The following is a 57,447-nucleotide window of genomic DNA, read 5'->3' as shown; positions in this document are numbered from 1 at the left end:
GCCGGTGGTCTGTTCGACCTGGCGCGAAATCTCCGCGATCGAGGACGACAGCTCTTCTGCGGCGGAAGCAACCATTTGCACGTTTGAGGACGCCGTTTCGGACGCATCCGATACGGAGCCTGCACGCGACGAGGTGTTTTCGGCAACGGTTCCCAGCTCGGTTGCGGCATCCCGCATTTCGCGCACCTTCAGGCCGACACCGTCCAGCTTGGCAGCGATATCACTTTCAAACGCCATGATGCGTTCGTTGATGACCTTCTGCTTGGCGCGCTCCATCTCGTCATTTTCAGCGGTCCGGTGCTGCAGCACCATTGCCTGGGCGCGAGCGGCCTCGGCCTCCTCGCGTGCCTTGTCGGAAGCGGCAAACGCTCGTGCAAGACTGTCGGTCATCCACCAGAGTGCGCCGACTTCCGCAACCACGACAAGCGCATGAAAGACCACGCGGCTGAAATCCGCCCCACCGGGGAAAACGGCCCAGGGCATGGCGAAATTCAGGACAAGGTGGTGCACGGCGACGACGGCCGCATAGGCAACCAGCGCCCGCCAGTCGACCCAGCTGGCCAGGATCGCCAGAACGGCGAAGAAATACATATGTGCGTCGAGCTGATAGGTGATCTGACCATCCGGTGTAGCCAGAGCGGCCACGAACAGGGCAACCAGCCCGGCAAGGGACATGGAGGTGGCAAGGCGCGTTTCGACGCCGGCTCCGAACTTGATCCATGTACCGGTGGCCGCAACACCCAGGAGCAAGGCTGCCCCGCAAACCGCCACGAGAGAAACATAGCCAACCCACCAGGCTGTTCCCATGACCAGGAAGACATTCACCCAGATAAAATGGATCAGCATCCGCGCAAACTTCTGCCGAAACTGGTCCAGACCGGAAAGCTGACCCGACATCTGATCCGCTTGAGACATTTCCACACCGTTCATTTCAACTGCTCCAGGGAGACACCGCTCAATCGCGCACAGGCTTGCGCGATGAAGGAAGACGCCACAAAACCGGCGCCTGACCGGTAAAGATTTGCGATGGACTGTTGTTCACCGGCTTCGGTGAGCGCCACCCAGCTTCTGTCCCCGACGAACAGTACCGGGCCACCCGATCTGGCGATGACACTGACCGCGCTTTCACCCCAGGGCCATGCGAATACCGCGACCGGCCCTTCGCGGGCAGGCATCAACGAGCCGACCAGCATCAACAGGCAGCTGGCCAGGAAGTATCCTGTCGCGAAAATTTTTGCCGAACGGCTCACGAAGTCGATCCTTAAACGCCCATGCGTCAGGTCTATCCTCGCAGCGCAAATTTAAGAAAGCCTGAAACTTCCCTAGAGTATTGAAAGATATAAGCTATGTACGAAATTGTACTTATGTAGATCCTGACTTTTTTGACCCGCGCCAGCTGACTTTCAATATGGCCAACTTCGGCAAGGAAACGGTTGAAACACTGCCGGCTTCAGGCGCCGGAGAATGCAAAAAGACGGGGCAGCGCCGTCACTGGCACTGCCCCGTCTGGAACTCAACCGGAACCAAGCTAGCGATCGGACAGCCGTCAGGCAGTCTGGCCCAGCCCGACCGGGCACGAAATGCCCGTGCCGCCGATCCCGCAATAGCCGGCCGGGTTCTTGGCCAGATACTGCTGATGGTAATCCTCGGCGAAATAGAAGGTATCCAGCTCCCGGATTTCCGTCGTGATGGAGCTTGCCACGCCACCGGCCTTCAGGGCAGCCTGATAGGCTTGCCTCGACTGTTCGGCACCGGCAAGGTCGTCGCCTTCGCTCACGTAGACGGCCGAGCGATACTGGGTACCGGTATCATTGCCCTGGCGCATGCCCTGGGTCGGATCGTGATTTTCCCAGAAGACCTTCAGAAGATCTCCGAGGGAAATCTCCGCCGGGTCATAAACGACCAGGACCACTTCCGTGTGGCCCGTGCGCCCGGTGCAGGTTTCATGGTAGGTCGGGTTGGGCGTATATCCACCCGCGTAGCCGACCGCGGTGACATAGACACCGGGCAGCTGCCAGAACAGGCGTTCAGCGCCCCAGAAGCAGCCCATTCCGACCACAAGGGTTTTCATGTTGTCCGGATAGGGGCCCGCGAGCGGCCGTCCGTTGACGAAATGCGGCTCAGCCGGCCGGATCGCCTCGGAACGCCCCGGCAGGGCCTCGTCCTTGGCCGGCAGCGAAAATTTCTTGGTCAGCATCGTCATGAACGACATGGCTTTCTCCCACACATGCCAACAAAGCCTCTCGAGGATCCCGGGAAGCAGTCGGCTTATTTCAGGAGCTAATGTGGCGCAGCTGCGCCCGCTTTCCAAGAGGCCCGTCACGCAACGGTGTTCGCGTGTGAGCGGAAACTGCCGTTTTGCGACACCTCGTCTGGTGCTGCAAGAAGCCGCGTCAGGCGTAAAGCGCACGCTGGCTGCGGCGCTTGGCTCCCAGCCAAAGCAGCGCCAGGCCGATCGGAGCGAAGACCGCCCAGACCGGCCAGGTCAGGACAGTCTCTTTCAGGGTCTGCCAGACCGTCGGGTCGAAAGACGCCACGATGTGGGCTTCCGCCATTTCGAGAGAGGCGGGCGACAGGTTCTGCCAGACCTGGCCAAGCTGGGCCAGACGGATTTCGGACAGGGCAATGGAAGAACTTGCATCGGAAATGCCGGCAATAATCGCGACGGCGACAAAGCCGTAGCCGAGGATGCGGAATAAAAACTTCAAAACACTGATCATCGCTTTGCTTTCAGCTTTGCCAAAATATTAAACGGAGCGCTCGCTCCAGTCAGGCCTTCAAATATTAGCCGCCGGATGTTGAGCATTCCTTTAGGGTAATATCACCCCGCGCAGGAACAAGATTTGATATTCAACACATTCTTGTGACTTTGGTTCCCGGCTTTCGCAAGTGCTTTCGTTTCAAATGCTTCGAAATAAATTCAGGCAGCGCGGTAGTTGCAGTGCAGCATTTCCCCAATACGCAAGCACAAAGCCGCCTGCTCAGACTTGTGTCACACCGTGGCCGCCTCGTCTCCCCGGCCTATCGCAACGCCGAACCCCAAGCGAGGCTATCTTCCCGCACAGAGACTAAGCCGTGCCATGATCTTGCCGGCGAGACGTCTCTCGACCCTCGAAAACACCAGACGCTGATTCTGCGCGGCCATACATGCGCCCGGCCAGCCTCCAGCCCCAGACAAACCGCCTTGGTACTGCCACGACAGGAAAGATTTTTTCGGTCCAGGCATTGCCGGCTGCATGGCACGTTACAGCCGTTTTTTGCAGCTCGTCCGAGCCCCGCAACCCCTCGACAATCCACAGCGGCGAGGCACCGAAAAAAAAACTTGTTCAAGTGCTTGCACTTGATCGCGCCATGGGTATATTGCGCCCCACTCAAGCGGGTGACGCTTGCGACGGACAGGTGGCCGAGTGGTTGAAGGCGCACGCCTGGAACGCGTGTATACGGGCAACCGTATCGAGGGTTCGAATCCCTCTCTGTCCGCCATTTCTCTTTCCAAGACATTGAAATTTTTTGTTTTTAAGGTTGGCCTATCGCTCAACCCATCATTCTGGCCATGGCAGGCCCGGTCATTCCACAATCTGTCCAAATTATGCTCATGCCTCGCTATTTCCGCTGCAACCTGAAGCATCGCTGCTTATCGCTTGAGGCGTAGGTGGCAACCAAGACGCACGCAGCGTGCCGGAGGCCAGGCCCGCGTTGTATGTCAGCGTCTGGCGAGCGAAGAGAACGTCGACTGGAATAAACGTGCTGGCAGCAATCGAGCTCGCCAAAGAACTCGGACCGACCGCGACCGTCGTTACAGTCGCTTGTGACAGCGGCCTCAAATACACGAACGGCGTATTGTTCAATGGTTCGAGGTACAACACTTCCTAAGTGGCTTACCTCTTAAAAGACATCGAATGTTAGCTGCTGGAATTCAAATCAATTCCCGACAGGAGTTGCGCTGCCTATGTCTGCTTCAGGGAAACTTGCATACGGAACTAAACGACCTATGTGGGGCCGCGAAGCCGCCATTGAACCAATCGAAGGTGAATGTCCGGATTCGGCCGTTTGTGTCGACCAGCACCACGAGGTAGGGATAGGCGCGTCACGACGGCGAAAGGCTGCCTGGAGCCCGCTTTGACCAATGCTGCATTTTGCAGCAAAGTCAGCTTTGTAAGAGACTTTTCTTAAACGCACCCATCCAAAATTCGCGTTGGAGAACCCGTGCCCACCATCACCGCATTCAAATCATCTCCCGACAAAGGTGTCGGCCTTGCGCGTGATATGCGTGTCCGTTGGGCGCTTGAGGAAGCCGGCCAGTCCTATGATGTGCGACTGGTGACTTTCAAAGAATTGAAGCAGCCAGCGCACCTCGCCCTCCAGCCCTTCGGTCAGATACCAACCTATGAAGACGGTGACGTGGCTTTGTTCGAATCTGGGGCCATCGTGTTCCACATCGCGGAGCGTCACGCTGGCCTGCTGCCCGGCGATGGAGCAGGACGCGCACGGGCGATAAGCTGGATGTTCGCTGCCCTGAACACGGTTGAGCCTCCGATCGTCGAGCGCGACTACGTCAAGTATTTCGAGGCCGATAAGAGTTGGCAAGCGGAACGGTTCGCCATGGTCGATGACCGCATCCGAACACGGCTGGATCAACTCGCCGCCGCCTTGGGAGAGCCGACCTGGTTGGCCGGACCTTTCAGCGCAGCCGATATCCTTATGGTTCACGCGATCCGCAGGTTAGAGGGATCGGGCATACTGGAAGAGTATCCAATCTTTATGGATTACATCGCGCGTGCGGCAGAGCGACCCGCCTACAAGCGAGCATTCGACGCGCAGTACGAGGTGTTCCAGCAAGCCTCGTCGAAGTGAGAAAGCAGACGTTGCCCGCGACAATGTAGATGGCAGCCAAGTCCCCTAAGTGGGCCTTGGAAGTGAGGTAGATAACGCAGCAGTGGATGGGTGGTGTGGCGGGCCGGCGCGCAGCATGCAGTTCCACCGATGAACGGCAGCGGACCGTCGGGTAATGGCCGCAGCGATAAGCGAAGCGGACATTGGTGCGCCACGCAGCCAAGGTCCGGATCGTGTCAGAGAATAGGTTGTCGGGAATTGCGCGCCTTCTCACTGCAACAGAGATGACCCCAGCCAACGGAAAGTCAATTCAGTCCGCTCAAATAACCTGACGCAGAACCGCTTCCGGACATGGAGAAAAAGACGCCATTATCACGCTCAGCGCTGTTTGGCTTCTGCCGAACCCTGTTCCTCAGGGCTTCCGCTGTAATGGATACCCCAACCTCAAGATTTGAATGGTGTTCACCAAGGCTCGGATCAATGAGGCCGTGCTGGTACCGGTCGACAAGCGTTTCTGGGAGGTCAACCAGCCAGAAGTTTTCGTCAGAATGGAAGGACAGAAGGATCGTATAAGGGGCAATCCCATGTTCTTTGATCATCGCCTCAATCAGAAGCATGCCGCCATCAAGCGATAGGCCCACCTCCTCGCGAATGGCCTGGGGTGCTTCTGTGTATCTGTAGGCGGGTGCTGCCCTGCGCGGCATTCGAAAAAACAATGGTGGCTTTTCAAGCAGGCTGGGGCAGAAAGTGCCAATTTTTTCGATGAAGACCTTTCCTATGCCGAACTCATCGCCATGAAAGGCAATCATGTGTTCAACCGACTTGTAGGCAATGTGTTCGTGCCCAACGAATTCGGCTGAATTCGCATCACCAACCAAAACGTCGTTCTGGTAATCGACGTCCAAAAGCGTGAATTCACATCCGGTGATCCCAATACTGAAATTCCATTGGTGCTCAAAAAGACGATTTACGTCTCCGGGATTGCGCACCAGGATCTTGATCCCAATGACACCAAATGGCGCTTCGCGTGAGATCATCTTTTGAACGGCGCCGTCTTGAATATCAAAGACTGTGGAGGTGTTCCGCAAGTCGATGAGATGAGACTGAAATTCAGCGCCTATCCTGTCAATCAGTCTTTCAACGCGGCCCTTACTTGGTGACACATCAGTCTCCGGTCTCTTTCTGGTCGCTCATGCTTCAGACTAATATATGTGATCCGCGCATTGTCGGTAACTCCCTGCCTTTGAAAATAGCGCACCTGGTAAGGTTTAGAAGGTCCTACCCATAGCACCTTCACCCGACGCGAAATGAACGGTCAATCCGTATGCGATGAATGATGGCTTTTGGGAGCAAACGGAAAGCCGACGAACGACCAAAATGGGGACGCATTCCGGACCACCAGCTTCCATAAATACCGACACCGCGTTTCTGGGCGATTCTGGGTGGTGCTGTGGTCCGGAGAGCGCTCAAGGGAGTTTCAGAGACGGTCCCGTCAATAAGAAGCTTGCAGCATCCTGAGATAGTCGTCGGCGGTTGCGTCAATGGGGTTGGTCTTGTGGCTGTGGTCGGCCAATGCACCCTGAATGATGCGGTCGAAGAGATCTTCCGAAACACCCAGCTCCGACAGGCTGACGGGCAACCCGATGGCCGCCGTCATCTCCTTGATGGCCGCTCCGATATCCGTTCCGGTAGCCAGACCCATGGCATCGGCCATCCGGGCATACTTGTTTTCGCTGACGGATGTCGGGGCCGCCTTGTTGAATTCCAGAACTGCAGGCATGAACACCGCGTTCAAGGTGCCGTGGTGCAGTTTCGGATTGAGCCCGCCGAGCGCATGACTGAGGCTGTGCACACAGCCCAGCCCTTTTTGGAAGGCCATCGCGCCCATGGTTGCGGCGATTGCCATGTTGGCGCGGGCGTCCTTGTCATCCGGTGTTTCCGTCGCCTTGCGGATATTCGCCCAGGCGCGGCGCAGTCCTTCAAGTGCGATGCCGTCTGCCGGCGGATTGAAGGACGGGGCAAGATAGGTCTCGATGCAGTGCGAGATAGCGTCCATTCCGGTGGCTGCAGTCAAAACGGGCGGCAGCGTCATGGTCAATTCCGGATCGACAATCGCGGCTTTCGGAACAAGGAATGGAGACAGCAAGCCGACTTTTCGGCCATCATCCAGTATCACAATCGCCCCGCGTCCAACTTCGCTACCGGTGCCTGACGTTGTCGGAATAGCTATGGTCGGCCAGGTTTTGGCCGTGATTTTTTGCAGGCCACCCTCGATGACCGCATAGGTCTTCAGGGCGCCGCCATGTGCGGCGAGGATGGCAACCGCCTTTGCAAGATCGATCGCCGATCCGCCACCAATGGCGATAATTCCGTCGGCTTCAACCTCTTTGAACAAGTCAGTCGCGACACGAACGGCCGCCTCATTCGGATTTCCGGGGGTCTCGTCGTAGACGCCTGCCAGCTCCTTGCCGAGGACGGCTTCAATCTTGTCGAGAAATCCGAGCCCGCGCACGCCTTTGTCCGTCACTACGAGCGGGCGCGAAATTCCGGCGAGCGCCAGTTCCTCCTTCAACGTGGCAAGCTCGCCAAAACCGAACTGGACCCGGGTTACGTAATTGATCAGAGGCATGCCGCTCCCTTTGCTGATATGCCCATTGAAACCGACCCGGATTGAACGCAGGCCATTTGGGCGAATATTTTTGGTTCGCCGCAAGATAAACTCTAAATGTGACCTGTAAATCCACTCTCTTTCAATTTGGGTATAACGAGAAGAGAATTGACGCTTCCCGCAATGCCGTCTCTCTCGAGAGAGAGACTTGGTTTGCTCTCCGTCATTTCGGTGATCGATGACAACGGATAACTGGCAACGGTTCGTCCGCCCAGGGTCAGCAGCAAACTGGCAGCTTGCGTGCTTCGATCGGGTTTAGTAGCGCAAGCGCTCTCCATTCCGCCGACCTTCATCTACCTTCTTCTGACGAGTGCTCTGAAAGGTACTTCAAGACGGCAAGTCTGCGGCCCGTGGGTTCGCTTGGCGGGCGCTGAAATGGTCTGTGTCCCGGCATCGCCTGTGACCCGTTTAAATTCTGAACTAAAAATTCAACTTTTTTAATCCGGACCGGTTCCCTCACTCGCTGCTTTCGGTGTAAAGATCGATTAGCCAGGGCAGCGACGGTCTTGATGATGATCGCGCAGACCGCCTCAGCCTTCAAAAATCTCCAGCAGTTCTGAAAGCCAATCGTGCGTTTCGTGCGTCCCGACGGGACAGCCCTTTTCGCGGATTGATACCTCCATCCGGCTTCGCCGATGCCACCCACGTGCTGCCCTGGAGACAAGTCTTTAACTCGAATGGCGCGCGGCCGGGGTTCTTATCCGGAACCAGGCCGCGAGCCGCTACGGGAGAGCGAAGGGATGAAGAGATCTTTGGTTTCGGCGCCGGTTCGGGCGGTTGCGCTCGCCTTGATGCTGAGCAGTCAGTTCGCTGCCGCAGCCAACGCGCAATCGGCGTCTCAGGCAGCGTCCCAAACCGCCTCCAAGACAAGCGAAGCGATCGCCGTCCAGTTGAACGATGCGGAGACGGTCGACGGGTCCTGCCGGTTGACCTTCGTCATCCGCAACACCTTGCCAATACCCGTCAACGCCCTTGGTCTCGACCTGGTGATGTTCGACACGTCCGACGGCGTTTCCGGCTATGCGGCTATCGACTTCGGCGATCTCCCCACCGGCAAGACGCGTGTCCGGCAATATGACGTTGCCAAGGGAGACTGTACCGGCATCTCTCGCGTCCTTGTGAACGAGGTGCGCGCCTGTGACCTTCAGGACACCGCCCAACAGGACTGTCTGCCGCTGCTGCGGATCGACTCGCGGTCGGAAATCGACCTGATCCTCTGATGAAAACCCAAGCGTGATCAAAATGCCTGATGTCCCTACCGCGGCCCTGCCGCACTTCCTGTCTCCATTGACCGGCCTCGTCGATCAGGGCGGCCCGGTGGTGTTGTTCCTGCTTGCCCTTTCCCTGGTGGCGGCAGCGCTGATTGCCGCCAAGCTTTTGCAGTTCCTGTATCTGGGTGTCGGGCGTTTCGGTACTGCCCGCAGGGCGCTGGACCTTTGGCTGGACGGCCGGCCTCAGGAAGCGAAAACGATGGCGGCCGGTGGAAAATCCGTGGTTGCCGACATCATGCTGAAGCTCGTGCAGGGCAGCGCTTGCGGCAACACCAGGACCGAGCTTCTGAAAGAGGACGTCGAGCGGATCTGTATCCAGCGGATCAACACGCTGAGGGCATACCTTCGCCCGCTCGACATGATCGCGCAGACAGCACCGCTGATCGGCCTTCTGGGGACCGTACTCGGCATGATCGAGGCCTTTCAGGCCATGCAGGGCGCCGGCGCGGCGGTGGACCCTTCCGTTCTCGCCGGCGGTATTTGGGTAGCCTTGCTGACGACCGCCGTCGGTCTTTCGGTCGCAATACCCGTGTCGGCCATTGTCGGCTGGTTTGACAGCCGTATCGAGGCGGAGCAATCCGAGATGGAAGCGCTGGTCACGGCGTTCTTCACCGGGGCGATCGCCGAACGCGGTGCGGCCCGGATCGTGGCCCTGGAGGCTTCGGAGACGAGGCATGCAGTTTAAAGCAAGAGTGCGGCGCAAGCCCGTCGGCCTGACCTCGCTGATCGACGTCATCTTCCTGCTGCTGCTGTTCTTCATGCTGGCGTCCAGCTTCACACGGTACCAGTCGCTGGACATTTCCAGCGGTGCTGAAGGTGGCGGCGCGGCGCAAAGGCCCGCCTACCTGCGTATTCACACCTCGGAAAAGCTGGACCTGAATGGCCGCCCCCTGATGAAGGCGGACATGGCGGAACTGTTTTCCGCGCTCAAGGAAAACAGTGTCGTCGCGATCTGGTCCGGCCCGGATGCAAACGTCCAGGACGTGGTTGATGTCATGGCCGAGGTTCGCAGAAGCGGGCTGAAGAGCGTTCTGGTGACGGGACAATAGGTGACCTCATGCGCATGAAATCCCCACAGCGCCGCGAACCGCCGGAAAACACCATTCCGCTGATCAACGTCGTTTTCCTGATGCTGATCTTCTTCCTGTTTGCAGGGTCGGTTGCCCGGGACGATGCCAGGAAAATCGAACCGCCGCTGAACATACTGGAAGACGAGACCATCCGGTCCACCGGCGCACTCATTGTTGACCCGCAAGGCCGCACCTTTGCCGGAGAGGCCGAAGTCGGCGTTGCCGACTGGCTTGCGCAGCAAGAAGAGCCAGGCGGCAAAGACGGCCCGATCAAGGTGGCTGCGGACGGCACGCTGAAGGCGGATGCCCTGGAAAAGGTGTTGCGCGAGCTGAAGGATGCCGGACGCACCGACATCGTGCTCATAACAAGAAGAGGCTCGAAGTGAGTTTCGCGCGTTTCCTGGCTGCCGGGGCCATCCTTTCTCTGGTGCTGCACGGCACCGGCGCCGCCTTTTTCGCGAAAGATCCGAATGAGATCTCCATTGCAGCTTCTGAAGGCGGCGGCGTTTCGGTGATCGGGTCCATCGAGGATCTTGTAGCCGGAGCACAAGTGGATGCCGTAGCCGATCCTCAGCCTGTCGAGGACGTGAAGCCGGACGTAGAGCCAATCGAAGAAGTACAGGTGAACACCGCAAAGCCCGAGGTGCGGTCCAGCACGCCGGTAAAACCGGTAGAAGTGCAGCCAAGCCCGGCCGTCGCCGAGGCAGTGCCTGACACGCCAGCTTCAGAACCTGTTCCGTCCGTTCCGATGGTCGCAGGCGTTACTTCATTGGATCCGGTGAAAGCGCCGGCGACAACGCCGCAGGTGGCGACGGTGTCAGAAACGTTGCAGGGCAGTGTCACACCGGAACCGATCAAGCCGGTCGACCCAGTCGAGCCGGCACCGGAGCAAAAACCTGTCGAAGTTGCACGGGTGGAGCCAGCCGCACCGGTTGAAACAGTTCAGCCGGTGGACACGCAAACCGAAGTGCAACAGCCAGTTGCCGATCCGCTGGCCGAGGTCACGCAGACACCGAACCGCAAGCCCAAGCCACCGGTGCGAAATGCGGAAGCTCCCAAGGTCGAAGAGCAGGAAAAACCCAGGAAGGTTGTGAAAGCGCAGAGGAAGGGTGCGGAAACCAGCGCCCGAAAGGGTGGTGAACGCGTCACCAGCCAGAGCGCGAAATCCAACACCAATGGCCGGGCGGATGCCCGTACCAAGGATGGCGGCACCAAAGCAACGTCCAATTATCAGGGCAAGGTGGTGGCCAAACTGCGCCGCGCAAAACGTTATCCCCGTGAAGCGAAACGTCAGAGGCTGGAGGGAACGGTGAGTGTCGGCTTCACGATTTCATCCAACGGCGCTGTTTCCGGCATTCGCGTGACCCGGTCTTCCGGGCACCCGGTGCTGGACCAGGCCGCGCTCGACATGGTGCGCAGGGCTTCGCCCATGCCAAAGTTTCCGGGTGATATTCGCGTTGCGCGCATGAACATGCAGGTGCCAGTCCGCTTCGACCGCTAACACGCCGAGCCAAAACGAGGGCAAGGCGAGCACCGTCAAGCAGCAGGGGTCTGCCGGTAGCTCTGCTCCAGTTCGATCAGGCGTTGCTTGCGCCAGAGCCCCCCACCATAGCCGGTGAGGGAGCCATCCGCGCCGATGACCCGGTGGCACGGCACGACGAGAGCAAGTTGGTTGGCGCCATTGGCCCGGGCAACCGCCCGCACAGCTTCCGGCCTCCCCAGCGCCCTTGCCAGTTCGGAATAGCTGCGTGTCTCGCCAGGCGGAATGGTCAGCAACTCGCGCCAGACATCCCGGGTGAAGGCAGAACCGTGTAGAGCAAGCCTTGTCTGGAATTGACCGCCGGTTCCGGCAAAGAAACGATCGAGTTCTCCCTGGATCTGGTCGGTGACCTCCGTTCGCCCAAAGCCGATCTCACCCTTGGCGTAGGTCTGCAGCTTCCTGAACTCTGTCGGAAAGGCCTTTCGGTCGAGAAATTCCAACAGATGCAGCTGGGTCCTGTCGGTGACGGCAATCAGCGGACCGAGCGGCGACGCCACCCAGTCGGCGAAAAGCAGGGGCTTGGCGGAAAAGACCCCGGGAGACTGGCCGAGAATCTTGGCGAAGGCTTCGCGAAACGCGCTCGGCGAGTCGAACCCGGCCGTGATCTGCGCATCGATCACCTTGCCGCCGTCGGCAAGCGTCGAGAACCCTTCCTGCAGGCGCCGCTGGCGCGCCATTTCCAGAAAGGTCATGCCGAAATGCCGCTTGAAGGCCCGGCGCACCGTTGAGGGGTCGAACCCCATGCGCACGAGATCCGGTTCGCCCCAGCGGTAGGATGGACGCATTTCCAGTGCCTCGATCAACGGCTTCACCACCGGGTCGGCAGTGGCCTCCGGCGTGGTTGGACGGCAGCGTTTGCAAGGGCGGAAGCCGGCGTCAAAACATTCGGACACGGTGTCATGGAAGCTGCAGTTCTCCCGCTTCGGCTTGCGCGCCGGGCAGGTCAGCCGGCAGAAAATTCCGGTAGAAGCTACACAGACAAAAACGCGTCCGTCGTAGGACGGATCACGGTTCAGAAGCGCTTCATAGAGCGTGTCGAAACTGGGTCGGGTCATAAGCATGACCCGACTTTACGCCTGGCGAGAATTCATTGCAGCCGGAAATCGGGCGTTAATTTCATTCCATCGGATAGCGCCGGAAAACAAACCTTTCCATCGTCATCCCGGCCAAGCGTCAGCCCGAGCCAGGATCGGAGAGCCACCGGCGCACGGCGTGGGCATGCGCTCAAAGGGCAAGGCACGGACGCCCCGATCCCGGATCTCCGTTTCACTGCGTCCGGGATGACCAACCGAGAGGTGAGAAGTCACGCGGCCAGATATTTCGTGAAACACCATGGCAAACCCACTCCATCGTCATCCCGGCCAAGCGCAGCGCGAGCCGGGATCGGAGAGCCTCCGGCGGTCGGCGTGGGCACGCGCTCAAAGGGCAAGGCACTGGTGCCCCGATCCCGGATCTCCGTTTCACTGCGTCCGGGATGACAAGCCGAGAGGTGAGAAACTGGCCTCTACCGGTACACTTCGCTCTCACCAGGGAAGCTGCGGTCCTTGACCTCTTCCGAATAGGCTTTCACCGCTGCCTCGATCTGGCCGCCAAGATTGCCATAGACCTTGACGAATTTCGGGGGCGTCGGGTTAAGGCCGAGCATGTCCTCCAGCACCAGGATCTGACCGTCGCACTCCGCGGACGCTCCGATGCCGATGGTCGGTATCGCGATCTGTTTGGTGATCCTCGCCGCCAGCGGCTCGACCATGCCTTCCAGAACCAGCGCGAAAGCACCGGCCTCGGCAACGGCTCTTGCGTCTTCCTCGTGGCTGGCCCAGCTGTCCTCGTCGCGCCCTTGCGTCTTGAAACCGCCCATGACGTTGACCGATTGCGGCGTCAGACCGATGTGGGCCATCACCGGAATGCCTCGCTCGCTCAGGAAGCGGATGGTCTCGGCCATGCGGGCGCCACCTTCAAGCTTTACGGCCCCGCACTGGGTTTCCTTCATCACACGGGCAGCGTTGCGGAAGGCCACCGACGGGCTTTCCTCATAGGTGCCAAACGGCATGTCGACCACCACCAGCGCCCGGCTTGTGCCGCGCACCACGGCCTTGCCATGCATGATCATCAGTTCCAGCGACACGCCGACGGTGGATTCCATGCCGTGCATGACCATGCCGAGACTGTCACCCACCAGGATGAAATCGGCGTATTTGTCGACGATGGCCGCCGTATGCGCGTGATAGGAGGTCAGCGAGACGATGGGATCACCGCCCTTGCGGCGGGTGATCTGCGGAGCCGTGATGCGGCGAACGGGTTTCTGGGTGCTCATGCGGCGTCCTTTCGATAAGGGGCTTGAGACTGATTATCAGGCGGCGGGTGCAATCACCCGCTGGTCGATCAGGAGAACGGTGCCGAAGCGCACGGCCAGCAGCACCACGGCCGGGCGGTCAAGCATGCCGGAAAGCTCTTCAAGGGTTTCCGCATCGCGAATGTCGACGCTTTCCACCTTTCCCGAGGGCGCTTCCCCAAGGCTTTTTCGGACAGCAGCTTCCAGCACCGAAACTGCCGGGGCCGATTTCGCGAGTTCCTCCGCAGCGCTGAGCGACCGGCTGAGCTGGACAGCGTCGACCCGGTGCTCCGCAGTCAGGCGAACGTTGCGCGACGACATCGCGAGCCCGTCTTCCTCACGCACCGTCTTGTGCGGCACGATTTCCAGCGGCATGTCGAGATCGCGAACCATCTGCCGGATCAAGGTGAGCTGCTGATAGTCCTTCTCGCCAAACACAGCGAAATCCGGCGTGACAATGTTGAAGAGCTTGGTGACGACCGTAGAGACACCCCGGAAATGACCGGGCCTGAGAGCGCCCTGCAAAATGGCGGAGAGGCCCGGAACCTCAACGAAGGCATCTCCGCCGGCGCCGTACATTTCCTCAACGCTCGGCAGAAACACTGCGTCGGTGCCTTCCGCCTCCAGAAGCGCCAGATCACGCGCTTCATCACGCGGATAGGTCGACAGATCCTCATTGGCGCCAAACTGGGTGGGGTTGACGAAAATGGTGGCAACCACGCGGTCTGCCTTTTGCCGCGCCATGCGCACGAGGCCGAGATGGCCCTCATGCAGATAGCCCATTGTCGGCACCACCCCGACGGTTTCACCCGCGCGTTTCCAGCCTCGCACGGCTTCGCGCATCTCCGCCTTCGTCCGGCAGATGATCATCTGTTTCATCCTCCCGCGACCCCGTTTCCCGCCCGGGGTTTCTTTTCGCAGGTGCAGCATAATGACGGCGAAACGAAAGTCCAGTGGGCAAAGAGGGGAACAGACCTTGCCAGGTGCCGCCTCCATGTCGTTTGGTGCATGCTGGATCCGCAGGCTGGGGAAGTCGATGGAGCCTGTCCGAACAAGAATAATAGCCGGCTCGCAAAGACCGGCTAAACGAGCAGTATTGTCAGGAGAGAAAAATAAAGAACCGCCTGAACCGACTGGTGATCTATTTTCCTGGCTATGATTTGCGTCCGGCCCGTTACTGCTTCCCGTTGCTCCGCAAGGAGTTCGACACCTTCCTGAAGATCCGGAAGGTGAACGGTGCCCTTTCCCAGCTCAGCGAAGGTCTTGATCCCGGCGGCACCACGGCCAGTTGGAGCGGGCATGTCGACTGGCCGGACAGCCGTGTCGAGACAACGTTTGTGCAGCTTGGCTGGCGGGACGTCATCAAGGCCGATTTTCGGCGCTCCTGGCCACGCACGATTGCAGATGCCATCCGGTCCTTCATGATGATCGCCCAGGCGGGTGGATATCGGGCTGCATTGAAAAGCAACTGGGCGCATGGGGTCTTCTGTCTTTATCCCCCCGTTGGACTGCTCCTCTATTTCCTGGCCAGCCTGCTGCCACCCATTCTTCTGGCACCGGTCATTCTGCGCGATGTGGGCGCGGCGGTTCGGCAAGGCCATGCCGAAGAAATCGCCTGGTCCGTGTTGCTGGGAGGCAGCGCGGCGTGGATGCTCGCGGTTTACCTGCTCATGACCTGGCTGGAACCCAAGTCCTACTTCCGGTACCTGGTCAACAGCTGGCACTTCATGGCCCGGCTTGCCCGGAACAACCACCCCGAAATGGTCGCCCGTATTGAAGAAAGCGCCGACCTCATCGTTGCCGCAGCCGCAGAAGCGGACGAAGATACCGACCTGGTGTTCGTGTCGCACAGCTGCGGGACGTTCGTGGCGATCTACATTCTTGCAGCTGTCCTGCGCCGGCAGCCGGACATCGTTCGGCGCCCAGGCGGCTTCTCTTTTGTCACAATGGGACCGGCGTTCGATTGCCTCGGCGGGTTCGGGGCGCAAGACGGCTTTGGCGATGCCATGACGGCGGTGGCACGGTCCGGTGTCGACTGGACGGATCTTTACGGTCCGCATGACCCGCTCTGCGGTGGCCGCACCACGCCCGTGGCGCGGTATGCGCAGCAGAACACATCGGGCGAGACGTTGCCGGAACCCAGACGGTACAGCGTGTGCATTCCGGACCGAATGACCGCAAAGAGGTTCCGTTACCTGCGCTTTCGCTTCTTTGCGCTTCACTTCAATTACTTTTTCGCCTCGGTGCGTCCGGGTCTCTTCGACTTCTACCGCCTGACCCTTGGCCCCAAACGGGCCGTAGACCAGCTCAAGGCCTGGGACAAGGGGCGGGATTAACGGGCCTCGACGCGCGCGCCTAGCCCGGGACCCAGGTTCCGTGCAGGCCCTGCGGCACCCGTTGCGGCAGACGCAGTCGGACGATCGGTTCGTCGCCGACCCCTTCAGCGTCCAGGAGCACGAATTCACTCGTCTGCGTTTCGGGATCATAGAGATAGGTTGCCAGCCAGCCGGCGGTTTCGGCCTCACCACGCGGAATGAACACAGCTTCACCGGCGATGCGGTTGCCGAAGTCATGAGCGCTGACGTCCCCGGTTTCCGTATCGATCCGCAACAGGCAGTTGAATGTCGCCGATGCGCCGTTTCCACCGGTCAACGTGTCGGTCAGGGTCGGGGAATAGACATAGCGTGCTGCAAGCGCATTCCTGCGGTCATCGATCCTCGGGAACTCCGCCACCTTGTCGAACCAGGCCTGCTCACGCACTCGGCCCGTTCCCGTGTCCAGCACCAGGCGCTGAAGTGTCGGCGGCTGGGTGTTGGGTTCGCCATACCCAAGATAGAGTTTCTGGTGACGCACATAGTCGATGACGATGTCGCTGCCGCGCTCGAAACCGTTGGCAAAGTGGAAGACGAAAAACGGCTCGGCCTCGTACCAGGTCACAGCACCGCCATCCAGCGGCTGCACGGCAATGCGCGTTCCCATCTCCGGCTTCCATTGCAGCATGGATCCGCCGGACATCATCGCTTCCATGTCGAAAACCAGCGGGCCGATCAGCAGCACCAGATGGCGCTCGGTCAGCACGAAGTCGTGGATCATGCTCGGTGCTGCCAGGGTGATGTCGAAGCTTCGGCGCAGCTTGCCGTCGCGGCCAACGTGATGAAGCGTGACCGTGGGCGAGGCGAAGTCGTAACTGAGGGCATAGAGATCGCCGGTAACCGGATGAACCCTGTTGTGTGCCCCCATCAGGATCGGCGCATCGGTGCCTGCCGTCCAAGGGCCGCGCGTTTCCAGATCCGGGCCGATCTCCCAGGCCGGTTCGCACTCGCCAAGGGCGAGCAACTGGCCGCCGTGCTGCATCACGCCAATGAAGGCGGACGCCTTGAAAGGATTGTCCGGATCGTCCTCCGGCCCCAGCAAGGCAGGATCAACAGGGCGCGGCGTCATCACGCCGCCGAAGACCGCGTGACCTGCCTGATGCTCGATCTCGAAACCGCGGGTGCGCACATAGCGATTGCGGTAGCTCGCCTTTCCGCCTTCAAAGCGGATCGCATGCAACATGCCGTCGCCTTCCAGCGGATAATTGTAGGAGACGGGCTCATAGCGAGGGTTGGGGCCGTTGCGGATATATGTTCCCAGCAGATCTTCCGGAATGCGCCCGGAGATCACTTCCAGCCCCTCCGCATCGATCTCGCTGCCGATTGGCGCAAAATTGCCGGTCAGATGCGGATCGGCCGACTGCCAGGCGATTGTTTCCGTGATGCGTTCCCGGCTCATGCACATCTCCCCCTCACCGCAGCGAAAATCCCCGCGTCAGGATGAAGGATTGCCGGAACCATCATGGGGGTCAACTGCGGCGGACCCGCTGTCCACCGCGTGGGGTAAAATGCTGTCGTGGAAGTTTCTGATTTTCCCTAGGCCGGCTGGTCGCCAGGGAAGCGGACCGGCTGCAAGAGTTCGATGATCTCGCCGGCCGGCCCTTCAAAGATTGCGTTGCGGACCCGCACTTCGGGTTGGCCAAGTGTCAGTGCTTCCGGGCCGTGCAGATGCCTCGCACCGGCTTCGACAATCCGCACGCAAGCCTGATCAAGATCCGTCACGCTCAAGCAGAGATGTGCGAGCGCACCTGTCGAAACCTTTTGCCCTTGCTGCGCACCAACACCTTGCATCGGGATCTCGGCCCTCAGGTCGAACAATTCGATCCAGCTTTTCCTGTCGGGTGCCTGCATCATTATCGCGCGATCGATGCCATAGCTCGGCAGTCTCCAGTCGTGCACCTGGTGGAAACCGATTTCCTCATAAAAGGAAACGGAGCGCTGAAGGTCCGGGGAGCGGATCGCAGAGTGATGAAATCCGGTGAAAACTTGTACTGACATCGCGTGGTCTCCATGTTTCGGGAGACACCTATCGGAGTTTCCCGCGCATGGACCAGTCTGACAATTTTGACACAGCCCGCCGGACCTGGTCGACGATCCAGGAGCGAAACCGAGGGAACCTCCACGGATGGTGTGATCTTGCAGCCGGCCTCCAGACCGTGAGCGGACAGTGGAAAGCGTCGATCCTGATTGTACTGTCCGAGAAGGATAGCGGCCTACCGGACATTCAGCGCCGCCTAGAATTTGCAAGCCGTCGAGTGCTCGTTCGAGCAATGCGCGAACTTGAAAAAGATGGGTTGGTGTCCCGATCGGCACAGGTTGCAACCGGCTATTCATTGACACGCGATGGCCTCGCCCTGGTGCCAATCCTGCGGCACCTTGCGGATTGGAACGCCGCACGGGTGGGCTGATTACAAGAAGTCGATACTCAATGAATTGACGCTTGAATTGCCTTGCGTCTTAAACCGCTGCAATTGCCAGAAAACCTGTGAAGTCAGGTCGGTTGGAAGGGTCTGCAAAACTGTCCTTCGGGATCAGGACGTGCCTCGCTCCTGCGCCACGGGATGCAGGAATGCTTCGATTTCCCTCCCTCCACAACCTTTGATCGAATTCACCTAAGTCTCCTTGTCGATTGAATAGATTGGCATTCTTTCCACAGGCCCGGGATATTAACTAATGCAAAGAAGCTCCCTTTACACGCTTCACGCGATACGGGAGTTTGCGCTGGGGGCATTCATTCTCGACAGACTCATTTGAGAGGTCAGATGCGGATTCTGAGATTGTTGCTTGCAGGCCTGGTCATCGTCGCCGCCGGGTTTGTGATTGCAGGGGAGCAGTTGTCAGGCACCAGCGCAGATGCGGTTATCAATGCAAGGCTCACAACGGTACGGGCGCCGACAGCCGGACAACTGACGCTGGAGCACCGGCTGCTCGGATCGTCTGTTGCAGAGGGCGAACAACTGGGGTCGATCGATGATCCCCTTGTCGACAACATCTACCTCAACGACATGATCCGCGAAAAGGCGTTTGCGACAGCCGAGGTTGACCGGCTGTCGACCGTGATAGCCGCGATCGAACAGTCCGTCAGTGATTTGCAGGCGAGATCGGAGCGCTATCAGCAGCAGCGGATCCTGCAGCTTCAAGCGGAGCTGCGTGCCTTGACCTTCGAAATCGGTGCCGCCGAAGCCAGGGGGGATGAGGCGGAGGCGGCTTTCCAGCGCTCCAAACAGCTGACAGATCGCGGCCTGGAGGCTTCAGCCTCCTTCGAGCGGATCAGAGCGACGCAAAGGGTTGCAGCGCAGGATCTGGAAAGTGCACGCCAGCGGGCGGCCGTTGTCGAGATCGAACTGCAGGCGGCTCAAGACGGAACGTTTCTGGGCGATGGTTACAATGATGCTCCTTACTCCGAACAACGCATTTCGGAACTGACACTGGAACAATCCGAAAACCAGGCCTTGCTCAATGCGGAAAAGGAAAAGGCAAAGGCCTTGGACAATCGCATCAATGTCGAGCGGCTGAGAGTGAACCGGCTGGCCTCCTCGAAACTCATTTCGAACGTCGACGGAACCGTTTGGGAAGTGCTGACGGCAAACGGCGAGACGGTTGAACGAGGCGAGCCATTGATGCGCCTTGTGAATTGCACCTCCACGATCATCACCTTGAGTGTTGCTGAATCCGTCTATAACCGCCTCAAGATCGGAGACCTTGCCAAGTTTCGCGTGAGCAACGACCAGAAGGTTCTGGAGGGTACGATCACGCGTCTGGCCGGTTCCGGGGCAGAGACGATTTACCGAAACCTTGCCGTTGCGCCCAGCGAAAGACACCTGCAACGCTTCGACGTGACGCTTGTCGTGCCCGCAATCCGCGAAGATCCGGCACTCGCCTGTGCGATCGGGAGAACGGGCCGGGTTTTCTTCGAAGCAAGACCTCTCGATTTCCTGCGCACCCTCTGGCTCTGAGATGTTCCCGGTCCTTTACCTAAGCGACACCGTTTCCAGCATCGTGCAGCTCAACCTTGTGCTGGCGCTTGGAATGCTTGTTCCTTTGCTTCTGTCCCGGGAAAAAACCTGGCACAGGGCTCTGCTCTTTGCAGTCTGCGCCGTGCTGACAGCGCGGTATCTGTATTGGCGCGCCGCCTACACGCTCGCACCGCTGGATCTGACCTTCGACTGCCTCGCAAGCTGGTCCTTCTTCGCGATCGAATGCGCAGCGTGCCTGTCCTCGCTCAGTGCGTTTCTTATCCTGTCGAGGCACCGCGACCGCAAACAGGAGGCGGACCAGCAGCAAGACTGGTGGGAACCGGAGCCCGCTCCAAAGGTGGCCGTTCTCATTCCCACCTACAACGAAGAGCGGGACGTTCTGGAACGGACGATCGTTGGAGCACTTGCCCTCGATTATCCGGATTTCAGCGTCCATGTGCTTGATGACAGCAGGCGCGACTGGCTGAAGGACTACTGTGTCGCGCAAGGGGTTACGTATGTCAGCCGGCCCGAAAACACGGGGGCCAAGGCAGGCAACATGAACCATGCGCTTCGCCAAATGGCCGAAGAAGATACAGCGCCCAGTTTCATTGCCGTCCTTGATGCAGACTTCGTTCCACACAGCAATTTTCTGAAAAGAACGGTCGCTCTTCTCAAGGATGAAAAGGTTGGACTGGTTCAAACGCCGCAACATTTCTTCAACTCGGATCCGATCCAGCACAATCTCGGCCTCAGCCGGTCCTATCCGGACGAACAACGCTTTTTCTTCGACTACCTGCAGCCGTCGCGTGATGCCTGGGGCATTGCCTTTTGTTGCGGAACTTCTTCCGTCATCCGCTGGAACGCGCTGCAGAAGATCGGATGGTTTTCGACGGAAAGCATTACAGAGGATTTCCTTCTGACGCTTTGCCTGAAGGATGCCGGTTACAACACGGTCTACCTGAATGAAGCCCTTTCCGAGGGCCTCGCACCGGAAGGTCTCAAGGAATACATCAGCCAGCGCGCCAGATGGTGTCTCGGCATGATGCAGATCGCCCGCAGCCGGTTCGGCCCCTTTTCCGACAATCGCTTGGGGCTTGCCGACCGATGGAGCGTGATCGACAGCGTGCTTTACTGGACGACGAACTTTCCGTTCCGGATCGCAATCCTCGTCTACCCGCTGCTCTACTGGTACTTCAACATCATGGTCGTCGATGCGACCTTGCAGGAAGTGCTGCGCTATTTCGGCACCTATTACCTCTGGATCCTGATCACCTTGAACTTTGTGTCCGGAGGCCTGGTCGTTCCGATCGTCAACGACATCAGCCAGCTGCTCGGCGCAGTGCCGATTACCAGGGCCGCCTTCACGGGACTGTTCTTTCCGAAGGGACATCCCTTCTCGGTGACCGCAAAAGGCGGCGACAGAAGCCGGGTGGTCGTTCAGTGGCGCTTGATTGGCCTCTTCGGTACATTCTTCCTGCTGACCATTATCGGCTTGCTGCTCGGCATCATCTCCGACCACTTTGCGTATAATGACGCGGGCGATGGCAAGCTCGTGATCATGTTCTGGACGTTCTACAACCTGATTGTCCTTGGCGTGACGATGATTGTCTGCGTGGAACTTCCCAGGCGCGAGATCCATTTCCAGGACAAACCCGAACGGGCCATTCTTCATTCAGACACTGGCAGAACCCGGGTCTGGATCGTGGGATTGACGCAGAACTCCGTCAGGATCCGTGGTGCGTCGATACCCGACGATACCCCGGTCCGGATCGAAATCGACGGTGTTGGCATCGTCAATGCCATCGTGACGATGCCGGACGACGACGGCGCCCGCCTCCTGCTGGAGCCGCAACCGGAACAGCATGAAGCCCTGCTACGCCGCTTCTACACAACGGGAGAAGCCCCGGGCGTAACCAAAACGCGTTACCGCGCGTTGCTTGGTGACCTTGCACAAAGACTGTCAGCTCCACAACGCTGACAGCACAAGATCTTACGGCTGCATCTTGTTTTGTAACCGCGCGACAGCAGCGCTCAGCACGCTCGCTTCCGCCGTGGTCCTTGCTTCATAGGGGTAGATGTCCTCACCGCGCATGACAGCCCTGGCGGTTTTTGCCAGTTTGCGAAAAGGCCGAACGAAAATCAGGATGAACAAGGCCGTAAGAGCGGCAAGGACGATGCCGAGGGTCACGAAGTAGACGATGAAAAGGCTCGTGAATTCGCCGATGGGGTGCGCAGTGTTGTTGATGCGCGCAATCATGCTCCAGCCGAATGCGGGCAGGTCCGCATAGCCGAGCACCGGGATCACTGTCGTGAAGTAAGTTGCACCATCCGGCCATTTCTCCACCCCGGTTTGCCGGGCACCGGTCATTGCGGACCGAAAACTCTGCAGCTTGTCGATCGGCTCGGAAAGGCCATCTGTTCGTGCAACAATGTTCCCTGTCCGGTCGATCACATAGACATCCAGCCCCATGGAATGGGCGGTTTCAGTCAGATACTGCTCGACCCAGTGGTGATTGATATGGAAGGCCAACACCCCTTCGACCGACCCGAATTCATCCGTTACAGGCGTTGCCATATCGAGAAAGCGGCGAGGCTCGTTTCCAATGGGTGGCAGCAGCTCCGCCAGAAGAACGGCCGGATGAACATCCCCGGCGAAATCTCCGCCAAGGCCGTTCGTGAACCACGGACGAGAAGAAACATCGGCGCCTTCCAGCATGCCGGACGAGGCCGTCAGGACCTTTCCATCGACCGACGCAAGACCGGCCCAGGAGATACGCTCCTTTTCGGCGACGATCAGATCCAATGCTGTTCTGACGGCAGGCTCGCCGCGCCCTGTCATCTCAACCGCAACAAGCCGAAGATTGCGCCAATCCTGGTGAAGTTCCCGGGCAAAATCCAGCCCAACACCCCTGGCCCTGACCGAGACGGCTTCCGCAAGTGCAGCGTCGCGGCTTTCCTTCAGCCGCTGGCCGACGAACGACCAGGCACTGAGGACCGCGATCACACCTCCAAGTGCAACAAAACCACATATGGCCACCACCAAAGAGGGGTAGCCAGTTCTGGCACGCTTCTCCGTCATCAATCACTCCTCATCCCACGGAAAGTGAATCAGACACAGCGAATAGGGGAAATTGTGTGACACCCACGACCACCGATAGTGGGTAACAATGCTTGGCAGGCGGTTTCAGGCTCGATGGTTAAGGGGTTCTTGCCAGACTGATTAAAATTCGCCCTGTCGTGGAGGCTGGCGAACTAGGTAATAATGGCAACGTCGCTACACATGGATGCATCAGGCAGTCACTCCGCCAATGCCCTCCACCACAAGACGCACAATCTTGCGAATGTCTGCCTCTGGAACCACGCCAGCCTGCAAACCGTTCAGCATGGCTTGTCCATAGACACCCAGCACGATCAGGGCCATGAATTCCGGTCCTTCATCCTTGCGTATCAGCCCCTGGGCCTGGCCGAGAGCCAGGATGTCCCGCACGAGCCCCTGAAACGAGGGGCGGTCTGACGGTGGCTCGAGGGAAGGTCTTTGAACCGGCACCAGTGCAAGCCGCGCCACTGCGGGGTTGGCCATGCACCAATGGGCACTGTCTATCAGCACCGCTTCGAGCAACGTTACCGCGTGCTGTCCCTCGGCCATGCGGTCACGATAGTCTGTGTCCCGGGCTTCCACCCGCGCTATGAGGCTGAGAGCAATGTCTTCCTTCGACCCGAAGAGATTATAGACGGTCTTGCGCGTCAGCCCTGCGCGCTCGGCAATCACATGAACCGTAGCCCCTTCGAACCCAAGTTCGCGAAACGCGATTTCCGCAGCATCGAGGATGAGTACGCGCGAGCGCTCGGTGCGTTTCAGACTTGTCATTTTTATACTCTAGTGTAATTTTATACTCGTGTAAATAATGGAGCCAGGCGATGCTCGAGGAATTCGGACCGGAAATCTGGATTGCGAAAGGCCCGACGGTGAGAGCCGCTGCCGGATTTCACTATCCCACGCGCATGGCGATCATCCGCCTTTCCAGCGAAGGGTTAGTCGTCTGGTCGCCCGTTGCCTTTTCTCCGGAGCTCGGTTCTGCCGTCGATGCGCTCGGCACGGTCCGCTACATCGTTCCGCCGAACAGTCTGCATGACACCTTCCTTGCCGAATGGCAGCAGGCCTATCCCGACGCCGAAATTCTCGCACCACCGGGTCTGCGAAAAAAGCGACCTGATCTTGTCTTCGCTGGCGAGCTCGCCGGCATCACGGTGCCCGGCTGGCAGACGGAGATTGATGTCGTGGTGGTTCCAGGAAACCGGATTACCAGCGAAGCCGTATTGTTCCACCGGGCCAGTGGCACGGCTATCTTCGCGGATCTGCTGCAGCAGTTTTCACCCGGCTGGTTCAAGGGATGGCGTGCCCTGGTTGCTCGCCTCGACCTGATGACAAGGCAAACGCCTTCCGTTCCACGGAAATTCCGGCTCGCTTTCACGAACCGGGATGCCGCCCGGTTTGCCGTGCGGCAAATCTTGGACTGGCCCAGCAAGAGGGTTCTGATCGCGCACGGCACCCCGGTGTCCGAAAACGGCCAGGCCTTTCTCCGGGATGCTTTCCGCTGGCTGATCAAATCGTGACGTCCAGAGACATTGCGCAAAACTCAGCTGGGTCTAGCCCTCTCTAAAACGTCCCATCATATGCCCGCCGCTCAATCCGGCAGGCCAGCAGGGTGAAACCTTCGCGGGTGAGCGCGTCCTCGGCCTCACGGTGCAAAGTTTCTGCATCCTCCACCCACACCCCGTGGCCGCCATAGGCCCTGGCGACGGCCGGGAAATCCGTTTCGCCGAAATCGACCCCCACATTCGGGCGTTGGCTGGAGCGCTGCTTGAGTTCGATCAGCGACAGGCTTGTGTCGACCAGCACACAGATGATGACGGGGATCTTGAGGTCACGCAGGGTGGAAAGTTCACCCAGGCACATTTCCAGACCTGCGTCGCCAACAAAGGCAATTACCGGGGATGCCCCTTCAACCACGCGGTGGCCCATGGCCAGCGGCACGGCGCAGCCCATGGTGCAGAGCGCGGAAGACTGCAGCATCTGGCGAGGCATCGGACAGCGCCAGATCTGGCTGACAAGAATGCGGTGAGCACCGCTGTCGGCAGTTGCCACCGTGTCGGCCGGCAAGGCCGCGCGCAGCGTGTGGAAGACCGTGCCCGGGCCCCAGCCGGACGCTTCCGGTGCGAAGGCCTTGTCCAGCTCGGCCCGGACGGCGGCGGGCTCTCCTTCCGGCCAGGAGGGCTTTGCCGGCTGGCGCGCGGCGCCCAATAGATCAAGCGCCGGCTGCACTGCGCTGCGCAGCGTTGACCGTACACTGTGCATGCCATGGGTGCGCAGCACCGGGGTGATGTCGACCACAGGCGCGTCGGCATCCCACGGATTGCGCCAGTTGATGCGCATCTCGATGGGGTCGTAGCCGAGCAGCAAAATGCAGTCGCTCTTGTTGATGAGCGGCAGCAGCAGGCCATCGGCCTTGGGTGAGAGGCCGGCTCCGCCAAGGGCAAGCGGATTGTTTTCGTCAAGCAGGCCCTTGCCCTTGTAGCTGGTGACAAGGGGGATTTGAAACGCTTCGCAGAATTCGGAAATTGCAGCCGAAGCTGCCTCGTTGACGGCATCGACACCGGCGATCGCAATCGGCCGTTCGGCCTTTCTGAAAAGGTCCAGCGCAGTGTCGAGATCCGGGCCGGGCACCGGTGCGGTTGCGACCGGTGAAGACTGGAACACACGGCTCCAGGCTTCCTGTGTGTGCCCCTCGGCAACACGGATCGGTACGTCGATGTGCACCGGGCCAGGCTGGCCGTCGAGCGCAATGGCCAGTGCCTTTTCCATCATCACGTCCAGCGCCCCCAGGCGAGCAGAGAAGCTGGCCTTGACGATGGGGCGCAGCAACTGTTGATGATCGAACACCTGGTGGGTGTAGCTTTCCGCCTCTCCGTGGTCGACACACCCGGTGAGGAAGATCAGCGGCACCCGGTCCTGCCAGGCATTGGCAACGACGTTGACCGCATTGGCCGCTCCCGGCCCGAGCGTTGCCAGAAGCACGCCTGGCGCGCCGTCGGCATGCCAGCCGCCTTCGGCCATGAAGCCACCCGCGTTCTCGTGCTTCACCAGCACGAAGTTGAGGCCTGCCTCGTCCAGCGCCTGCATGAGGGCAAGCACCTCGCCGCCCGGAATGCCGAAGGCGTGACGGCAGCCTGCCGCGTGAAGTTTGCCTGCAATGATATCCGCACCGGTGGTCATTTGCTGCTGTGTCCTTCAGTCGCCGTGTCTGGCGGGGTTGGGCCGAGGTCGAGAATGCCTCTGCCGGCAAGATCGGAAAGGGTGTCTGCACTAAGTCCGAGCAGCCGGGTCAGAACATCCGCAGTATCCGCTCCCACAAGCGGCGGCGCGCTGCGGTAGGCAACCGGCGTCTTTTCCAGGTTGATGGGCGAGCCGATCAGGTCGACGTCGCCGCCAAGCGGATGCGGCAGGGTGATCCGCATCTGGCGTTCCAGCACCTGCGGGTCGGCAAAAACCTGTTCCAGATCGTTCACCGGGCCGCAGGGAACGCCTTCAGCTTCAAGCTCGGCAATCCACTCTGCCGCGGCCTTCTCGATTGTCAGACGGCGGATCTTCGGGACCAGCTCCGCACGGTTGCGCACCCGGTCGGCATTTCTGGCATAACGCGGATCTGCGGCCAGTTCCGGCGCACCGGCAACCTTGCAGAACTTGCAGAACTGGCTGTCATTGCCAACCGCCAGAATGAAGGACTGGTCGCTTGCCGGGAAAGTCTCGTAGGGAACGATGGTGGGATGGCCGTTGCCGAGGCGGCCCGGCACCTTGCCGGAGGTAAGATAGGCCACACCCTGGTTGATCAGCCAGGAGACCTGAGCATCCAGCAGCGAGATATCGATGGACTGACCTTCTCCGGTGCTGTTGCGGTGGTTGAGTGCAGCGAGGATGGAGACGGTCGCATACATCCCGCACATGACGTCGGCGATGCCGACGCCGCATTTGGTTTCCGTGCCGCCGTCCTCATCCGCAAAGCCCGTCAGCGACATGATCCCGCCCATGCCCTGGATCAGGAAATCATATCCTGCCCGCTGTGCGTAAGGGCCGGTCTGTCCGAAGCCGGTTATGGAACAGTATATCAGGCGCGGGTTGCGAACCTTCAGCGTGTCATAGTCAAGTCCGCGCCGCTTCAGGTCACCGACCTTGAAGTTCTCCACCAGAATGTCGGCCTTTGCCGCCAGATCGGCAATCAGCTGCTGCCCTTCGGGGCTGGCGAGATCAATGGCGACGGACGCCTTGTTGCGATTGGAGGAAAGGTAGTAGGCGCTTTCGCCGGTCTCCCTGCCCTCACCATCTTTCAGGAAGGGCGGTCCCCAACCGCGCGTGTCGTCCCCCCGGACCGGCCGTTCGATCTTGATCACCTCCGCACCGAGATCGCCCAGGATCTGGGTGCAGGTCGGTCCGGCGAGAATGCGGGAAAGGTCGAGGACAACAAGGCCGGACAAGGCGCCGGATGCGGCAGGAGACGGCTGGGACAAGGCTCACCTTCAAAATGACGTTTCCCGGTAAAGGCCACAGGCTGATGGGCGCCGTCAACAAGCCAGCATCAGCCCCCCCAGACAAGCCGCCTCACTTTCTCGTTAGAAAACGGAAAGGAGGGGCTTTCGGAAAAGAACGTCTGGCAGGCAGAGGAATGGCCCAGACCGGGCAAAGGGAGTGTCGGGATCAACGCACCTAAGTGCCAGGAGAAGCGGTTGCGAGACAATTGATGCCCTGGAAACGAGTAGGCCCCGGGTCTCGTGGTGCTCGCCTAGGAGGACGATGGAGAGGGTTTTCTTGCGGCAGGTCAGTTTCCAACCCTATGAATATCCAACCATCTTTGGTGCCCCCCATCCAGTTCGTCATGCCTTGAAATCCAACTTGGCTCAGCGCACGCCTCGTTCTTGCCTAGGTCGTCCAGCCCTTCATCTCGGCAAGCTCGTTCCAGGCGCGTTTGATCCAGCTGGCGCTCACGCTGTGGCCACCGTCGTGGAGGCAGAGCTCCAGGAAGCCGTGTTTCGGCTGCCAGGTTTCACAGGTGAGGTTGCCTTCGGTATGGGTCTTCGGCGCGGTTTCAGAGAGACCGTCCTTGCGGCGCCAGACGTCGAAACTCTTGAATACGTCCCCCTGTTTCCACTTGCCCCCGCCAAGCCAGCGTCCCTCGAGCGGCACAACCGTGTCCGACGTGCCATGCACGTGGAAGAGATAGGGGGTCTCCGTCACGCAGGACTGCGGCAAAGGTTCCCAGAAGGCGCCCGCGATCGGTGCATATCCTGCAAACATGCCGGAATCCTCGCAGGCCATGTACCAGGTCATGAAACCGCCGGAGGAAAAGCCGGACAGCATGGTGCGGCTTCGGTCGATGCCGAAGCGGTCGGACAGATCCTGAAGGACGCTGTCGAAGAACGCCGGTTCGTTCCGCAGGTTGCGCGGCGCTGTCGGGAAAGACCAGGTGCCGTTCATGCCCTGAACCGCAACGAAGGCAACACCCAGATCGTCCGCCATCTTGCGGAAGCTCTGGTTGCGGATTTCGTTGATCGCCTTGCCGCGATGGCCATGCAGGAAGAAGATTGCACCCAGAGGCTTGTCGGCTGGCTGGTTCTCCGGCAGGTGGATGAAATATTCGCCGTTCGTGACGTTGCAGGGTTTTTCCTCGCCGCAAGCCGCGGTGCCTGCCGCCTGCGATGGTGCGCCGAATGCGCCCAGAGCCAGAACCACGGCGCCCGCCAGCAGGCCGAGGCGTCTGGAAAAACCGGTAACTGTCGCCAATGACATGAAGTGCTCCTTGCACGGTAAAAACCATTGCCCCGCTCCGCCGGTAAGGATGGCTCCCGGACGGCGTTTGTCCAGCGGTTCGTCTTCACAAATCGGCGAGAGGGCTTCAGGCCTGCAAGGTGGCTAGTCCCACGTGCCTTCAGTTGGAATATTGAGAACCCGGCCACAATGCTTGCAGTGCACCGCATCCGGATCGTGCCTGTTGAGACCGCAATCGGGGCACGACAGATTGACCTTTGCCGGGCGGAAGATCGTCTGCACCAGTCGCAGGAACAGGGCGACGCCGAAGATCATGATCACCACCGTCATCAGCCGGCCGACGCTGTCGGTCATGGTGATGTCGCCGAAGCCGGTTGTCGTCAGCGTGGTTACGGTGAAATAGAGCGCGTCGAGATAGTTGTTGATGTTGGCGTTGCGGTCGTTCTCGACTACGAAGACCAGGGCCGTCACGACAAAAATGAAGACGATCAGGTTGATGCCCGACTGAAAAATCTCCTCGTTGCGGCGGAACCACTTCGACGCCTGGCGCAGCTCCTTCAGCAGGTGATAGGAGCGCATCAGCCGCAACATGCGCACAACGCGCAGGAAGGCGAAATTCTCGAAGAAGGCCGGAGCGACCAGAGAGACGATCACCACAAGGTCAGCAAGCGATGTGAAGCTGAAGACGTATTTGGTCCGCCGTCTTTCGGCGATCAGACGCGCAACATAGTCGAGTGCAAGAACCGCGGCGATCGCATAATCCAGCTCATGATGGATGCGGTCCTTGTCGATCATCGACGAGACGATGAAATAACCGATGGTGACCAGATCGAACAGCAAAAGCGCATACCGGAACGCCCGCGACCCGACCGTGTCGCCAAAATAGAGCTGGCGCAGGATCGTCTGCAAACTCCGCTTCGTGTCCGCCATCGGCTTCCCCTGTTTCCTTGCGAACTGACCGGCATACGCTGTGCGCGCTGGCTGGATCATTCGTGCAGATGCCGCACGATGCTGTTGCAAACAAGCTGTTTATTCTCACGGCCGACCGCACTAATGTCCGCTGTCGATCAACCAGAGCCTCCTGAATTCCGCTGAATGCAGGACGCTCGAACCTTTGTCAGAACCCGCCCGCATTCCGACGTTTGTGCAAACGTCCGCGAATACCGGCAGGTCCAGAGGCCGTAAAGGCCCATCCAGAACGGGAACGTTACATGTTTGATTTGTCGGGACAAGTTGCCCTGGTGACGGGCGCGAGCCGAGGCATTGGAGAAGCTGCCGCCCGCAGCCTGGCGAAATATGGTGCCAAGGTCCTTCTGGCGGCACGCTCGGGCACAGATATCGAACGCATCGCCGGCGAAATCCGCGCGGAAGGCCGCGATGCAACGGCAGTCGTTTGCGACGTCGCGGATTATGACGAGGTGGTCAAGGCAGTACAGACGGCCATCGACACCTATGGTGGCCTCGACATCCTGGTGAACAATGCCGGCGTGATCGAACCGATCTCCCGGATCGAGGACAGTGATCCGGCGGAGTGGGGCAAGGTCATCGATATCAATGTGAAGGGCGTCTACTACGGCCTGCGTGCCGTGGCGCCGCATATGCTGGCCAAGGGCGCCGGTACCGTTGTCAACATCAGCTCGGGAGCTGCGGTCAGTGCGCTGGAAGGCTGGAGCCATTACTGTGCTTCCAAGGCGGCTGCACTTTCCCTCACCCGCTGTGCGGACAAGGAATTCGGTGACAAGGGCCTGCGTATCGTCGGCCTCAGCCCGGGCACGGTCGCAACGCAGATGCAGGTCGATATCAAGGCCTCCGGACTGAACCCGGTCAGCCAGCTGGATCCGTCGGTGCATATTCCGGCCAGTTGGGTCGGTGAAGCCATCTGCTGGCTATGCACGCCCGCGGGCGATGCCTATCGTGGTGTGGATTGCTCGCTGCGCGACGAGGATGTACGCAAGTCTGTCGGCCTGATCTGAGTTCCGTCAGCACGCCGGTCGGCTGTCCAGCCCCCAAGATCCCGGATCTCCGCTGCGCTGCGTCCGGGATGACCCTCTGAAATATGGAACGAGGTAGGCCCTCAACAGGCCAACGAGGCTTCAAAAACAAAAGAGGGCCGCGCTAGCGGCCCTCCCATGAGATCGACGTGACACAAGTCCCGGATCAGATCCCAGCGAAATCTCTCACTACCAGAGGCTGCTCCAGCACCGTTCGATTCCGCCCAGACACTTGGGCCACGCACCGATACTCATTAGACATGGGCACACCTCCTTTCAGTTGTTGAACACACTATGAGTGTGGGGTCGCCCAGACAGTTTCACAAGCCCAAAAACAAGGCGTGGTTGCCAATCGATTACGCAATTCACAGGACTGTCACTGTGCGGCAACAGCCTTGTCGGCGATAGAGGTGAAGACCTGATCGAGTTCCCTTGCAAGTTCTTGCAAGGCCGAGCCGCCCTCGTCCATGTAGGGTGCGAAGACAAAACCGGGCGTTTTCCAGGAAAGCGTTGCGGTGCCGTCGGTGTTTTCGGTGACATAGAACCGGATTGGTGCTTCGATACCCGCGGCAACGGAGGCTTCCAGCATCCGGACGGCATAATCATTGCGATAGACGCCAATGATGCGGTTGCCGGGAATGGTAATTCCCCTGCCCTTCGCACCGTCCGAGGCACTGGCCTGGGTTACCAGCAACATGCCTTCTTCCTCGATCGCACTTTTGAGATCATCAACCAGCGCAGGGTAACTTTTGGTCGTGGGCAGGACCTGCCAGCCTTCGCGATCGGTCAGGCTGTCCGCTCTGGCCAATCCGACGGCAAACAGGCTTGTGACGACAACCAGGGCAAACAGACGCATCTTCTTTCTCCCGCAGGCGATGTTGCAATGCCGCGCACTCTAGCGGGGCCTGCCTCACGAACGCGTCACAATGCGGTGTGCTTCAGGACGTCTTCAGTCCATGCCAAGCCGCAAGCGCACGCGGGTTCCGGCAAGACTGCCAAGGAAGCCAAAGACCAGCCACAGCCAGCCGTGCAGCGAGCCCGACGCCAGACCGCCCAGGTAAGCACCGATATTGCAGCCATACGCCAGGCGGGCGCCGTAGCCCATCATCAACCCGCCCGCGATCGCCGTCAGCACGTCGCGGCGGTTCAGACGCCAGACCGGAGCAAAACGTCCGGCGAGGCCCGCTGCCGCCATTGCACCCAGAATGATGCCGAAGTCCATGACGGACGTCGTGTCGCGCAGCACGGGGTTTTCCAAAGCTCCGCGCTGCCAGGTCCAGTAGGGCCAGCTGTCCACCGGCACGCCTGCCGCGTGAAAAAGCTTGCCGCCCCAAAGCGCAAAGGCAGAGGTGATGCCCCAGGGACGTCCAATCACCACGAATGTGGCAATGCCGACGATCGCCAGCATCACCGCACCCATCATGGGGGACCACGGGCCGCTGAGAAACGAAACTGTCGGCTTCGGTTGGGCAATCGAACCGTGAGCGCGCCGCTCTATGATGATGGTTGCAATTGCCAACAGGCCGAGGATGAGCGCGGTCAGAAGAAAAGCGCCATGCGGGCCGAATTCCCGGATGAGGGACATCGGCGGCAATTTGGGCAAGCGGCCCCAGAGATGCAGATGCGCCGTGGCAGCCACTGACCCGAGGACAAAGCACGCCAGGGTAATCATCATGCGGGTGGAACCGCCACCGGCGGTAAACAGCGTGCCGGATCCGCAGCCGCCGCCCAGTTGCATGCCGAGACCGAACAGGAAGGCACCGAAGGCAGCTGCCACCCCGAAGGGAAAGACGAAGCCGCCCGTGGGCCAGCCAAGCGCATGCCCCCAGGCAATCAGGGGAAAGGAAACCGCACTGGTCAGAAGAATGAGAACGAATTGCGCCCTGAGCCCACCGCCGCGTTTTTCGGTCACGATCCGTCGCCATGCGGCCGTGAAGCCAAAGCTTGCATGATAGAGCGACAGGCCTGCGAGACCGCCGATCAGGACCGCCACGGCCTGGCGCGGTCCGGCTTCGCCATAGGCACCCAGTGCGACCATGGCCAGAAGGCCGCCCGCAATGGCGACGACGGCTGCTTGAGTTTTCCCGACGGCCAAGGCCATGTGTTCCTGCTCCCGCGCAGATCCGACTTTAAAACCCCGATACGAAGACTTGCACTTCCCGCCTTAATTTCGCAACGAAGGTGTCTTTTCTTCACCTACACATTGCCAACACCTTTTTGTGTTTTGCAGTTCAAGTGCCGCCTGCGGATTTTGGATAGGAATATTCAGCCATCCGGCCATTTACAGCCGCAGTTGGCGGGACCCGGTTTCAGAGGACCGGAATGAGAAACAAAAAGGCCTGTTATGCGTCTAACTGATCAATTCGGATATGAGCTTACCCTGTCGGACAAGGAAGCCTTGGCCGCCTGGAACGAGACCGTGAAAGCCTTTCTGGCGCATGGCAGGACTACTCCCCAACATCTCGAGACATGCCTCGCCCTGGCGCCGGACTTTGCGCTTGGTCATGCAGCACGCGGGATTTTCTGCCTGCTGCTCGGCCGAAAGGAACTGACCGCGACGGCACAGGAATGCCTGGCGATTGCCAGAACCTCGGTCCAGCATACGCCGGTCACGGCACGCGAACTTGCCGTGGTCGACGCCCTCGGATCGTGGTTGCAGGGATATCCCACAAGATCTGCCGACCTTCTAGATACCGTGCTGGTAACGGTTCCCGAAGATGCCCTGATCATGAAACTGGTTCACGCGATCCGCTTCGTGCTGGGCGATGCCACGGGCATGCGCCAGTCGATCGAGCGGGTGCATGCGGCCTATGGCGAAACCCACCCGGCCTATGGCTACATGCTTGGCTGCCGGGCGTTTTCTCTGGAAGAAACCGGCGACTACCGCCTGGCAGAAGCTGCCGGCCGCAAGGGACTGGAATTTGCCCGCGATGATGCCTGGGGCCTTCACGCCGTCGCCCATGTGCACGACATGACCGGCCGCTCCGAAGAAGGGGCTGGCTGGCTGGAAACACAGCCGGAAGGCTGGGCCCACTGCAACAACTTCGGCTATCACGTTTGGTGGCACCTGGCGTTGATGTATCTGGACCAGGGCCAGGCCGACAAGGCACTTGCGCTCTATGACACCGACATCCGCAAGGACAAGACCGACGACTACCGGGACATTTCCAATGCGGCCTCGCTGCTTGTTCGCCTGGAGCTTGAAGGGGTCGATACTGGCCCCCGCTGGGACGAGCTGGCGCTTTTGTCCGACAAGCGCGCCGAAGACGGCTGCAATGTCTTCGCCGACCTGCATTACCTGCTGGCCCTATTGAACGGTGGCCGCCGCATGGGTGCCGAGCGGTTGCTGACCGGACTGAAGGAACGGGCGCAAACCGAAACGGATCTTGGCCGGATCACCGCGGAAACCGGACTGCCGACCGGCCTCGGCCTGGAACAGTACCGGAAAGGCAATTATGCCTCCGCCTTTGCCCTGCTGGACTCGGCGAGAGACAATCTATACATGGTCGGCGGCTCGCACGCTCAGCGCGATGTCTTCGAGCGAATCACAATCGATGCAGCCCTGCGGGCAGGCATGCCGGAAGATGCGGAACGGCTGCTCAACAGCCGGACGCACAAACGCGGTGCACTGGACAGATTCGCCGAACAACGTCTTGAAATATGCGACAAAATGCACCGCGCCCACCGAGTGATGGAAGACCAAAAACTCAGGGCTACCGGCTCGGTCTGACCCACTGCCGGCACTCGACTGACCAATTATCTCTGGACCCAACGTGAACGCTCACACACAAACGAAACGCCCACGCGATCCGCGGCTAGATTTCTTCCGCGGCCTTGGAATGTTCATTATCTACGTTGCCCACCTGCCCTGGAACTGGTGGACGCTCTGGATTCCCGCCCGGTTCGGGTTTTCCGATGCCACCGAAATCTTCGTCTTCTGTTCGGGCATGGCCTCCGCGCTTGCCTTCGGCAAGATCTTCGACGTTCATGGCTGGGGCATGGGGGCAGCACGCATCCTGCACCGCATGTGGCAGGTGTACTGGGCGCATATCGGCCAGTTCCTGGTCCTCGCCGTCGGCCTTGTCATGCTTCAGAACAGCGGTTACCTGGCTGAGTGCTGCGGCCTGGAAGAAAATTATGTCGCCTCGCTCAACCTCCTGCATCTCTATGACAACGCCGAAATGGCCCTGCCCGGCTTGCTGACGATGACCTGGGTGCCCAACTACTTCGACATTCTGCCGATGTATGTGGTGATCCTGTCGCTGATCCCGGCGATCATGCTTGTCGCCCGATATTCCGTGCCGGGCGCTTTCGCATTGTCGATCGGCCTGTGGCTGGCTGCCCAGTTCGACCTTCTGAGCCTGCCGGCCGAGCCCTGGTCGGACCGGGAATGGTTCTTCAATCCCTTCGCCTGGCAAATGCTGTTCTTCACCGGCTTTGCGTTCATGCGCGGTTGGATACCGGCACCTCCCGTCAGCAAGACGTTGATCGTGCTTTGCGCGGTGGTGCTTGTCGCCACGGTTCCCTTCGCCTACTTCCGCGCCTATCAGGAAAATCACCTGAACCTGGTCTGGGCCCGCGAAATCCGCGAGATCATCAAGCCGCTCTGGATCAAGACGGAATTCGGCCTGTTCCGCTACCTGCACTTCCTTGCCCTTGCCTATCTGGCCTGGGTTGCCGCAGGTGAGCACGGCAGACGCCTGCTCGGCCATGGCGAGATCTGGGGCCGCTTCGTGCGTGTTGTCCAGAAGGTCGGACAGCAGTCACTGCCCGTGTTCATGGCAAGCCTGGTCATTGCCCAGGCTGCGGGCATCCTGCGCGACATGGTCTGGGGCCGCGGCGAATGGCTTCCGCAGATCCTGTCGAACCTGCTCGGTTTCGTGGCGCTGATTGCCGTTGCCTATGTGGCTGGCTGGTACAAGAGCCAACCCTGGCGCAAACCGCCTGCGACCTCCTCCACCGGACCGTCCGAACGACCGAAGACGCCTCCCGCAGATGGCGGTGAACCTGCAGCCAAGGCAAAGGCCGAAACCCGGGAACCGGCCCTCACCTGATCAGGCGCCCGCCTCCTGCCCGACACAAGAACGCCCGCAGAAGTCCTGCTTCTGCGGGCGTTTCGTTTGTGGGGAATACCTTCATTCGATAACCAAAGGCCCCGGGCTTCACCATTTGGAAGCGCTCACCTGTGAAGCAGTGAGACCGGTGCCCGCTCATACAGGGCCTCAAAAACAAAAACACCGGCCAGATGGCCGGTGTCGCATTCGTTTTGCAGTCTTGTCAGTTGACGTCAGTGCAGTGACGCCATTTCCAGTTCTGCTTCAAAGGCATTGGCAACGGCAGCTTCGCGGCTGTCTGCCAGCAGGATCGGCGTACCGTCTGCATTGAGAAGCGCGTAAAGCGTCATGTTGTCGTGCAGCGGCGGGACATCCGGAAACATTTCCTTCAGATCCCGAGCCTTGATCGGCTTGATATAGGCGACATCTCCGGTGCCCAGTTCGGTCAGTTCATCGACCGACATGAATTCGGAAAGTAGCGTGCGGTCTGCCCATGACGGGCTATTGGGGTTTTGCATCAGTCATTCTCCATATGTTGGCCGACGAGCGTTCATTCGCCGCTGGAGATTTCTATTTTTCTGATGACACGCTCCGGTTCCGGGCGTGCCAGGTCGATGGACAGGAGCCCATCTTTCAAGTCGGCTCCGAGGATCTCGATCCCCTCGGCCAGGACAAAGGCCCGCTGGAACTGACGGGCGGCAATGCCGCGATGCAGATACTGCCGGGTCTTGTCGTCTACCTGACGACCCCGGATGACCAGCTGACTCTCTTCTACCGAGACTTCAAGCTGCTCTCGTGTGAACCCTGCCACCGCCAGGGTGATCCGAATGACATCGCCTTGTTCTTCTGTTTTCGGAAGTCTCTCGATGTTATAGGGCGGATAACCGTCGTTGGCGGCCTTGGAGACGCGATCGAGCACGCGCTCGATATCGTCGAACCCGAGCATGAACGGGCTAGAAAACGCTGACATGCGTGACATCCTCAAAGTCCTTGTCGAAGCGACCTTGCGCCCGGACCCTTTCAAGGCATCCGGACCGGAACCAACTGGTTCCTTTCATGATTAAATATGGAGCTTCGTTAAAATTGATTCAAGGAGCCAGGCTTTCACCCATTTTTGCTTTCACTGTTCTGTGAATTATTCAGGAGAACGAAGACAAAATCGGGTTCTGTTTCAAGAACTTCGTGAGAGCGGATACGGCCTGGCGAACTGTTGGTTCATGACGCTCGTCCTGATGCATGACCAGCCATCGCTCGGTTTCCATGGTGTCGAACGGGCCTTCGATGCGCATCAGATCGGGATAGGCATCGCCGACAAAGGTCGGCAACAGCATGCGGGCATTGCCCTTGCGAACGAGTGAAAGAGCAAGCGAGGCCTTGTTGACGGTGACTACCGCATCAGTGCCATGGTTCTCCTTCAACCAGAGGCCCGTCGGCGAATGGGCATCGTCTTCCACTAGCCCGACCCAACCAAGCTCTGCACCCTTTGCAACCTTTGCAGCCTGATAGGCGGCATATTGGACCTTTCCAACCTTCTGTCCTGCCAACCAGGCCTGTTTGGGCCGGCTGTTGCGGATACCGATATCGATCTGCCGGCGAGCAATGTCCCGGTTTCTGAGATCCGCAAGGATTTCCGGCAGCCAGCCGGCGTCAGGGGTCCAGAAGGACGACAGGTTGTCGATGAGCAGCCGCGCGGTCCAGTCTCCCGCCGATATCCGGATCCTCCGGCAAAGGCCTTCTCCTTCTTTCCACGCATCGATGCTGCGGGCGGTCTGGTCCATATCTTCCAGGTAGCGCAGGAGATCGTGTGCGGCAGCGGTCAGCTGGTAACCTCGCGCCTCGCGCTCCACAAGGCGAACGTCGAGGCTTTTCTCCAGAGCGGCAACCCGGCGGCCGAGCGTTGCGGAACTGACGCCGGTCTTGTCAGCCGCTCCAGCAAGGCCGCCTGCTTTCGCGACAGCCAGGAACAGTCGAAGATCTTCCCAATCGATATTTCGTTTCATTTTTGAAATCTCGTTTTCAATTAGAAAACATGGGAATAGGCGCGTCTCGTGAGACTATCTGCAAATACCTCTTCAACAAAATCAAAATTGAAGGGAGCAGCATATGCTCATTCCCTATTCCTTGCCGTTGCAAATAAAACACTGTGTCAGCCGCCTGCCCGCCTGGGACGATCCTGTCAGATCGCTCTATCCGCATCATGCGGAATTCTGGCCTCAGCAGATCCCCGAACATGTCCGGCTGCTCAAACTCGGAAAGAGGCTGGCCCGTAAACGTCGTCGGCTGGCCGTGATGAGATTCCTGAGGATGTGCCTTGGTCACCCCCACAGACGGAAGAGGCCCCGGAGTATCTCCGAGGCCCCTTGCGGCAACCCGTCCGGCAAACGCGCAACAGATCGCGGCTGCGCAGGCCAGGCCCGTGTCACCGTTTCTCCGGCAGTACCGGCTACCTGACGCGGCTCAGTTCGCGACCGGGATCAGGCGGCTGCCATAAGGATTGTCGATCACCATCTTCCAGCTGCCATCGGGCTGCCGCCGCAACACGGCGATGGAAAGGCCTTCGCCTGCCACCGGTTTTCCTTCCGGATCGGTGCCGGTCATCGTCCAGGGCGCAATGTGGACAGCAAGATCGCCTTCCACGATCACTTCGTGGCCGGAATAGGTGAATTTCGGCGAAACGGAGCGGAACTGGTGAAACAGTTCGCGCGCCAGGGTGCTGTCGGACACCGGATTTCCGGGCTCGAACGCAATGCTCTGGCTTGGTTCATAGGTCTGCATCACCGTATCGATGTCTCCCTTTTCAAAGGAGGTCGTCATTTTTTCGATAAGGGTGATGACGTTCTGTTGTTCCGAACTCATGTCTTTCTTTCCTTCTGCGAGGCTGGGTTGGGAAAAGGTGACGACGGCAACGGTGGCCGCCATGGCTGCGAGCTGTTTCAACTGGGTCACGGAGGTCTTCCTTTCGATCGGCAAGGCGGTGCCAGTCCCGCCCGTTGCCGGGCTGGTTGATGCATTGTGCGATTACTGGCGGGTCTGGTTGCGTCAGTGGCCGGGGGACAGGATCTCGGTCAGCTGAACGCGGATGTCTTCAGGGCAACGTTGCCGGGGAACCGCATTCTGAAGTTCAAAGGCCTTCAGACCGTCGATCACCGATGCGACCTGCCGCCGGGCGTCGTGATAGGTTTGCGCCCCTCCGGCGGAATTGGGATAGGATCCGGGTTGAATTCGGCCGGAAGCGACGGCCGCAGGAAGCCGCTTCGGACAATTGCATTTCGCCTTTGCCGAAACGATGCCGCAGTGGCGCGAGGTAAACGCCATCACTTCCTCCCGTGCCCGCGACAACCGCTTGCGGTAGGCCGCAGGAGCAATTTCCAGAATGCTGGAAGCTTCGCCGTGTTCCAGTTCCAGGATATCGCCCAGCACATAGGCCAGTCTCAGGTCCATGGTCAGACAAAGCAGCATGGCCATGGTGCAGGAAATCCTGAGTTCATTCAGCAGAAGCACATCGTCCGGCGCCTTGGGCGGTTCCGCCACCAGGCCGTCTTCAAGGTCGGCGGCAAAAGCATCGAATGTCAGTCCGAGATCCCGGTCGCGAACCTTCTTGGCGCTCACCAGGTAGCGAACGGCCACGCGGTAAACCCAGGTCGAAAACCGGCTCTCGCCCTTGAAGGTTGAAAGTTTGGTCAGGATCAGGATGAGAATTTCCTGCGTCGCCTCGCGTGCATCTTCCGGATTGACCAGAATGCGGCGGGCCAGATGATGGATCTGGTCCTGTACGCCCTCCAGAACCCGTTCCAGAGCAATCCTGTCACCTTCCTGGGCCGCCTGGACCGTTTCCGTTTTTACGCTGATTGCCGTCATGTCGTGTTCCGTCTCTTGGTGTCTCGTAATGTTAGAGAGCGCGGGGCTGGAATGTGTGACACGTTTTTTTCATTGCGATGCAGCTTGCGTGATTCAGCTGGAAAAGCCACTCTGCCGCTCCTGCCGACGGACCCCGTTTCCGGTCCCACGACTTTACGAGCACGCCAATGACCCGCGACGAGTTTGACGCCTTCTGCAAAAAGCTTCCGGCAACCACGCATGTGATCCAATGGGGCAATGCATCGGTCTGGAAGGTTGGCGGCAAGATCTTCGCCATCTGCTCTGGTTGGGGCGAAGGCGATTTTCCGCGGTTCAGCTTCAAATGCTCCGATATTTCCTATTCCCTGCTCATCCAGCAGGAAGGAATGATCCCCGCGCCTTATCTTGCCCGTGCCAAATGGGTGCAGATGGAAGAAGAAGGCGCGCTGTCCGATGCGGACCTGAAGGCCTATATCGAAGCAGCGCACAAGATCATCGCGGCCAAGCTGACCAGGAAGCAGCAGAAGGAACTGGGTCTTGCCGGGTGAGATGGCGGGCAAATGGCGATCACTCGGCCTGCTGATGCTGGCCGAGATCGCCGCCATGAGCCTGTGGTTCATGTCCGCAGCGATCCTGCCCGATCTGACCCGTGAATTTCCCATATCCGACTTTGCCCAAGCCGCTCTCTCCAGCGCCGTCCAGATCGGCTTCGTGTTCGGCGCCGTCGCGTCGGCCTTTCTTGGCCTCGCCGACAGGATCGACCCTCGGCGGTTCTTCGCTTTCAGCGCGATCACCGCTGCCCTGTTCAACGCAAGCCTGCTGGTGGTCGAGCCGGGTGGGCTGACCTCTATCCTTGCGCGTTTTGCAACCGGCGTGCTGCTGGCTGGAGTCTATCCGGTCGGCATGAAGATCGCCGTCGGCTGGGGCCAGAAGGATCGCGGGTTTCTGGTCGGCACGCTTGTCGGCGCGCTCACCTTCGGGTCCGCCGCCCCTCATCTTCTGGCCTTGCTTGGAGGCACCGACTGGCGCTGGAGCCTGAGCGTTGCCTCTCTTGCGTCCGCTGCAGGAGGCGTGCTGTGCCTTTTTGCCGGCCTCGGGCCGTTCCATGCCAAGGCGCCCCGCATGAAGATGAAGGCCATCTTCACCGCATGGACAAACCCAAAGATCCGCTATGCCTATGCAGGCTATCTCGGCCACATGTGGGAGCTTTACGCCATGTGGGCCTGGATCGGCGTTGCCCTTGCCGTTTCCTTCTCCGCCCATATGCCCGCAGAAACCGCGATCCCGCTGTCTCGCCTGATCGCGTTTCTGACCATTGCAGCGGGTGGTGCTGCCTGCGTTGTCGCGGGGATCATGGCCGACCGCGTCGGCAAGGCGAACATCGCGATTGCCGCCATGGTCATCAGTGGCACCGCCGCGCTCGCCTCGGCCCTCACCTTCGGCGGTCCCGTCTGGCTGACAATCCTGTGCGTCCTCATCTGGGGTGCCTCCATCCTGCCGGATTCGGCCCAGTTCTCGGCCCTTGTCGCCGACTACGCTCCGCCCGACCAGGCCGGCAGCCTGATGAGCTTCCAGACCGCCCTAGGCTTCGCGCTGACTTTCTTCACGGTGCAACTGACGCCGCTTGGCGCTGAGCTGATCGGCTGGCCCGGCGTGTTTGTCCTGATGGCGATTGGCCCTGCATTCGGGATTTTGGGGATGCTCAGGCTTAAGCGACTGTAAGTACTGAAATTGCCTCGATCGGGAGAACTCACGAAAATTCTTCTAATTCGCTTGTCTCGAAATATCATATTTCCAGAAATTATTTATTTTCTCTGGCAATCCAAATTTGTATGCAATTTTATATACCTCGCCATTCCCAACCACCGATTTTTCATATATTGGCCGGGGGCACGTATTTTGATACTTCTTTGCACAAGCCAGTCTATTTACTTGATCACTAAAAACATATCGATAAGAAAATTTACATATAACTCTATTCATCTTTGCAATTAGCTCTGAATCTTTTACATCAACGTGAATAGATTTTCCTTTTACAAAATCGTTATTAACAACCGCCATACTTGAGCTAATGGGAAAAATAAATTTAAGAGGCTTCCCTCGCTGGATATGGTAAGGGAGGAACTTATTGTTATTTATAGAACCCGTGAAAAAACAAACAGGATTGTCACTAGATAGGAAATTCACCTTACTTTTATTATGTATAATCTTTGGACCACCAAAAGGAAATCCAGGTTGAAATAGTTCAATATTTGAAATAATCTTTGACATAGATGTCACACACCTATGGGGATCGATATTTAAATCAATAGTTCCCGAGTTTATTAAATCTTCGAAAGTTACTTTTTCTCCATCATTACCACCAGTTGATTTCAAATGTACATTAATCAATTCATCCGGCGGCGCAATATCGTCCGGGACGCACTCAATTACATGCCTTTTCAACAGCTCTATTATCGCGTCAAAAGTTATCGGAACTCGAACAAGCATTGAACATATAAACCGAACAAGATAACCCCAGTCTTCTTTCGTCAAAATATTTTTTACCAACATCCTATTAATAAAAGGCGTCCATTGCGATTCCACCTCTCTCGAGAAAAGGTGTTCAATAGAATTGTCGAACCTACTTTCCGCGTAAACAGGCTGAGAATACATGTATTTTGCTGTGAAGGCTTTTTCTGGTTTATTGGGAAATGTTCTTGATCCCTCCCATAGATCCATGATCTGGAGGTAATTTTCGGTGTTTGTGAAATTTGCTGAATAGCATACAGGTATGTAATGATGCTTCTTGGGCTCGCTCATTTCATCTCCTCCCAGAAAATTTATTATTAATATAGCTTTATTTTATGGAAATATTTTCGAGGTAGTAATATTTTTTGTATATCGGCAATATTATTGACTTGCTGTTCCATTTTTTGCTGATTTACGTAGTTAAAACCAGCTCAAACTCGGAAAATCCGAAATCCTTCCCGTTGATCCGGAGGCTGACCGCCTGCGTGCCTCCGTAATAGACCCGCGTTGTGATCGGCCGGATGGCGTGGCTGCGGGACAGCGTCAGCCGTTCCCCTGGAGCCAGTGTCAACTTGGTCCATTTGAACACCTTGGGCGCCAGTGTGCCGTTGGCCTTCTTGAAATGGATCAGGTAGTCGATCACCAGATCCTGCGTTTTCCTGCTGGTCGAAACCAGCTCGATGTTGAAGCCGACGGTGTCTCCATAAGCAACCTCGGCCGTCAGGACCTGCGGGCCTTCGACCCGGATCTCCGGCGGATTGAGCCCGAAGGCTTCCAGTGTTGCCGTGTGGCCCTGCTTGATCAGCGACCGGCAGGCGTGACGTACGAGTTTTTCACGGTTCCTGTCCGCCCCCTTCAGCCAACGTTTCGCGATATCGGCCACCAGTTCAGGATGGTCCTTGGCGATATCATTGAGGTGATTGGCTACGGACCGGCGAACATAGTCCTCCGGGTCGTCCTTCAGGGCTTCCAGAAGCGGAAGAGTGGGTGTGGGGTCTGCCACCAGAGCCTGGAGCCGCATGCCCCACGGCAGGCGCGGCCGGGTTCCTTCGGAAACCAGCCGGCGGACATGGACGCTCTCGTCCTTCACCCAGGGCGCCATGATGGCGAGTGCCTGGTCCTGGTCCCTGGCCAGGAAGGGGCGCACGTCGAATTCGGCCGTCGCCCGCTTGGTCATTTCCTTCAGCAGCACGAACGAAGCCTCGAAATCCTCCAGGCCACTTGCCGCAACGACCATTCCGAGCGGCATCATGCCCCATCCTCGGATACCCTGCTCGTCGCTGCCCCTGTCGAAGGCGACCTCCGTCATCGGATGCAGCATGGCCTGCAGGATGGCAAAGCGGGCAGGCAGCTCCCGTGGCAGATGATGATCCAGATGCCTCGCGATCAGGGCGGCACGCTGCTTGAGTTCCAGGCTGTCCAGCTCTTCCAGGATATCCGCTTCAAAGCCCAACCGGTCAAAATCGGCATGATGTTGCGCAACATGGCCGCCGATGCAGCGCACCAGATCCGGTGAGATGTTGTTCTTGAAGGGTTCCAAAGGTTTCTCCCTGAAGCGGTTTCGAGGTGTTTGCCAGAGCTTCGGAAGGAGTTCCAGACATCTCCTGCCGCTCTCCTGACAAGCACCGTCAGGAGGATGTTCGAATGGCCAAAAACAAAAAGCCACCCCGGTTGCCCGGGGTGGCTCTGTCCTGGTCCGGCGGCCCTCGTTAAACCGCCTCGCCTGACGTTTCCTGATCAGTCGATCCGCCGTCCGGTTTCAGCGTCGAAGTAGTGAACGTTTTCCGGAGCCGCCCGCAGATAAAGCTTCTCGCCCGGCTCATGACGGGCATGGCTCGACACGCGAACCAGGATCTCGTCGCCGCCATCGGCAAAGCTGGAATAGAGATAGCTTTCCGCGCCGACCGGCTCGAGCACGTTGACGCTGGCTTCCAGATGAAGGCCTTCGCCTTCACCGGGTGCAGTCACCACTTCGAGATGCTCCGGCCGAATACCGATGGTGTAGGCATCACGGCCCTTGGCATTGGCGCCCTTGAGGCCGGTACCGGTTGCAAGAGCAAGACCGTTCCCATCCGCCTTGACCTTCAGCAAATTCATGGCCGGCGAACCGATGAAGCTGGCCACAAAGGTGGAGGCCGGCTTGTCGTAGACATCGATCGGCGCGCCGATCTGCTCGATGTTGCCGCCGTTCAGAACCACGAGCCGGTCTGCCAGTGTCATCGCTTCCAGCTGGTCGTGGGTGACGTAGACGCTGGTGGTGCCGAGCGAGCGCTGCAGGCGCTTGATTTCGACACGCATCTGCACACGCAGCTTGGCATCAAGGTTGGACAGCGGTTCGTCGAAGAGAAAGGCCGCCGGTTCGCGCACGATGGCGCGGCCCATGGCAACGCGCTGGCGCTGGCCGCCGGAAAGTGCGCGCGGCTTGCGCTCCAGGTAGTCGCCGATTTCCAGGATGCGCGCGGCTTCCTTGACCCGGCGGTCGATCTCGTCCTTGGCCATGCCGCGGTTTTTGAGGCCGTAGGCAAGGTTGTTGTAGACCGACATGTGCGGATAGAGCGCGTAGTTCTGGAACACCATTGCGATGTCGCGATCCGCCGGATCGACGTTGTTGACGACGCGGTCGCCGATCTTGATGTCACCGGTGGTGATTTCCTCAAGGCCTGCCATCATGCGCAGCAGTGTGGACTTGCCGCAGCCGGACGGGCCGACCAGGACGATGAATTCACCGTCCGCGATGTCGATGGAAACGCCTTTGACCGCTTCCACACTGCCGCCGTAGACCTTGCGGACCTTGTCGAGAGTTATCGTTGCCATTTATCTAAAAACCTCACTTGTCGCTCTCGACGAGCCCTTTGACGAACCAGCTCTGGAAAATCACCACGATGAGCACCGGCGGCACGATGGCGAGGATCGCCAGTGCCATGGCCTCGTTGAAGTCCGGGATCTGGGCTCCGACCCAGACCTGCAGGATCTGCTTGATGCCGCGAACCAGGGTAAACAGGCTCTCGTCGGTGGTGATCAGCGTCGGCCAGAGGTACTGGTTCCAGCCATAGACGAACATGATGATGAAGATTGCCGCGATCATGGTCTGCGACAGCGGTACCAGGATGTCCTTGAAGAACTTCCAGGGACCGGCTCCGTCGATGCGGGCGGCTTCCAGCAGTTCGTCCGGTACCGACATGAAGAACTGCCGGAAGAAGAAGGTGCCGGTTGCCGAAGCGATGAGCGGCACGATCAAGCCGGAATAAGTGTTCACCATGCCGAGGGACTGGACGATTTCGTAAGACGGCAAAATGCGCACTTCCAGCGGCAGCAGGAGCGTTGCGAAGATCACCCAGAAGCAGAGGGTTGCCATCGGAAAGCGGAAATAGACGATGGCATAGGCCGCAAGCATGGAGATGACGATCTTGCCGATGGCAAAGCCAAGGCCGAGGATCATCGAGTTCTTGAGCATGACGAAGCCGTCGACTTCCTTGGTGAAGCCACCGGCCTCGAACAGGACCGTCTGATAGTTCTCGAAGAACTTGCCACCCGGCGTGAACTGGATGCCTTCCTTGTAGATGGTGATCGCATCGTGCGTACTGGTCAGAAACGCCAGCACGACAGGAGTGACCATGAAGAAGACGCCGAGAAGAAGAATGACGTGATCCGAGATCTGCAGTTTTTTCATCGTCGCCTCCCTTACGTGTAGTGCACGCGCCGCTCGATCAGGCGGAACTGGATGATTGTCAGGATGAACACCATCAGCATCAGGATCACGGACTGGGCCGAGGACCCGCCGAGGTCGTTGCCGCGGAAGCCGTCCAGGTAGACCTTGTAAACCAGGGTCACCGGGTTGTTGCCGGGCTCGTTCTTCACGATGACGTCGATGATGCCGAACGTGTCGAAGAAGGCGTAGGTGATGTTGATGATCAGCAGGAAGAAGCCGGTGGGAGCCAGCAGCGGGAAGGTAACGGTCCAGAAACGCCGGAAGCCGGACCGGCAGTCGATGCTGGCGGCTTCCTGAACGGATTTGGAAATACCCTGCAGACCGGACAGGAAGAAGATGAAGTTCACCGGGACCTGCTTCCAGACGGCGGTGACGATCATGGCGAAGCTGGTGTCGAAATAGCTTACGCCGATCTGCATCTTCCAGCCGAACAGGGCGAACAAGTCAACGATGGGGCCGACATGCTGGTCGAACAGAAGCACGCCGATCAGGCCGGCGACGGGCGGCGCAACCGCATAGACCCACATCAGCAGGGTCTTGTAGGAAGACGCACCGCGCAGAACCTTGTCTGCCTTGACCGCCAGCAGAAGAGCAAGCCCGAGCGACAGGAACGTCACGAAGAAGGTGAAGACCGCCGTGAACCGCGCCACCCGGCCGTAGTCGGTCGAGGTGATCATGTCCTTGAAATTATCGAGCCCGACATAGGTCGAGCCGAAACCGAACGGATCTTCGAGATAGAAGGAGGACTGGATCGCTTGCGCGGCCGGCCACAGGAAGAAAACCGTCACGATGCCGAGCTGCGGCAAAAGCAGCAGGTAAGGCAGCCACGGAGACTGAAACTGGACTTTTTTCATTATTTCGTTTCTCGACCACCGGGAACGATTGGCGCCGGCCTCCCCTTGTGGGACAACCTGCCCGAAACATCAGGCATTGGATCTAATGCCGGAGGCTTCATTCATTTCGCTGCGGATCGACATCCGACCACCCAGACCCCTCTGGCTAAATGTCGGTCGATCCGGGCCATAAACGCATGATATTCGACTGAATTGGTATGCGTATACAGCCACGCTCAAAGGTCGATAGGGGCGCAAGGCGCCCCTATCGGTCTGGCGACTAAGTCGAGCTTAGTTGCTGGTGGTCTTGGCGAAACGCTCAAGGAGCTTGTCGCCGTCGGCCTTGATGGTCGCGAATGCGTCATCGACGCTGGTCTCACCGGAGAAGACCTTGCCGAGTTCGCGGTTCATGACGTCGCGGATCTGGACGTAGAAGCCCATGCGGTAGCCCTTGGTCCACTCGCCGCCTTCCAGGGAAAGCTGCTGGATGCCGACTTCAGCTGCCGGAGTGCGCTCGTAGTGGCCGTCCTTCTTGGCCAGCTCATAGGCAGCTTCGGTGACCGGCACGTAACCGGTTTCCTTGTGCCACATGTACTGGACTTCCGGAGAGGTCAGATATTCGAAGAACGATGCAACGCAGTTGTTTTCTTCAGCCGGCTTGCCGGACATTGCAAACAGAGCCGCGCCACCGATGAAGGAAGCCTTGTTGGCGCCTTCAACTGCTTCCCAGTAAGGCAGGTAGGTTGCGGAGAACGGGAAGTCGACCGTGTCGGCGATGCCGCCGAAGGACCCGGAAGAACCGATCCACAGAGCCACTTTGCCTTCGTTGAACGGGGTCTGGTTGTCACCCCAGCCGGTGCCGTAGTAGCCGAACAGACCTTCGTCGAGCCACTTCTTGGCAGCCTTGAAATGGTTCTTGATCGGCTCGCCGAAGACCAGCTCGGTGCCTTCTGCGCCGTCGTAACCGTTGTTGTTGGTTGCGAACTGCAGGTTATGACGGGACTTGAAGTTCTCGACGAATTCCCACGGCAGGTGCGACTGAACGAGCGGCACGTAACCGGCTTCCTTCAGCTTCGGAGCGATTGCTTCGAACTCTTCGTAGGTCTTCGGAGCTTCGACACCGGCCTTCTTCATCGCATCGTCGTTGATGTAGAGGATCGGAGCGGAGGAGTTGAACGGCATGCCGATCATCTTGCCGTTGCTGTCGGCATAGAAATAACGGACACCGGCGATGTAATCTTCGATGTTGAACTCGGCACCGCTCTCGTTGAGCAGGTCTTCAACCGGAACGACAGCACCCTTGGCACCGATGATGGTGGCGGCGCCAGCGTCGAACACCTGCAGGATGTTCGGCTGTTCGCCAGCGCGGAACGCTGCGATGCCGGCGGTCAGGGTTTCTTCGTAGGTGCCCTTGAATACCGGCGTGATCTGGCAGGCGTCCTGGGATCCGTTGTAGCCGTTGGAAATTTCGACAACCACTTCGCCGAGCTTGCCGCCCATGGCGTGCCACCAGGTGATGTCAGTGGCCGCATAAGAAGCGGAGGACGTGCCCAGGAGGGCGGCCGCAGCCACGAGGCTGGCGACGGTCTTGCGATAAGCCATGTTCATTTGCTCCCATCTAGCAGGGCGTCTTTGCCCCGGTCAGCAGTTGGTTCTCTCTCGGTGCCGAAATGGCTTCATCGGCACCCGAAACGATAACGCCTGCGTTTCGTATTGTTTTCATATGAACGTTATATGACGCTCATATGAACATTAAAAGACGCCTTGACCGCGTCCGCAAGAGGGAACGCAGGAAATTTGAAGAATCCCGACCCTTGATGGGATCCAGGGCTGCATTTCCGGCGGAAGCCAAGTTCTCGTCCGACAGTAAAAGCGTGCCCCCGGACACGGCTCCACCCTTGCCGCAATCCCGGCTAATGCTGGACTTTTTGCAGAATTTAGTTGGCTCATATGAAACTGTTCAGTCGTTCATATGAACTCTTGGTGACATTCACCGGCCTGTGGAAAGTGCAGATTTTTTCAATCGCTTGCAGGCCCGAAGCCGGAGCTGCGGACACGGCAAGGCACTTTGCGGGTGCTTGTCAGATACCTTGATGATGCTTTTGGCGCCTCAGGCGTCCTGTCCGAAGATCCGGCGTTTCGTGCTTTCGGAAGAATGCAGGATCTTGTTGTGGAGATAATGCTTGGCCCGCTTCTCCAGAAACCGGAAGGCGTATTCCAGCTTGCCCTTGAGGCTCCGCCGGGGCTTCGGCCCTGGTGTCAGGTGTTTGTGGATCCGCCCCTCGTCGCAGAGCTGCTGGACCCACTGCTTTTCCGCATCCCAGTCGTGGGTGTGCTGCTTGCCCTGATGGGTGAAGCCGAAGAGGTGAATTTCGGCGTCCGGCAGAACATCCAGGAATTCGGCGATGATGGACGCGCCCGATGTCGGGTTGCTGCGGTCGAACGGATCGAATCTCTTCAGGTGTTCCCGCGCCTTGTTCGTCGGGCCGAACCCGAGATAGCGCGGCTTGCATTCGCGCGCGAACAGCCAGTCGACCTCGCCGTTCTCCTTTATGTCGTTCACCCAGACTTCCGGCGCGCGTTCCAGGGCAAGCGGGTTGATCCGCTTCGACATATAGACCCGGGCCCGGTTGAGCATCAGAACGTCGACCCGCTGGCCCGCAATCCCGAGGGCCGGCGCACTGTTGAAGCGCAGCACCAGGTCCGCCTTGTCGATTTCCGGCGCATCGGCCTCGGAAATCGGTCCGTTGCCGACGATGGAAATCGTCCTGATCTTCCGGCCGTCCAGAAGGCTGCTGGTCATTGGTGCTTTCCTGCCTGTTGTGCCGGGCGTATAGCAACCCGGCTCGTGCCCGGCAACGGCTGTTTGGAATGGATACTGACCGTATCCGGTTCCGCAAACGGCTTCCATGAGTTAGGCTTTGCTCAACCGATTGCTACAGACGATCCTTGCATGTCCTTGAAATTTTCCTCCGTCTTTCCGTTGAAACACGCCCGCGCGCACGAAGTGTGCGGCGACAGCGCGTTGAGCTTTGCCGCGATCGCCGCCGGAATGGCCAAGGGGGCCGTCGTGTGGATTTCGGAAGACTGGCGCCCGACGGTGAACCCGGAAGGCCTTGCGGCCTACTGCGATCCGGGCCGGCTGCTTCTGACCCGCGCCGGCAACCAGCTGACTGCTCTGGCAAGTGCGGAAACCGCGCTCAGGTCCGGCGCCGCCGGGCTGGTGGTGGCTGAACTTTCCGGCACCGTCGGACTGACGGAGGGCCGCCGGCTGCAGCTGGCGGCCGAGGCCGGACGCACCACGGCCATCCTGCTGATCCCGGAAGGCGCGGGCAGCAATGCCGCCGAAACCCGCTGGCGCAGCACCTGTCTTCCGGCCCAATCCGCCCCCTCTTCCGGTCTTGCACCGGAGCCTCGTCAAAATGGTCACGACTCGACTCATTGGCGCTGGTCGCTTATAAAGAACAAAATAGGAACATTGTCGGAATGGGTAGTACGTTGGGATGCAGCGGCGCATCGTGTCATTGTGGTTTCCGAGGCTGGCGGCTGAGCGCTCCCTGCGTGCCCGGCCCGTCGACGCACCCTTTGCGCTGAGCCTCTTCGACCGCAATTCCGAACGCCTTTACGACCTGTGCCCGCGTGCCGAAAGCTTCGGTCTCAACCGCGGCATGACGCTGGTTCACGCGCGCAGCTTCTGCCCCGGTCTGCTGACCCGCCCGGCGGACCCGGCCGCCGACCAGCGTTTCCTGAGGCTGCTGGCCCGGTGGGCGACCCGCTACTGCCCATGGGTGGGCCTTGACGGGCGCAACGGCCTCTTTCTCGATATCACCGGCTCGGCCCATCTGCTTGGCGGCGAGGAACCGCTGCTGGACGATATCCGTGCCCGGCTCGCCCGGGCGGGGCTCACCGCCCGGCTCGGCCTTGCCGATACCCCGGGAACGGCCTGGGCGCTGTCCCGGTTTGCCGAAGGCATTGCCGGGACCGGCGAGACCCTTGCCCGCATCGGCCCGTTGCCCTTGTCGGCCCTGCGGCTGTCCGACCAGACCTGCACCAGTCTGGAACGGCTCGGCATCGCCACGGTTTCGCAGCTCTACAATCTGCCGCGCGCCACTGTTGCCCGGCGATACGAGCCTGATGTCCTGCGCCGTCTCGACCAGGCGCTGGGGGCGCTGCCCGAGCAGATTTCTCCCCTTGGCGAGGAGCCGGGCTTTGCCGTGCGCATGACCCTGCCCGACCCGATCGGCCTTCTGGACGATGTCATGGCCGCCGCCCGCCGGCTGACCGCGCATCTGTGCCAACGGCTCGACACCGCGCAGAAGGGCGCACGCAGCCTGAAGCTGACCTTTCGCCGGGTCGATCAGGAAAACCAGGCGGTGGAACTGAAACTCGCCCGGCCGATGCGCGACCCGGAACGGATCCTGGCCCTGTTCGAGCGCGGGGTCAGCGCGGTCGATGCGGGCTATGGCATCGACATGATCCGCCTGGAGGCAACCGAGGTGGAACCTCTCGGCATGCGCCAGCTGGACCGCACCGAGGGACTGGAGAAGGACGGGCTCGACGATCTCATCACCCAGCTCGGCAACCGGGTGGGCCTCGACAACATCCTGCGGTTTCAGCCGGTCGACAGCCACATTCCCGAGCGCAGCTTCAAGCTGGTGCCCGCCGCCTACAGCCGCCCGGCGCAAGCCTGGCCCGCCAACCGTCCGCGACCGATCCGCCTGTTCGCGCCCGAGCCGATTTCCGGCACCGGCTTCGAACCGCCCCGGCGCTTTCGCTGGCGCGGCCGGGCCCTGACCGTGTTCGAGGCCGAGGGGCCGGAACGGATCACCCCCGCCTGGTGGGACCTGGACGACAGCTGGGCCAAGGGCCTGCGCGACTACTGGCGCATTGCCACCCACCAGGGCCAGCGCCTGTGGCTGTTCCACACGCCCCAGCACCCGGCCTGGTTCGTGCAAGGGGAGTTCGGCTGATGGTCTTCCGCAGTCTGCGCCCCGCCTCTATCGCCTTCCCGGTCCTGGGCTCCCCGATCCTGGGCTCGCAGATCCTGGGCTCCCCGGTCCCGGATCTCCGCTGCGCTGCGTCCGGGATGACGGCGGAGAAGAAGGTTGTTGTTCCGGCTCTCCCCGCCCCTTGCCCGGTGCCCTCCCGGACGAGCATCGCAAGACCCGGGGTGCACTCATTTGCAGAGCGGTACCGGCAGGGGCTTCCGGTGCCTGAAGGGCAAGCGGACCGGCGGTTGAGACCGGGCTTTGCGCTTTTGCTTTGCCAGGACGGCACGCGGGGACACGGGCATCCCGCGCATCTGTCCTGCAAGGACAGCTTTGGAAAGAACAGGGAGGCTTGCCGATGAGCGTGCTTCCGTCGCCTGACGATTTCCGGCCCGAGCCGGTCCGCTATGCGGAGCTGGCCGTGACGTCGAATTTTTCGTTCCTGCGGGGGGCCTCCCATCCGGAGGAGCTGGTGACCCGTGCCGCGATGCTCAATCTCGATGCGGTTGCCATTACCGACCGCAATTCGCTGGCCGGGGTTGTCCGGGCCTATTCGGCGCTGAAGGAGATCAAGCGGGCGGCGGCCGAGGAAGGCGTTCAGATCCGCTCGCATTCGCAGATCGACACCTCCTCCCGCAAGGAGACGAACACGAGCCCGCCCCTGCCTGCCCCGCAGACGCTGAAGCTGCCGCGGCTGATCGTCGGTGCGCGGCTTTGCCTGCAGGACAGCCCGCTGCACTGGGTGGCGCTGCCGACCGACCGGGCCGCCTATGAGCGGCTGAGCCAGTTGCTTACCCTCGGCAAGCGACGCGCGGAAAAGGGCGAGTGTCACCTGAATTTCTCCGACCTGATGAACGCCTGCAAGGGCATGATCCTGATTGCCCTGCCGCAGCCGGAGATGGCGCGCGAGACAATTTGTGAGACGGCTAAGGATCACATTCGCCGCCTGCGCCAGGAAGCGCCGGGACATGTGTTTCTGGGCGCGGCGCCGCGCTATGACGGCACCGACCAGGCCTGGTTCCGCACCTGCGCCCGCGCGGCGCATTCGCTTGCCGCGCCGATGGTCGCCGTCGGCGATGTGATGATGCACCATGCCGGCCGGCGCCGGCTGGCCGACGTGCTGACCTGCCTGCGCGAAGGCTGCACCATCGACGATATCGGCACACGGGCCCTGCCCAATGGCGAACGCCGGCTGAAGGCGCCGGAGGACATGGCCAGGCTGTTCCGCCACCATCCGGCGGCCCTTCGCCGGACCCTTGAGATCGCCACCCGCTGCAGCTTCGATCTGTCCGAACTTTCCTACCAGTATCCGGACGAGATCACGGGCAACGAACCGCCCCAGGAGCGGCTGGAACGGCTGACCTACGAGGGGCTGGAGAGGCGGTATCCCGCGGGCGTGCCGGACCATGCGCTGGCGCTGGCGGAAAAGGAACTGAAGCTGATCCGCAAACTTGCCTTCGCCGCCTATTTCCTGACCGTGCATGACATCATCCGCTTTGCCCGCAGCAAGAACATCCTGTGCCAGGGGCGCGGCTCGGCGGCCAATTCCATCATCTGCTATGCGCTCGGCATCACCGATGTGGGGCCGGAAACCATCACCATGGTGTCGGAGCGTTTCATCTCCGAACACCGGGGCGAGCCGCCGGACATCGACGTCGATTTCGAGCATGAGCGCCGCGAGGAGGTGATCCAGTATGTCTATGAAAAATACGGCCGCCACCGCGCCGGGCTCTGCGCCACGGTGATCCACTTCCGCACCCGCGCGGCGATCCGCGAGGTCGGCAAGGTGATGGGCCTGAATGCGGATGTCACCGCCGCGCTGGCCGGGCAGATCTGGGGCAGCTCCAGCAAGGGGCCGGAAGAAACGCGGATGAAGGAGATCGGGCTCGATCTCGACAATCCGCGCGTTCGCCAGACCATCGAGCTGATCCGCGAAATCATCGGCTTTCCGCGCCATCTCAGCCAGCATGTCGGCGGTTTCGTGATCACGCAGGGGCGGCTCGACGCGCTCTGCCCGATCGAGAACGCGGCCATGGAAAACCGCACGGTGATCGAATGGGACAAGGACGATATCGACGCGCTCGGCATCCTGAAGGTGGATCTGCTCAGCCTCGGCATGCTGACCTGCATCCGCAAGTGCTTCGAGCTGATCGACACCCACCACGGCCAGGAACTGACACTCGGCACCGTGCCCCAGGCCGACAGGAAGACCTATGACATGCTGTGCGTGGCCGATGCCATCGGCGTCTTTCAGGTGGAAAGCCGGGCGCAGATGAATTTCCTGCCGCGCATGCGCCCGCGCCAGTTCTACGACCTTGTCATCGAGGTGGCGATCGTGCGCCCCGGCCCGATCCAGGGCGGCATGGTGCACCCTTACATCAACCGCCGCCAGGGCCGGGAGAAGGTCACCTTCCCCTCAAAGGCGCTGGAGGAGGTGCTGGGCAAGACGCTTGGCGTGCCGCTGTTCCAGGAACAGGCGATGCAGATCGCCGTGGTCGCCGCCGGGTTCACACCGTCGGAAGCCGACAAGCTGCGCCGCTCCATGGCCACCTTCCGGCGCATGGGCACCATCGGGCAGCTGAAGGACAAGTTCATCTCCGGCATGCTGGAGCGCGGCTACGAGCTGGAATTCGCCCAGAACTGCTTCGGCCAGATCGAGGGGTTCGGCGAATACGGCTTTCCGGAAAGCCATGCCGCCGCCTTTGCCATGCTGGCCTATGTCTCGGCCTATCTGAAATGCCACTTCCCGGCCGAGTTCGCCTGCGCGCTGCTGAATGCCCAGCCGATGGGCTTTTATGCCCCGGCGCAGATCGTGCGCGATGCCCGCGAGCACCAGGTGGAGGTGCGCCCCGTGTGCGTCAACACCAGCCTGTGGGACAACACCCTGGAGCGGCGCAGCGACGGCGCGCTGGCGCTGCGCCTGGGGTTTCGCCAGATCAAGGGCCTGCGCGAGGAGGACGCGGCCTGGATCGTCGCGGCCCGCGGCAACGGCTATCCGGACACGGAAACCCTGTGGCTGCGCACCGGCGTCATGCCGGCCACGCTGGAGCGACTGGCCGAAGCCGATGCCTTTGCCGGCATGGGGCTCAGCCGCCGGGCGGCGCTCTGGCAGGTGAAGACCATCCGCAGCCCCAAACCGCTGCCGCTCTTCAACGACCCCATCGACGGCGAGGCGATCTTCGAGCCGGATGTCCTCCTGCCCGCCATGCATCTGGGTCAGGAAGTGGTGGAGGATTACCTGTCCACCCGGCTGACCCTGCGCGCCCACCCGATGGAACTGCTGCGCCCGCATATCCCGCATCTGACCCCGCATGACCGGCTGGCGGCGCTGACCCCGCGCGAGGCGCGCCGCGTTTCCGTCTGCGGGCTGGTGATCACCCGCCAGCGCCCGGGCACGGCCTCGGGCGTGATCTTCCTGACGCTGGAGGACGAGACCGGCGTTTCCAACGTGGTTGTCTGGCCGAAGATGTACGAGAAATTCCGGACCGCCGTTCTCGGCGGACGGCTCCTCAAGGTCACCGGCCGGCTGGAGCGCGAAGGCATGGTCGTTCACCTGATCGCCGACCACATAGAAGACCGCTCCCGCGACCTGTCCCTTCTGGGCCACCCCAACGACGACGTTCTGGGCCAGACAACCACCAAGACCGACGACGTGCCGGAGCATCTGAAATCGGACGCACAACGCACCCGCGCCATGCACCCGCGCGAACAGGCCAAGCGGCTGTTTCCGAGCCGGGATTTCCATTGAGGGGGGATGGGTGGGGACTGGAAGTTCGATGCGATGAACACGAATGGCCTGCTTACCTAAAAAATTAGGGAAGAAGGCGCATACAAATATAGCGGCTACTCAATGCCAGCTCCCCTTCGCTCATGAACGTCGACTTTGCATAAAAGCTGTGCCGCGACGAGCGGACAGAGATTGGATGGCTACCTTGGGAGGTGAAAATGGTGCCTCATACAGAATTCAAGCTGCTGCTGCGTAGCATCTAGAACAAAGTTACGGCAATGCTAACTAGACTGGCCAATACGGCGATAATGCTTATTGCTTTGAATGCAGAGCTGTTGTGCACCTTCTCGACAAGCTCTGGCGCCTGGCGCAAAAAAATAAGCATCCGTGCAGAACGGCCAAACAGTCTTACAGCTTCATCAGGCGCAGGAATGATGGCATCGTCGCGGGTAACACCGAGCAAGCGCGGTGCTCCAATGCGCATCTCTCGCGTGAGATAGAGTATGTCTTCGCGAAGTTCCTCCTCAAGGCGTCCTTCTGAGATGGCTTCCAGCGCCGGAGCTGCATCGGTGATGGTCTGCAAGTCCTCGTCAGTTAACTCGCGCTGCGCCTGTTGCTGCAAAATCTCCCGGTTCTCGGCAACCGAGGGGTCGGTGGCCCGAATACCTTGAGCACCTTCCCGAAGCGCATTGATAAGCGCTTCATTTTCTTTAGAGGGGGGAAGTTCACCAACTGCAATTTGCCGTACTAAAGTCGCATGAACCGATGTGAAATCCATCTCGACACGTTGAGGATCATTCGCGTATATGGCGACTGTGCGTCGCAACTTGCGAATCTCAAAGGACTGTTCGTTCAAACCATTGCTAGGGTTTGCAAGCACATCTTCTATGGCATCGTAGACTTGGCCAAGTGTCGCGCCAAGCAAATCAGGTTTGGCGATCTCCCTTGCGACAACATCGAATGCACCGCTTACTTCGTTGAAAATCAGGTCTTCTGCGAGCGGCAAGCGTTGATTTATGGTTTCAGCGTCGTCACTCTCCTCATTTTCGTTGGGCCCATCTCCAAAGTCATAATCCTCCTCATCTGCGATAGGCGACCAGTCGAAAAGGCCCTCTTCGTCCACGATTTCTTGCGCTGCTTCCTGGATGATCTCAAACGGGTAGTCGCCGCTAAAATTATCTTGAAGCGCTTCGTCGGGTGTCGTGGGGCCGCCATATATCCACTGATACCCTCCCTCTCGCGAGTCGTGGGGTAAAGACTGCGCTGGATCCTCGTAGTTTTCGAAGAACCAGTCTTTCATGGCGGTCTTGGCGTCTTCGAAAGTTTCTGGGACTGCTACCTCGTCCACGTCATTATCGAACTCTTCTTCGGGCTCTGGTTCGTGCACGATCTCGACCGATATATCTTCGAGTAATTTATGGCCATTCGTATCCACCTTTGGATCGCTGAAAAAACCAACTGGATACTCTGACATTTCCCAGCTGATATTGCCGAGGTCCCCATCGTCCCAATCAGCCTTCCACAGGGTGCTTGGCCCCATGCCTTCTTCCGAGCTGGAGACCGGCTCCCAGTAGATATCGTTGGCGTCAATCTCATGAATTTCACCGGTCTCTTTATGGAGCAAGACAGCTTTCCCAGTGACCTTAATTCTCAATTGTCTCTTCCTGCAAAATATCGTGCATGAATTTATATAGATTTACGTATCTTACCAGCTTCCGAAACTGGTTTTGTCAGACGCATTATAGCATTGAACAAGGTCGTTCTTCGCTAAATTACGATGCCCGAGCTACATGGATTGGATGCTATTCAAAAGCGAGATCTCCGGAGCAGATTTCCGCCTTACGAGCCATGCCGCAACATCTGCCAACGAATAGTTTGAAGAGATCCGTCCTAGCGCTTCGTCTGTCACCCAAGTGTAAGCGCGAATTTCTCGG

General features: G+C 59.6%; 51 protein-coding genes and 1 tRNA gene (1 of these 52 only partly in view). 20 read left to right on the top strand and 32 right to left on the bottom strand.

Features of this window, described 5'->3' with window-relative positions; genetic code table 11:
• From Q666_RS45385 to Q666_RS45370, 4 genes are all read right to left on the bottom strand, one after another.
• On the bottom strand, window positions 1-930 hold the 5' portion of the coding sequence (locus tag Q666_RS45385) for a methyl-accepting chemotaxis protein (protein ID WP_022999674.1). The gene continues 582 nt to the left of window position 1, outside the view; 930 of the gene's 1,512 nt are visible here — the first part of the coding sequence; its start codon is at window positions 928-930; its stop codon lies off the left edge, out of view.
• On the bottom strand, window positions 927-1,250 hold the full coding sequence (locus tag Q666_RS45380) for a hypothetical protein (RefSeq protein WP_022999673.1): 324 nt from the start codon (window positions 1,248-1,250) through the stop codon (window positions 927-929). Before Q666_RS45380 ends, Q666_RS45385 begins: the two co-directional genes overlap by 4 nt.
• A 296-nt stretch (window positions 1,251-1,546) precedes the next feature.
• On the bottom strand, window positions 1,547-2,212 hold the full coding sequence (gene msrA, locus Q666_RS45375; RefSeq protein ID WP_022999672.1) for a peptide-methionine (S)-S-oxide reductase MsrA: 666 nt from the start codon (window positions 2,210-2,212) through the stop codon (window positions 1,547-1,549).
• Window positions 2,213-2,393: 181 nt separating this feature from the next.
• Window positions 2,394-2,708 (bottom strand): hypothetical protein, encoded by a 315-nt coding sequence (locus tag Q666_RS45370; RefSeq protein WP_145903647.1) that lies wholly within the window; start codon window positions 2,706-2,708, stop codon window positions 2,394-2,396.
• Between the two features lie 685 nt (window positions 2,709-3,393).
• Here Q666_RS45370 and Q666_RS45365 point away from each other — a divergent pair.
• Window positions 3,394-3,483, top strand: a tRNA-Ser gene (locus Q666_RS45365).
• Window positions 3,484-4,266: 783 nt separating this feature from the next.
• Window positions 4,267-4,854 (top strand): glutathione S-transferase family protein, encoded by a 588-nt coding sequence (locus Q666_RS45360; RefSeq protein WP_081713246.1) that lies wholly within the window; start codon window positions 4,267-4,269, stop codon window positions 4,852-4,854.
• A gap of 284 nt (window positions 4,855-5,138) precedes the next feature.
• Here Q666_RS45360 and Q666_RS45355 read toward each other — a convergent pair whose 3' ends face one another.
• Window positions 5,139-5,996, bottom strand: coding sequence for a hypothetical protein (locus tag Q666_RS45355; protein WP_145903644.1), 858 nt, complete (start codon window positions 5,994-5,996; stop codon window positions 5,139-5,141).
• A gap of 329 nt (window positions 5,997-6,325) precedes the next feature.
• Window positions 6,326-7,462 (bottom strand): iron-containing alcohol dehydrogenase, encoded by a 1,137-nt coding sequence (locus Q666_RS45350; RefSeq protein WP_022999668.1) that lies wholly within the window; start codon window positions 7,460-7,462, stop codon window positions 6,326-6,328.
• A 779-nt stretch (window positions 7,463-8,241) separates the two neighbouring features.
• Here Q666_RS45350 and Q666_RS45345 point away from each other — a divergent pair.
• Genes Q666_RS45345 through Q666_RS64830 form a run of 5 tightly spaced genes read left to right on the top strand, consistent with a single transcriptional unit; the run spans window position 8,242 to window position 11,343 of the window.
• Window positions 8,242-8,721: a hypothetical protein gene (locus tag Q666_RS45345; protein WP_031268876.1), complete on the top strand. Its 480-nt coding sequence runs from the start codon at window positions 8,242-8,244 to the stop codon at window positions 8,719-8,721.
• 22 nt (window positions 8,722-8,743) lie between these two features.
• Window positions 8,744-9,457 (top strand): MotA/TolQ/ExbB proton channel family protein, encoded by a 714-nt coding sequence (locus tag Q666_RS45340; protein ID WP_031268875.1) that lies wholly within the window; start codon window positions 8,744-8,746, stop codon window positions 9,455-9,457.
• A complete protein-coding gene (locus Q666_RS45335; protein WP_031268874.1) occupies window positions 9,447-9,821 on the top strand; it encodes a biopolymer transporter ExbD in 375 nt (124 codons plus the stop codon). The genes Q666_RS45340 and Q666_RS45335 overlap by 11 nt, the downstream gene beginning before the upstream one ends.
• Before the next feature lie 14 nt (window positions 9,822-9,835).
• On the top strand, window positions 9,836-10,228 hold the full coding sequence (locus Q666_RS45330; RefSeq protein ID WP_208993849.1) for a biopolymer transporter ExbD: 393 nt from the start codon (window positions 9,836-9,838) through the stop codon (window positions 10,226-10,228).
• Complete coding sequence (locus Q666_RS64830) at window positions 10,225-11,343, top strand: TonB family protein (RefSeq protein ID WP_022999663.1); 1,119 nt, start codon at window positions 10,225-10,227, stop codon at window positions 11,341-11,343. Before Q666_RS45330 ends, Q666_RS64830 begins: the two co-directional genes overlap by 4 nt.
• 35 nt (window positions 11,344-11,378) lie before the next feature.
• On the opposite strand, the gene Q666_RS45320 is transcribed toward Q666_RS64830, so the two are convergent.
• The 3 genes from Q666_RS45320 to panC all read right to left on the bottom strand — a co-directional run bounded on the left by Q666_RS45320 (window position 11,379) and on the right by panC (window position 14,584).
• Entirely contained in the window at window positions 11,379-12,443 is a 1,065-nt protein-coding gene (locus tag Q666_RS45320) for a trifunctional transcriptional activator/DNA repair protein Ada/methylated-DNA--[protein]-cysteine S-methyltransferase (RefSeq protein ID WP_022999662.1), read from the bottom strand.
• A gap of 443 nt (window positions 12,444-12,886) precedes the next feature.
• The gene (gene panB, locus Q666_RS45315; RefSeq protein ID WP_022999661.1) at window positions 12,887-13,696 is read right to left on the bottom strand and encodes a 3-methyl-2-oxobutanoate hydroxymethyltransferase; all 810 of its coding nucleotides are present in this window, start codon (window positions 13,694-13,696) and stop codon (window positions 12,887-12,889) included.
• A gap of 36 nt (window positions 13,697-13,732) precedes the next feature.
• On the bottom strand, window positions 13,733-14,584 hold the full coding sequence (gene panC / locus Q666_RS45310; protein ID WP_031268873.1) for a pantoate--beta-alanine ligase: 852 nt from the start codon (window positions 14,582-14,584) through the stop codon (window positions 13,733-13,735).
• Window positions 14,585-14,850: 266 nt separating this feature from the next.
• On the opposite strand from panC, the gene Q666_RS45305 reads away from it, so the two are divergent.
• Window positions 14,851-16,050 carry a hypothetical protein gene (locus Q666_RS45305; protein WP_152533324.1) on the top strand — a complete coding sequence of 400 codons (1,200 nt, stop codon included), beginning with the start codon at window positions 14,851-14,853 and terminating at the stop codon, window positions 16,048-16,050.
• A gap of 19 nt (window positions 16,051-16,069) precedes the next feature.
• Here the strand turns inward: Q666_RS45305 and Q666_RS45300 are convergent, their stop codons facing one another.
• Window positions 16,070-17,485, bottom strand: a complete 1,416-nt coding sequence (locus tag Q666_RS45300; RefSeq protein WP_022999658.1) for a carotenoid oxygenase family protein — start codon at window positions 17,483-17,485, stop codon at window positions 16,070-16,072.
• 137 nt (window positions 17,486-17,622) lie between these two features.
• Window positions 17,623-18,084 carry a VOC family protein gene (locus tag Q666_RS45295; RefSeq protein WP_022999657.1) on the bottom strand — a complete coding sequence of 154 codons (462 nt, stop codon included), beginning with the start codon at window positions 18,082-18,084 and terminating at the stop codon, window positions 17,623-17,625.
• 47 nt (window positions 18,085-18,131) lie between these two features.
• Here Q666_RS45295 and Q666_RS66930 point away from each other — a divergent pair, with 47 nt between their 5' ends.
• From Q666_RS66930 to Q666_RS45285, 3 genes are all read left to right on the top strand, one after another.
• Window positions 18,132-18,494, top strand: a complete 363-nt coding sequence (locus Q666_RS66930; RefSeq protein WP_022999656.1) for a helix-turn-helix domain-containing protein — start codon at window positions 18,132-18,134, stop codon at window positions 18,492-18,494.
• Between the two features lie 354 nt (window positions 18,495-18,848).
• Window positions 18,849-20,042 (top strand): HlyD family efflux transporter periplasmic adaptor subunit, encoded by a 1,194-nt coding sequence (locus Q666_RS45290; RefSeq protein ID WP_022999655.1) that lies wholly within the window; start codon window positions 18,849-18,851, stop codon window positions 20,040-20,042.
• A gap of 1 nt (window position 20,043) precedes the next feature.
• Window positions 20,044-22,023, top strand: coding sequence for a cellulose synthase catalytic subunit (locus tag Q666_RS45285; protein WP_022999654.1), 1,980 nt, complete (start codon window positions 20,044-20,046; stop codon window positions 22,021-22,023).
• 12 nt (window positions 22,024-22,035) lie between these two features.
• Here Q666_RS45285 and Q666_RS45280 read toward each other — a convergent pair whose 3' ends face one another.
• Window positions 22,036-23,124 carry a cache domain-containing protein gene (locus tag Q666_RS45280; RefSeq protein WP_022999653.1) on the bottom strand — a complete coding sequence of 363 codons (1,089 nt, stop codon included), beginning with the start codon at window positions 23,122-23,124 and terminating at the stop codon, window positions 22,036-22,038.
• A 210-nt stretch (window positions 23,125-23,334) separates the two neighbouring features.
• Window positions 23,335-23,913 carry a TetR/AcrR family transcriptional regulator gene (locus Q666_RS45275; RefSeq protein WP_022999652.1) on the bottom strand — a complete coding sequence of 193 codons (579 nt, stop codon included), beginning with the start codon at window positions 23,911-23,913 and terminating at the stop codon, window positions 23,335-23,337.
• A 50-nt stretch (window positions 23,914-23,963) separates the two neighbouring features.
• Between Q666_RS45275 and Q666_RS45270 the strand changes: the two genes are divergently transcribed.
• Complete coding sequence (locus tag Q666_RS45270; protein ID WP_022999651.1) at window positions 23,964-24,659, top strand: DUF4336 domain-containing protein; 696 nt, start codon at window positions 23,964-23,966, stop codon at window positions 24,657-24,659.
• A gap of 43 nt (window positions 24,660-24,702) precedes the next feature.
• On the opposite strand, the gene Q666_RS45265 is transcribed toward Q666_RS45270, so the two are convergent.
• From Q666_RS45265 to Q666_RS45250, 4 genes are all read right to left on the bottom strand, one after another.
• Window positions 24,703-26,319 carry a thiamine pyrophosphate-binding protein gene (locus Q666_RS45265; RefSeq protein WP_022999650.1) on the bottom strand — a complete coding sequence of 539 codons (1,617 nt, stop codon included), beginning with the start codon at window positions 26,317-26,319 and terminating at the stop codon, window positions 24,703-24,705.
• Window positions 26,316-27,608 carry a CoA transferase gene (locus Q666_RS45260; protein WP_022999649.1) on the bottom strand — a complete coding sequence of 431 codons (1,293 nt, stop codon included), beginning with the start codon at window positions 27,606-27,608 and terminating at the stop codon, window positions 26,316-26,318. Before Q666_RS45260 ends, Q666_RS45265 begins: the two co-directional genes overlap by 4 nt.
• A gap of 409 nt (window positions 27,609-28,017) precedes the next feature.
• Complete coding sequence (locus tag Q666_RS45255) at window positions 28,018-28,884, bottom strand: polyhydroxybutyrate depolymerase (protein ID WP_022999648.1); 867 nt, start codon at window positions 28,882-28,884, stop codon at window positions 28,018-28,020.
• Window positions 28,885-29,007: 123 nt separating this feature from the next.
• Window positions 29,008-29,793, bottom strand: a complete 786-nt coding sequence (locus Q666_RS45250) for an ion channel (RefSeq protein WP_031268870.1) — start codon at window positions 29,791-29,793, stop codon at window positions 29,008-29,010.
• Between the two features lie 281 nt (window positions 29,794-30,074).
• Between Q666_RS45250 and Q666_RS45245 the strand changes: the two genes are divergently transcribed.
• Window positions 30,075-30,836, top strand: coding sequence for an SDR family oxidoreductase (locus tag Q666_RS45245; RefSeq protein ID WP_022999646.1), 762 nt, complete (start codon window positions 30,075-30,077; stop codon window positions 30,834-30,836).
• A gap of 394 nt (window positions 30,837-31,230) precedes the next feature.
• Here the strand turns inward: Q666_RS45245 and Q666_RS45240 are convergent, their stop codons facing one another.
• Together Q666_RS45240 and Q666_RS45235 are read right to left on the bottom strand one after the other, a co-directional pair.
• Window positions 31,231-31,710 carry a DUF302 domain-containing protein gene (locus tag Q666_RS45240; RefSeq protein WP_022999645.1) on the bottom strand — a complete coding sequence of 160 codons (480 nt, stop codon included), beginning with the start codon at window positions 31,708-31,710 and terminating at the stop codon, window positions 31,231-31,233.
• A gap of 93 nt (window positions 31,711-31,803) precedes the next feature.
• Window positions 31,804-32,955 (bottom strand): YeeE/YedE family protein, encoded by a 1,152-nt coding sequence (locus Q666_RS45235; protein WP_022999644.1) that lies wholly within the window; start codon window positions 32,953-32,955, stop codon window positions 31,804-31,806.
• Between the two features lie 243 nt (window positions 32,956-33,198).
• Between Q666_RS45235 and Q666_RS45230 the strand changes: the two genes are divergently transcribed.
• A complete protein-coding gene (locus Q666_RS45230; RefSeq protein WP_022999643.1) occupies window positions 33,199-34,584 on the top strand; it encodes a tetratricopeptide repeat protein in 1,386 nt (461 codons plus the stop codon).
• A 43-nt stretch (window positions 34,585-34,627) separates the two neighbouring features.
• Window positions 34,628-35,908 (top strand): OpgC domain-containing protein, encoded by a 1,281-nt coding sequence (locus Q666_RS45225; RefSeq protein ID WP_208993848.1) that lies wholly within the window; start codon window positions 34,628-34,630, stop codon window positions 35,906-35,908.
• 233 nt (window positions 35,909-36,141) lie between these two features.
• Here Q666_RS45225 and Q666_RS45220 read toward each other — a convergent pair whose 3' ends face one another.
• The 5 genes from Q666_RS45220 to Q666_RS45200 all read right to left on the bottom strand — a co-directional run bounded on the left by Q666_RS45220 (window position 36,142) and on the right by Q666_RS45200 (window position 39,766).
• A complete protein-coding gene (locus tag Q666_RS45220; RefSeq protein ID WP_031268868.1) occupies window positions 36,142-36,426 on the bottom strand; it encodes a DUF1150 domain-containing protein in 285 nt (94 codons plus the stop codon).
• Between the two features lie 32 nt (window positions 36,427-36,458).
• Window positions 36,459-36,887, bottom strand: a complete 429-nt coding sequence (locus tag Q666_RS45215; RefSeq protein WP_031268867.1) for an Hsp20 family protein — start codon at window positions 36,885-36,887, stop codon at window positions 36,459-36,461.
• Between the two features lie 160 nt (window positions 36,888-37,047).
• The gene (locus Q666_RS45210) at window positions 37,048-37,908 is read right to left on the bottom strand and encodes a LysR family transcriptional regulator (protein ID WP_022999638.1); all 861 of its coding nucleotides are present in this window, start codon (window positions 37,906-37,908) and stop codon (window positions 37,048-37,050) included.
• 457 nt (window positions 37,909-38,365) lie between these two features.
• The gene (locus Q666_RS64825; RefSeq protein WP_152533323.1) at window positions 38,366-38,854 is read right to left on the bottom strand and encodes a DUF4440 domain-containing protein; all 489 of its coding nucleotides are present in this window, start codon (window positions 38,852-38,854) and stop codon (window positions 38,366-38,368) included.
• Between the two features lie 93 nt (window positions 38,855-38,947).
• Window positions 38,948-39,766 carry an RNA polymerase sigma factor gene (locus Q666_RS45200; protein WP_022999635.1) on the bottom strand — a complete coding sequence of 273 codons (819 nt, stop codon included), beginning with the start codon at window positions 39,764-39,766 and terminating at the stop codon, window positions 38,948-38,950.
• 167 nt (window positions 39,767-39,933) lie between these two features.
• Here Q666_RS45200 and Q666_RS45195 point away from each other — a divergent pair, with 167 nt between their 5' ends.
• On the top strand, window positions 39,934-40,293 hold the full coding sequence (locus Q666_RS45195) for an MmcQ/YjbR family DNA-binding protein (protein WP_022999634.1): 360 nt from the start codon (window positions 39,934-39,936) through the stop codon (window positions 40,291-40,293).
• Window positions 40,283-41,467: an MFS transporter gene (locus Q666_RS45190; RefSeq protein ID WP_208993844.1), complete on the top strand. Its 1,185-nt coding sequence runs from the start codon at window positions 40,283-40,285 to the stop codon at window positions 41,465-41,467. Before Q666_RS45195 ends, Q666_RS45190 begins: the two co-directional genes overlap by 11 nt.
• A 42-nt stretch (window positions 41,468-41,509) precedes the next feature.
• Here the strand turns inward: Q666_RS45190 and Q666_RS65505 are convergent, their stop codons facing one another.
• From Q666_RS65505 to Q666_RS45160, 7 genes are all read right to left on the bottom strand, one after another.
• Window positions 41,510-42,547: a DUF4238 domain-containing protein gene (locus Q666_RS65505; protein WP_081713241.1), complete on the bottom strand. Its 1,038-nt coding sequence runs from the start codon at window positions 42,545-42,547 to the stop codon at window positions 41,510-41,512.
• A 121-nt stretch (window positions 42,548-42,668) separates the two neighbouring features.
• Complete coding sequence (locus Q666_RS45185; protein WP_022999632.1) at window positions 42,669-43,796, bottom strand: DNA alkylation repair protein; 1,128 nt, start codon at window positions 43,794-43,796, stop codon at window positions 42,669-42,671.
• Window positions 43,797-43,993: 197 nt separating this feature from the next.
• Window positions 43,994-45,070, bottom strand: a complete 1,077-nt coding sequence (locus tag Q666_RS45180; RefSeq protein WP_022999631.1) for a sn-glycerol-3-phosphate import ATP-binding protein UgpC — start codon at window positions 45,068-45,070, stop codon at window positions 43,994-43,996.
• 13 nt (window positions 45,071-45,083) lie between these two features.
• Entirely contained in the window at window positions 45,084-45,926 is an 843-nt protein-coding gene (gene ugpE / locus Q666_RS45175; protein WP_022999630.1) for a sn-glycerol-3-phosphate ABC transporter permease UgpE, read from the bottom strand.
• Between the two features lie 11 nt (window positions 45,927-45,937).
• Window positions 45,938-46,819, bottom strand: coding sequence for an ABC transporter permease subunit (locus Q666_RS45170; protein WP_022999629.1), 882 nt, complete (start codon window positions 46,817-46,819; stop codon window positions 45,938-45,940).
• 270 nt (window positions 46,820-47,089) lie between these two features.
• Window positions 47,090-48,400, bottom strand: coding sequence for an extracellular solute-binding protein (locus Q666_RS45165; protein WP_031268865.1), 1,311 nt, complete (start codon window positions 48,398-48,400; stop codon window positions 47,090-47,092).
• A 508-nt stretch (window positions 48,401-48,908) separates the two neighbouring features.
• Complete coding sequence (locus Q666_RS45160) at window positions 48,909-49,601, bottom strand: hypothetical protein (RefSeq protein WP_022999627.1); 693 nt, start codon at window positions 49,599-49,601, stop codon at window positions 48,909-48,911.
• 150 nt (window positions 49,602-49,751) lie between these two features.
• Between Q666_RS45160 and Q666_RS45155 the strand changes: the two genes are divergently transcribed.
• The 3 genes from Q666_RS45155 to Q666_RS45140 all read left to right on the top strand — a co-directional run bounded on the left by Q666_RS45155 (window position 49,752) and on the right by Q666_RS45140 (window position 55,534).
• Window positions 49,752-50,348: a hypothetical protein gene (locus Q666_RS45155; protein WP_022999626.1), complete on the top strand. Its 597-nt coding sequence runs from the start codon at window positions 49,752-49,754 to the stop codon at window positions 50,346-50,348.
• Window positions 50,302-51,768 carry a DNA polymerase Y family protein gene (locus Q666_RS45150; protein ID WP_022999625.1) on the top strand — a complete coding sequence of 489 codons (1,467 nt, stop codon included), beginning with the start codon at window positions 50,302-50,304 and terminating at the stop codon, window positions 51,766-51,768. Before Q666_RS45155 ends, Q666_RS45150 begins: the two co-directional genes overlap by 47 nt.
• A 376-nt stretch (window positions 51,769-52,144) precedes the next feature.
• Entirely contained in the window at window positions 52,145-55,534 is a 3,390-nt protein-coding gene (locus tag Q666_RS45140) for an error-prone DNA polymerase (protein WP_022999623.1), read from the top strand.
• 238 nt (window positions 55,535-55,772) lie between these two features.
• Here the strand turns inward: Q666_RS45140 and Q666_RS66390 are convergent, their stop codons facing one another.
• Complete coding sequence (locus Q666_RS66390) at window positions 55,773-57,137, bottom strand: hypothetical protein (protein ID WP_152533322.1); 1,365 nt, start codon at window positions 57,135-57,137, stop codon at window positions 55,773-55,775.
• Window positions 57,138-57,447: the final 310 nt, after the last annotated feature.

The organism is Labrenzia sp. C1B70 (assembly GCF_000475395.1).
GTDB classification, from domain to species: Bacteria; Pseudomonadota; Alphaproteobacteria; order Rhizobiales; family Stappiaceae; genus Roseibium; species Roseibium algicola.
Note: the sequence above shows the minus strand (reverse complement) of the source record. Positions and strands in the feature narration are given on the sequence as shown.

Coding starts and splice junctions, on each gene's coding strand:
- panC (WP_031268873.1), bottom strand. CDS start 14,584: ATGATCATCTGCCGGACGAAGGCGGAGATGCGCGAAGCCGTGCGAGGC.
- Q666_RS45280 (WP_022999653.1), bottom strand. CDS start 23,124: ATGACGGAGAAGCGTGCCAGAACTGGCTACCCCTCTTTGGTGGTGGCC.
- Q666_RS45215 (WP_031268867.1), bottom strand. CDS start 36,887: ATGTCACGCATGTCAGCGTTTTCTAGCCCGTTCATGCTCGGGTTCGAC.
- Q666_RS45285 (WP_022999654.1), top strand. CDS start 20,044: ATGTTCCCGGTCCTTTACCTAAGCGACACCGTTTCCAGCATCGTGCAG.
- msrA (WP_022999672.1), bottom strand. CDS start 2,212: ATGTCGTTCATGACGATGCTGACCAAGAAATTTTCGCTGCCGGCCAAG.
- Q666_RS66930 (WP_022999656.1), top strand. CDS start 18,132: ATGGACCAGTCTGACAATTTTGACACAGCCCGCCGGACCTGGTCGACG.
- Q666_RS45220 (WP_031268868.1), bottom strand. CDS start 36,426: ATGCAAAACCCCAATAGCCCGTCATGGGCAGACCGCACGCTACTTTCC.
- Q666_RS45240 (WP_022999645.1), bottom strand. CDS start 31,710: ATGCGTCTGTTTGCCCTGGTTGTCGTCACAAGCCTGTTTGCCGTCGGA.
- Q666_RS65505 (WP_081713241.1), bottom strand. CDS start 42,547: ATGAGCGAGCCCAAGAAGCATCATTACATACCTGTATGCTATTCAGCA.
- Q666_RS45170 (WP_022999629.1), bottom strand. CDS start 46,819: ATGAAAAAAGTCCAGTTTCAGTCTCCGTGGCTGCCTTACCTGCTGCTT.
- Q666_RS45360 (WP_081713246.1), top strand. CDS start 4,267: ATGCGTGTCCGTTGGGCGCTTGAGGAAGCCGGCCAGTCCTATGATGTG.
- panB (WP_022999661.1), bottom strand. CDS start 13,696: ATGAGCACCCAGAAACCCGTTCGCCGCATCACGGCTCCGCAGATCACC.
- Q666_RS45195 (WP_022999634.1), top strand. CDS start 39,934: ATGACCCGCGACGAGTTTGACGCCTTCTGCAAAAAGCTTCCGGCAACC.
- Q666_RS45140 (WP_022999623.1), top strand. CDS start 52,145: ATGAGCGTGCTTCCGTCGCCTGACGATTTCCGGCCCGAGCCGGTCCGC.
- Q666_RS45265 (WP_022999650.1), bottom strand. CDS start 26,319: ATGACCACCGGTGCGGATATCATTGCAGGCAAACTTCACGCGGCAGGC.
- Q666_RS45350 (WP_022999668.1), bottom strand. CDS start 7,462: ATGCCTCTGATCAATTACGTAACCCGGGTCCAGTTCGGTTTTGGCGAG.
- Q666_RS45335 (WP_031268874.1), top strand. CDS start 9,447: ATGCAGTTTAAAGCAAGAGTGCGGCGCAAGCCCGTCGGCCTGACCTCG.
- Q666_RS45270 (WP_022999651.1), top strand. CDS start 23,964: ATGCTCGAGGAATTCGGACCGGAAATCTGGATTGCGAAAGGCCCGACG.
- Q666_RS45330 (WP_208993849.1), top strand. CDS start 9,836: ATGAAATCCCCACAGCGCCGCGAACCGCCGGAAAACACCATTCCGCTG.
- Q666_RS45165 (WP_031268865.1), bottom strand. CDS start 48,400: ATGGCTTATCGCAAGACCGTCGCCAGCCTCGTGGCTGCGGCCGCCCTC.
- Q666_RS45155 (WP_022999626.1), top strand. CDS start 49,752: ATGTCCTTGAAATTTTCCTCCGTCTTTCCGTTGAAACACGCCCGCGCG.
- Q666_RS45320 (WP_022999662.1), bottom strand. CDS start 12,443: ATGCTTATGACCCGACCCAGTTTCGACACGCTCTATGAAGCGCTTCTG.
- Q666_RS45295 (WP_022999657.1), bottom strand. CDS start 18,084: ATGTCAGTACAAGTTTTCACCGGATTTCATCACTCTGCGATCCGCTCC.
- Q666_RS45290 (WP_022999655.1), top strand. CDS start 18,849: ATGCGGATTCTGAGATTGTTGCTTGCAGGCCTGGTCATCGTCGCCGCC.
- Q666_RS45345 (WP_031268876.1), top strand. CDS start 8,242: ATGAAGAGATCTTTGGTTTCGGCGCCGGTTCGGGCGGTTGCGCTCGCC.
- Q666_RS45300 (WP_022999658.1), bottom strand. CDS start 17,485: ATGAGCCGGGAACGCATCACGGAAACAATCGCCTGGCAGTCGGCCGAT.
- Q666_RS45255 (WP_022999648.1), bottom strand. CDS start 28,884: ATGTCATTGGCGACAGTTACCGGTTTTTCCAGACGCCTCGGCCTGCTG.
- Q666_RS45250 (WP_031268870.1), bottom strand. CDS start 29,793: ATGGCGGACACGAAGCGGAGTTTGCAGACGATCCTGCGCCAGCTCTAT.
- Q666_RS45150 (WP_022999625.1), top strand. CDS start 50,302: ATGCAGCGGCGCATCGTGTCATTGTGGTTTCCGAGGCTGGCGGCTGAG.
- Q666_RS45160 (WP_022999627.1), bottom strand. CDS start 49,601: ATGACCAGCAGCCTTCTGGACGGCCGGAAGATCAGGACGATTTCCATC.
- Q666_RS45230 (WP_022999643.1), top strand. CDS start 33,199: ATGCGTCTAACTGATCAATTCGGATATGAGCTTACCCTGTCGGACAAG.
- Q666_RS45180 (WP_022999631.1), bottom strand. CDS start 45,070: ATGGCAACGATAACTCTCGACAAGGTCCGCAAGGTCTACGGCGGCAGT.
- Q666_RS45210 (WP_022999638.1), bottom strand. CDS start 37,908: ATGAAACGAAATATCGATTGGGAAGATCTTCGACTGTTCCTGGCTGTC.
- Q666_RS45200 (WP_022999635.1), bottom strand. CDS start 39,766: ATGACGGCAATCAGCGTAAAAACGGAAACGGTCCAGGCGGCCCAGGAA.
- Q666_RS45235 (WP_022999644.1), bottom strand. CDS start 32,955: ATGGCCTTGGCCGTCGGGAAAACTCAAGCAGCCGTCGTCGCCATTGCG.
- ugpE (WP_022999630.1), bottom strand. CDS start 45,926: ATGAAAAAACTGCAGATCTCGGATCACGTCATTCTTCTTCTCGGCGTC.
- Q666_RS45245 (WP_022999646.1), top strand. CDS start 30,075: ATGTTTGATTTGTCGGGACAAGTTGCCCTGGTGACGGGCGCGAGCCGA.
- Q666_RS45275 (WP_022999652.1), bottom strand. CDS start 23,913: ATGACAAGTCTGAAACGCACCGAGCGCTCGCGCGTACTCATCCTCGAT.
- Q666_RS45340 (WP_031268875.1), top strand. CDS start 8,744: ATGCCTGATGTCCCTACCGCGGCCCTGCCGCACTTCCTGTCTCCATTG.